This window comes from Sphaerospermopsis aphanizomenoides BCCUSP55 (genome assembly GCF_001586785.1).
Lineage (GTDB): Bacteria > Cyanobacteriota > Cyanobacteriia > Cyanobacteriales > Nostocaceae > Sphaerospermopsis_A > Sphaerospermopsis_A aphanizomenoides_A.
This window is the reverse complement of the sequence record NZ_LUFH02000027.1, coordinates 1-53,985: the sequence shown is the minus strand read 5'-3', so window position 1 is coordinate 53,985 and position 53,985 is coordinate 1. Positions and strand designations below refer to the sequence as shown.

At 39.2% G+C, this 53,985-nt stretch carries 36 protein-coding genes; 18 read left to right on the top strand and 18 right to left on the bottom strand.

What is annotated here, in order from left to right:
• The 5 genes from A0J48_RS27730 to A0J48_RS09160 all read right to left on the bottom strand — a co-directional run.
• A partial coding sequence (locus A0J48_RS27730) for a DUF6615 family protein (protein WP_411841124.1) occupies positions 1 to 281 on the bottom strand: 281 nt, incomplete at its 3' end.
• Between the two features lie 240 nt (positions 282 to 521).
• Positions 522 to 1,520, bottom strand: coding sequence for an RpnC/YadD family protein (locus A0J48_RS09175; protein WP_200322393.1), 999 nt, complete (start codon positions 1,518 to 1,520; stop codon positions 522 to 524).
• 35 nt (positions 1,521 to 1,555) lie between these two features.
• Positions 1,556 to 1,993: a type II toxin-antitoxin system VapC family toxin gene (locus A0J48_RS09170; protein WP_200322391.1), complete on the bottom strand. Its 438-nt coding sequence runs from the start codon at positions 1,991 to 1,993 to the stop codon at positions 1,556 to 1,558.
• Positions 1,986 to 2,240 (bottom strand): YlcI/YnfO family protein, encoded by a 255-nt coding sequence (locus A0J48_RS09165; RefSeq protein WP_200322389.1) that lies wholly within the window; start codon positions 2,238 to 2,240, stop codon positions 1,986 to 1,988. Before A0J48_RS09165 ends, A0J48_RS09170 begins: the two co-directional genes overlap by 8 nt.
• A gap of 51 nt (positions 2,241 to 2,291) precedes the next feature.
• Positions 2,292 to 2,405, bottom strand: coding sequence for a GNAT family N-acetyltransferase (locus tag A0J48_RS09160; RefSeq protein WP_200322387.1), 114 nt, complete (start codon positions 2,403 to 2,405; stop codon positions 2,292 to 2,294).
• Between the two features lie 74 nt (positions 2,406 to 2,479).
• On the opposite strand from A0J48_RS09160, the gene A0J48_RS09155 reads away from it, so the two are divergent.
• Positions 2,480 to 2,638, top strand: a complete 159-nt coding sequence (locus A0J48_RS09155; RefSeq protein ID WP_200322385.1) for a hypothetical protein — start codon at positions 2,480 to 2,482, stop codon at positions 2,636 to 2,638.
• 158 nt (positions 2,639 to 2,796) lie between these two features.
• Here A0J48_RS09155 and A0J48_RS09150 read toward each other — a convergent pair whose 3' ends face one another.
• The 9 genes from A0J48_RS09150 to A0J48_RS09110 form a co-directional block, all read right to left on the bottom strand.
• The gene (locus A0J48_RS09150) at positions 2,797 to 4,587 is read right to left on the bottom strand and encodes an ABC1 kinase family protein (RefSeq protein ID WP_200322383.1); all 1,791 of its coding nucleotides are present in this window, start codon (positions 4,585 to 4,587) and stop codon (positions 2,797 to 2,799) included.
• 508 nt (positions 4,588 to 5,095) lie between these two features.
• Complete coding sequence (locus A0J48_RS09145) at positions 5,096 to 9,571, bottom strand: LamG-like jellyroll fold domain-containing protein (protein WP_200322381.1); 4,476 nt, start codon at positions 9,569 to 9,571, stop codon at positions 5,096 to 5,098.
• Positions 9,572 to 10,046: 475 nt separating this feature from the next.
• Complete coding sequence (locus A0J48_RS09140; protein ID WP_200322379.1) at positions 10,047 to 11,315, bottom strand: lipase family protein; 1,269 nt, start codon at positions 11,313 to 11,315, stop codon at positions 10,047 to 10,049.
• A gap of 60 nt (positions 11,316 to 11,375) precedes the next feature.
• On the bottom strand, positions 11,376 to 18,314 hold the full coding sequence (locus tag A0J48_RS09135; RefSeq protein ID WP_200322377.1) for an SDR family NAD(P)-dependent oxidoreductase: 6,939 nt from the start codon (positions 18,312 to 18,314) through the stop codon (positions 11,376 to 11,378).
• Positions 18,311 to 21,307, bottom strand: coding sequence for a type I polyketide synthase (locus A0J48_RS09130; RefSeq protein WP_200322376.1), 2,997 nt, complete (start codon positions 21,305 to 21,307; stop codon positions 18,311 to 18,313). Before A0J48_RS09130 ends, A0J48_RS09135 begins: the two co-directional genes overlap by 4 nt.
• A 3-nt stretch (positions 21,308 to 21,310) precedes the next feature.
• On the bottom strand, positions 21,311 to 22,582 hold the full coding sequence (locus tag A0J48_RS09125; RefSeq protein ID WP_200322374.1) for a hypothetical protein: 1,272 nt from the start codon (positions 22,580 to 22,582) through the stop codon (positions 21,311 to 21,313).
• Positions 22,583 to 22,835: 253 nt separating this feature from the next.
• Positions 22,836 to 23,120, bottom strand: a complete 285-nt coding sequence (locus A0J48_RS09120) for an acyl carrier protein (RefSeq protein WP_200322373.1) — start codon at positions 23,118 to 23,120, stop codon at positions 22,836 to 22,838.
• Between the two features lie 140 nt (positions 23,121 to 23,260).
• On the bottom strand, positions 23,261 to 24,868 hold the full coding sequence (locus A0J48_RS09115; protein ID WP_200322371.1) for an acyl-CoA dehydrogenase family protein: 1,608 nt from the start codon (positions 24,866 to 24,868) through the stop codon (positions 23,261 to 23,263).
• Positions 24,855 to 26,738 carry a fatty acyl-AMP ligase gene (locus tag A0J48_RS09110; protein WP_200322369.1) on the bottom strand — a complete coding sequence of 628 codons (1,884 nt, stop codon included), beginning with the start codon at positions 26,736 to 26,738 and terminating at the stop codon, positions 24,855 to 24,857. The genes A0J48_RS09115 and A0J48_RS09110 overlap by 14 nt, the downstream gene beginning before the upstream one ends.
• Before the next feature lie 559 nt (positions 26,739 to 27,297).
• On the opposite strand from A0J48_RS09110, the gene A0J48_RS09105 reads away from it, so the two are divergent.
• The 4 genes from A0J48_RS09105 to A0J48_RS09090 all read left to right on the top strand — a co-directional run bounded on the left by A0J48_RS09105 (position 27,298) and on the right by A0J48_RS09090 (position 31,057).
• The gene (locus tag A0J48_RS09105) at positions 27,298 to 27,435 is read left to right on the top strand and encodes a hypothetical protein (RefSeq protein WP_200322367.1); all 138 of its coding nucleotides are present in this window, start codon (positions 27,298 to 27,300) and stop codon (positions 27,433 to 27,435) included.
• Between the two features lie 233 nt (positions 27,436 to 27,668).
• Complete coding sequence (locus A0J48_RS09100) at positions 27,669 to 28,850, top strand: DUF3419 family protein (RefSeq protein WP_234300816.1); 1,182 nt, start codon at positions 27,669 to 27,671, stop codon at positions 28,848 to 28,850.
• Positions 28,851 to 28,891: 41 nt separating this feature from the next.
• Positions 28,892 to 29,932, top strand: coding sequence for a Rieske 2Fe-2S domain-containing protein (locus tag A0J48_RS09095; protein WP_200322365.1), 1,041 nt, complete (start codon positions 28,892 to 28,894; stop codon positions 29,930 to 29,932).
• Positions 29,933 to 29,935: 3 nt separating this feature from the next.
• On the top strand, positions 29,936 to 31,057 hold the full coding sequence (locus tag A0J48_RS09090; RefSeq protein ID WP_200322364.1) for an acyl-CoA dehydrogenase family protein: 1,122 nt from the start codon (positions 29,936 to 29,938) through the stop codon (positions 31,055 to 31,057).
• Between the two features lie 2 nt (positions 31,058 to 31,059).
• On the opposite strand, the gene A0J48_RS09085 is transcribed toward A0J48_RS09090, so the two are convergent.
• Entirely contained in the window at positions 31,060 to 31,239 is a 180-nt protein-coding gene (locus tag A0J48_RS09085; RefSeq protein WP_200322363.1) for a hypothetical protein, read from the bottom strand.
• A 135-nt stretch (positions 31,240 to 31,374) separates the two neighbouring features.
• Between A0J48_RS09085 and A0J48_RS09080 the strand changes: the two genes are divergently transcribed.
• The 8 genes from A0J48_RS09080 (at position 31,375) to A0J48_RS09045 (ending at position 44,317) form a co-directional block, all read left to right on the top strand.
• Positions 31,375 to 33,462, top strand: a complete 2,088-nt coding sequence (locus tag A0J48_RS09080) for an AMP-binding protein (RefSeq protein WP_200322362.1) — start codon at positions 31,375 to 31,377, stop codon at positions 33,460 to 33,462.
• A gap of 293 nt (positions 33,463 to 33,755) precedes the next feature.
• Complete coding sequence (locus A0J48_RS09075) at positions 33,756 to 34,799, top strand: 3-oxoacyl-[acyl-carrier-protein] synthase III C-terminal domain-containing protein (protein WP_200322360.1); 1,044 nt, start codon at positions 33,756 to 33,758, stop codon at positions 34,797 to 34,799.
• 93 nt (positions 34,800 to 34,892) lie between these two features.
• Complete coding sequence (locus A0J48_RS09070) at positions 34,893 to 37,511, top strand: aminotransferase class III-fold pyridoxal phosphate-dependent enzyme (RefSeq protein ID WP_200322359.1); 2,619 nt, start codon at positions 34,893 to 34,895, stop codon at positions 37,509 to 37,511.
• 117 nt (positions 37,512 to 37,628) lie between these two features.
• Positions 37,629 to 39,110 carry an FAD-dependent oxidoreductase gene (locus A0J48_RS09065; RefSeq protein ID WP_200322357.1) on the top strand — a complete coding sequence of 494 codons (1,482 nt, stop codon included), beginning with the start codon at positions 37,629 to 37,631 and terminating at the stop codon, positions 39,108 to 39,110.
• Positions 39,111 to 39,168: 58 nt separating this feature from the next.
• Positions 39,169 to 39,846: a methyltransferase family protein gene (locus A0J48_RS09060; RefSeq protein WP_200322355.1), complete on the top strand. Its 678-nt coding sequence runs from the start codon at positions 39,169 to 39,171 to the stop codon at positions 39,844 to 39,846.
• A 39-nt stretch (positions 39,847 to 39,885) separates the two neighbouring features.
• The gene (locus A0J48_RS09055; protein WP_200322352.1) at positions 39,886 to 41,523 is read left to right on the top strand and encodes an acyl-CoA dehydrogenase family protein; all 1,638 of its coding nucleotides are present in this window, start codon (positions 39,886 to 39,888) and stop codon (positions 41,521 to 41,523) included.
• A 475-nt stretch (positions 41,524 to 41,998) separates the two neighbouring features.
• Positions 41,999 to 43,384, top strand: a complete 1,386-nt coding sequence (locus A0J48_RS09050; RefSeq protein WP_234300815.1) for a cytochrome P450 — start codon at positions 41,999 to 42,001, stop codon at positions 43,382 to 43,384.
• A 63-nt stretch (positions 43,385 to 43,447) separates the two neighbouring features.
• Positions 43,448 to 44,317, top strand: coding sequence for a class I SAM-dependent methyltransferase (locus A0J48_RS09045; RefSeq protein WP_200322350.1), 870 nt, complete (start codon positions 43,448 to 43,450; stop codon positions 44,315 to 44,317).
• A gap of 274 nt (positions 44,318 to 44,591) precedes the next feature.
• Here the strand turns inward: A0J48_RS09045 and A0J48_RS09040 are convergent, their stop codons facing one another.
• Together A0J48_RS09040 and A0J48_RS09035 are read right to left on the bottom strand one after the other, a co-directional pair.
• Complete coding sequence (locus A0J48_RS09040) at positions 44,592 to 45,068, bottom strand: DUF3237 domain-containing protein (RefSeq protein WP_200322348.1); 477 nt, start codon at positions 45,066 to 45,068, stop codon at positions 44,592 to 44,594.
• A 428-nt stretch (positions 45,069 to 45,496) separates the two neighbouring features.
• Entirely contained in the window at positions 45,497 to 46,267 is a 771-nt protein-coding gene (locus tag A0J48_RS09035; protein WP_200322347.1) for a Coq4 family protein, read from the bottom strand.
• Positions 46,268 to 46,522: 255 nt separating this feature from the next.
• Here A0J48_RS09035 and A0J48_RS09030 point away from each other — a divergent pair, with 255 nt between their 5' ends.
• From A0J48_RS09030 to A0J48_RS09010, 5 genes are all read left to right on the top strand, one after another.
• The gene (locus tag A0J48_RS09030) at positions 46,523 to 47,395 is read left to right on the top strand and encodes an alpha/beta fold hydrolase (protein WP_200322346.1); all 873 of its coding nucleotides are present in this window, start codon (positions 46,523 to 46,525) and stop codon (positions 47,393 to 47,395) included.
• A gap of 200 nt (positions 47,396 to 47,595) precedes the next feature.
• Positions 47,596 to 48,150, top strand: a complete 555-nt coding sequence (locus A0J48_RS09025; RefSeq protein WP_200322345.1) for a 1,2-dihydroxy-3-keto-5-methylthiopentene dioxygenase — start codon at positions 47,596 to 47,598, stop codon at positions 48,148 to 48,150.
• Positions 48,151 to 48,305: 155 nt separating this feature from the next.
• On the top strand, positions 48,306 to 48,950 hold the full coding sequence (mtnB, locus tag A0J48_RS09020; RefSeq protein WP_200322344.1) for a methylthioribulose 1-phosphate dehydratase: 645 nt from the start codon (positions 48,306 to 48,308) through the stop codon (positions 48,948 to 48,950).
• A gap of 666 nt (positions 48,951 to 49,616) precedes the next feature.
• Positions 49,617 to 50,111, top strand: a complete 495-nt coding sequence (locus tag A0J48_RS09015; protein ID WP_200322343.1) for a hypothetical protein — start codon at positions 49,617 to 49,619, stop codon at positions 50,109 to 50,111.
• A 36-nt stretch (positions 50,112 to 50,147) separates the two neighbouring features.
• Complete coding sequence (locus A0J48_RS09010) at positions 50,148 to 50,564, top strand: hypothetical protein (RefSeq protein ID WP_200322342.1); 417 nt, start codon at positions 50,148 to 50,150, stop codon at positions 50,562 to 50,564.
• A gap of 1,103 nt (positions 50,565 to 51,667) precedes the next feature.
• Here the strand turns inward: A0J48_RS09010 and A0J48_RS09005 are convergent.
• A complete protein-coding gene (locus A0J48_RS09005; RefSeq protein WP_200322395.1) occupies positions 51,668 to 53,944 on the bottom strand; it encodes an amylo-alpha-1,6-glucosidase in 2,277 nt (758 codons plus the stop codon).
• Positions 53,945 to 53,985 lie beyond the last annotated feature (41 nt).

The following is a 53,985-nucleotide window of genomic DNA, read 5'->3' as shown; positions in this document are numbered from 1 at the left end:
GGTATAGAATTAGTGGCTCTTGCGTAATCCTCTAATAATTCAATTTGGGTTTGATTTTTATTTTTTGGCTTATGTTGAATTTCTGTATAAGTATTCTTTCCCTTACCTTTTAAACATAATTTTTTCGCTTGAATTGCATATCTATACCATCCGATTGAATTACCTCCGATAAACCATTCCCAATCTATACCTGTATTTGCTTCCTCGTCTTTAGGACATTTCCAAATTACAACTTCTGGAATTTTTTTTCTTTTTATAGTTAAAAGGTTTATATCTGTAATTGTTTCTTCGCTAATTGAGATGTCTAATTCTAATGAGTCACGTAAATTAGCCCTTGTATCAATAGCTAATGATTCGAGAATATTCGTAAAATTATTAGATGAAATATTGGATTAACCTCATTGAAGTTTATATAAGTATGGATATCACTTATTATACAGAAAACCCACCGAATTAACAACTAAGTAAAAGGTGGGTTTAAAAAACTGAATTTATTCTTAGCAAATTTCATTCACTGTGAATTAGTTAGATGTTGCTAATTCCAAAGCCTGTTTAAAATCATCAAAAGAATTAACTGTTACTGCCAATTTCAACATTTCATCCAAAATAGATAGATTAGAAATTTGAGATAGAGAGATAACAATATCTAAAGAAACCTCACCTAGTCGAGTTTGCAAAACAGTTTTTACATTATCACGAGCCTTTTGTAAAGCACCAAGTTCTTTACCAATCTCTTTACCAATTTCTTTACCAATCTCCTTACCGCGTTCTATTGCCATTTCTTCTGTAGGACTGATAAAAGGCATTTTTCTTTCCTCCTCAAAACTGTGAATTTTATTCACTAACTTTCGCTGTAATTGCTCAGGTAAAGTCATCATTTTGTCAATGATTTTAAAGAGTTTAACAATTTGTTCTTTTGTTAAGCCTCGCTCATAAAGTCCGCGAATTAATATCCATTTCCATTGTTCCCGTTCTGATAAATTACCAGTGGTTGCTTTAGTTTTTAAATGTGCCATTACTATGATAGCAAATGGATTATCACTAGCTTCTAATTCTTGCCAGCGAGATTCATAGTCTAGAAGTTTAGCAATGGGAAATTTCAGACTAACTTCACACCCTCCAAGGGAATAACCATAAGCACTAGGTCGCCAATTATTCCTTTCATCATCTAATACTGCTAGACTCACTACAGGTTTGTGATACAGATCAAAGGAACGGTAATTATAAATATACATCCGTTCACCAAAATCTACTTCATATTGACTTTGAATTTCCACATGAATTAATATCCAAACTTCTCGTTTGTCAAGCAACCAAACTTGATAAAGTTGGTCAGCAATACGTTTCTCTGTCTCTGATGAAGCTGTTATTTCCTGTAATTCTTTATCTAGAGAACGGGGTGGTTTTGTCCAATCAATTAATTGATGAACTTCCGGGAAAAAGAATGTCAAAAAGCTTTCAAAATATTCGGTTAATGCTTCTTTCCAGGATTCATCAAAATTGGCAGTTATTTCTTGCATAATCAAGATTCACAAATTACAAAATAGGAATAATTTTAATTGACTATCTCTTCTATTTCTCGTAAATAATTAGGTTTAGGTGTAAGTTGTCTAACCAGTGCAGCGTCAGCAGTCCAAAACTCAGCAGATGTCATTTCAGAACAAGCAAGAAAAGCTGCATCATAAAGGGTAGATAAACCGTATTTTTCGACAATTTCCCAACTCTTTACCCTAATTGTTTCTTCTTCAATGTAATCAATGGGAAGTTCACAGAAGTCTTCAAAAAAACCTTGTGCTTCCTCCTTAGTTATGACTCCCATTCGTGTTTTCTTCCGCAGTACAGATCCAACTTCTGCCCAAGCAAAAGCAGGAGCTACTAAACGTATATTCAAACTTAATGCTTCTGTTAGTAGGTTTCTAGCTTGAGGTTGATACACTTCTGGGACAAGGTAAGGTATCCAAATACTGGTATCTATGCATAAAACTCTAGTCACGTCTCCCCTCACCCTCTCTAAGACTGCGAATTATATCGGTAGAAGTGGCTTGTGTACCAGTTCTTGCTCTAATGGCTTCACTTCTGGCAATAATTCGCTGATGTGCAGCCCATCCCCTCCTGCGTCTGACTTCACGTTCTAAAGCCTCAACTATTAAATCATTAAGAGATTCGCTACTTTCTTTGATTTTCCTAGCTTTTGCGAGTAGTTCCGAGGGAAAACGGATTGTTAAAGCTTCCCGTTCCATAACACAACTATTTAATGCAACCAATTAATGGTATCACTTTTTATAACTAATCTATCTTTCCCACTCCTCACGCAAAATAGCAAACCACAATTCATCAACCCACTCACCCTTAAACCACAAACTCTTGACAAAATGTCCTTCCCGTCGCATTCCCAAACGTTCCATGAGTCGAATATATGCAATGTTGGCGCGATCGCAATTTGCCCGGATACGATGTAATTTCTACTCTGTAAATAAATATGCCAATAAACAGGGTAAAACCAATTTCCGCCTGTTGTCCATCTTCAGCTAAGATGCAAAAGGCACAATCACCAATAATTTCATTGGTGGTTTTGAGTGCGATCGCTGTAAAAGTAGATATAACTAAATTAGCAAAATCTTCTGGTTCACTTGCTTGAGCAATAATTTCTAATTCCCCAACACAATCACCAATAGCAAGAGATAATTGAGAAGCATAAATAACATCTGAAAAATAAATTCCTTCAGACTGACAATGATTAGCTTCAATTAAAAGATCTTGATCTTGTGAAAATATTCAAACTTTTTCAACACTCTCTTAGGCTGGGATAAACTGCTTTAATATTCGCATTCCTAATTTATTAACTATTTCCTGCACTAAACGTTTGGCTTCTGGCCGCAAAAACAGTTGAGATAATTCATAGATAGAGGGAAGGTTTGAAGGGGTATTGAGTAAAAATTTACCTATAAATGGCTGGATATTCTCCCAATTTTTATTTAGTTTCGCCATATTAGGGAAAGGAGTCGTTATTGCTCTCGTCCACATCATCATCTCCTCAAAAGTTTCTTTTGAGAAATTTTCTACCTTGGTAACGACTTCATTCACTAGAACATGACGTAATGGATCTCCTTGAGGAGAGTATAAAAACTCTAACATTCGTTCTGATGTCAGATAAAGGTTAAAATCTTCACTTTGATAAATATTATTTAATAAATCTGACACTACATCCCATTGCATTGTCTTGTTGTTCAAACAGAACTTGTTGAGAGCAGTCCATAGCACGGGCGATCGCTTGGTTAATACCCATTGTGAAATATAGGGATACCCCACTTTGTAAGCCTGAAAATCGGGATTCAATTTGAGAGCTATTCCTTCCAGGGTGGCAAAGCATCGAAAAACCAACACATAGAATTTAGGAATTTGCCAGGAATATTCGTAAATTAAACTTAATAGATTGTCAAACATTTGCTTGAAGCCAAATTCAGCAATACTAGTTTCTCGAATATTGCCAAACATCTGAGCCAGTTTGGGAATTAAGGGAGCTAAGTCAGTTTCTGGAGGGAGAAATTCCAATGAAACAAGGTCTTCAGCCAAGGACGGAAAATCACCACTTACCAAATGTAAAAAGAAGATAATCAGCAAGTCACGCGTTTCTGGTGTCACTTCGCTCATCATGCCAAAGTCCAGGTAAGCTAATTTCCCTTCTGGGGTTACTAGTACATTACCAGGGTGAGGATCGGCATGAAAAAACCCACCGCTGAGAAGTTGTTGTAAAGCAAATTTAAATTCTACAGCAATTAAATCAGCAGGGTTTAATCCTTGTCTTTGAGTCACCTCAGTTGAAGTTATTTTTTCGCCATTCACCCACTCCATTGTCAGGACTCGGCTTGTGGTGTATTTTAAATAAATACGTGGCACATAAATTTGCGGCAAATTACCGTAAAGTTGGGCAAATTTCTGGCCATTTAAACCTTCTTGCACATAGTCCATCTCTTTGAAGATACTATTAGCCAGTTCATCGGTCAAAGCTCTAATATTAGTGTGGATGAATGGAATATTTTTTTGTACCCAAGTTGATAATTGCTGCAACAAGTAAATATCTAGAACAAGGATATCAATGATTCCAGGACGTTGTACCTTGACAGCAACGATTTCACCTGTTTGGAGTTTTCCCTTGTAAACTTGTCCTAAAGAAGCAGCAGCAACAGGTTCGGGATTCAGTTCGGCATAGATTTGGTGATATGGACATCCGAATTCCGCTTCTATGACCTCATAAGCTTGCTCATTAGGAAAGGGAGGCAATTTGTCTTGCAGATGAGCGAGTTGGTCTACATAAATAGGTGGTATGAGATCGGGACGACAAGAAAGCACTTGTCCAAATTTGATGAATGTTGGACCTAGCTGAATCAGCTTCTGCACCAAAATTTTAGCTCGTAACTGCTGATTCCTTTGCAAGCGTCTAGTCAGCCAGTCCCATAACAGGAGAATACCGAACAATAAAAAGGTAGTTAAAATCTGCAAACGACGTGACCAAAGTTTTCCAGGTGGATGGTTATGGTTGGCAATATTGGCAAGATTATCTGGTAATGGTACTGTACTATGGTTCATTTTTAAGTATAAAATTCATAAGAGTAGTATAAGGTAACAAACACAGAAATCCAAAACCAAAACATTACTAATTTGGTAGTGGAAGAAATGCGGCTCTGGTAGCGGAGACTGCAAGAATTACCAAAATAGGGTAGGAGTTAGGGGACTTGCAAATAAAAAATAACCAATCGTTCTTGGGGTTTCCCCAAGTTGAGCAACTGCTGTGGAGCAGGAAAAGCAAGGGATGGAAGGGGATAAGAATGCAATCGTTATCTTTAGATGCAGGAATTGGATAATTTAATCTTTGGAGTTCCCTAGACCAAATTTTTTAATCCAATTCCTCATCTCTAGTCCTGGTTAATTGATGATAGTTACAGCATATTCCAGATCAATAAGGTACAAATTTTTACGCCAAAGCCTTGCACCAAAAGGGTTTTACTGCTGACTGCTGACCGCTGACTGCTGAAAGCTGCTGTATATCTTCATTGCTATTGAGAATACTGCTGGTATTGTAATTGGAATTTACATCTCATTTATGTTCATCACGCAGCAGTTCGAGCAGAAAAGGACGTGCAATATCCTTAACGGGACGAGCCAACTGATCCCAAAACTGTTTCTGTTCCGTCAATAATTGAATATAAGTTTCGGGGCTGTGCGGCATGGGAACGGTAAACGGGATAGATAAAAAGCCGGGAATCGAGATAGATGCGCTTTGACCACCGGGTCCGGTAACTGTAATGGGTTCGCCACCGTTACCATACTTGCCAAGGAAAAGATTCCCTATTTGTAGTCCTTCCGGAGCGATCGCAGATATCGGGAAGGGGGGATCGTAAGGATATGTGGGAACTGAATCTAAAGCATTTTCGATGCGATAACTAAGTTCTGCTCCTATTTGCTGGTTGTAGAAATCTATAAATTTTTGATTACCAATTTTAGGTGATGCGATCGCATAAACTTTGATCAGGAATCCCCCATCTTCAGCAGAACCGAACCAACGTCGTAGCGACAAACCAATGACTTGGCTTAAGGCTCCACCCAAGCTGAAACCAGTTACCCATACTTCTATGGGTTCAGTTGGCGGTGATAGTTTAGATAAAAGCTGCTCCTCCAGAAATTGTAAAATTTTCTCCAGTTCTTCATCGTTATCAATTTCACCGTCGGCAAGGACTTTCGCAACTAAATCTTGAGCTTGTTGTTCAAACTCTGCTCCCAGTCGAATTCCTCCCGCATCAGCTACAGCAGTAATGCAGGCAAATTGCCGTAGGGGGGGTAACTGGCAGATCTGCCGGAAATCTGAGGGTTTTAGCTCACCCCGCAGAGTCTTAAAGAAGTATTGAATTTCATCAGCCACCGCCTCACAGGCCAGATGAACCCCTTGCACGACTTTTGCCCCTTGGACAGTCAACGCGCCGTAATTAATCAGTTTCCAATCGAAATCAGAAATTATATTATCCAGGCTGACAACGCTACCTTTAGTACCGAAGGATGTACCTCTTAAGGAGATTGCGTACTGATGAGCAACTCCCGATTGAGTATTTTTGAGAATTAGTCCCCGAATATTTATGCCATCATTACGGATGGTGTGAACCAAGTCCCATCCCTGATTTTTATAAGTCGCCTTGTAAAATTTTTTTAGCTCTTCATCGTCAACACTGCCATCATCATACTCAAAAAAATCAAAGGCATATTTAGAAAGAGTTGTCATCAGGATAGCTTCATCAAAACTAAAGCCTTTACGGAACTTCAAAACTGGTTTACTGGGTTGTTGATTTTTAGGCATAATCATGGAAGGGGTTTGTACTGGTTCAGATGTTTGTTGATTTTCAGGAACAACTGAGGGTTCTGGCGGTGTTACTGGTTCAGATGTTTGTTGATTTTCAGGAACAACTGAGGGTTCTGGCGGTGTTACTGGTTCAGATGTTTGTTGATTTTCAGGAACAACTGAGGGTTCTGGTGGTATTACTGGTTCAGATGTTTGTTGATTTTCCGAGATAGATATCGCTTGGCAATAAATTCCCAAGCGCACTAACAAATTTTGGGGACCACCATGAGAACCAAAGAAACCAATAATTTCTTGTCCTTCAGGAGCTTCTAAAACGAAAGGTTCGACTTCTGAGTTTCCGCTTCCTCCACCAAAAAGAGGAGATTTAATGCCATTTTTAGTTTCAAATTGAATAGTGATAATTTCTTCTTTGGGATATCCTGGTGCTTGCCTTCCCCATGTACCACTGATTTTAGTTAGATAATCTCCTGGTTGTATGGAGACTTCTTTTCTGTTACCCCCACCACTTCCCACAATTTCTGTCTGATAAGTTGTCCCAGGAGTAGAAGCAACATTTTCGTATTCAACTTGAAGTCTACTAATGGCCCAAGCTTCATTCAACAAAATGCTTTTTAAGCGTGATTGTGGGACTGTATGATCAGGTAACAATTCAAAATCTGTCCCTGATATCGAGCCACCTTTGGGACCGACTTTGATAAACTTAGATACTGGTGCCTGAGTTTCTACTTCAACATTGCCTGTAACCCTTAATGAGTAAGTGCGATTAGTTGAATTAGAAAAGGCTGTAGAGGTAGCACCTGATCCTGTAAATAAAACTTTACCACTTAAATTTCCAATAGCCCACGCCTGACTATTTTCTTTAAAGAAACTGACACATCCTGCTTGTGGATGGTATATTCCCACAAAGTCACCTTTGTTGACTTTAATAGGTTCAGAAAGTGAAAATTGGTTTAGTCCAACAACAGGAGTTTTTCTTTCACTTTGCCCAACAACTGACCAAACATTGGACTCATTTCTGTATATCATCAGTTGTACAGGTAAGGTATTTTCTGCCCAAATTTCCCACCCTGTTAATTCTCCATTACCATCGACAGGATTGTTTGTATCTACTATGTAAAAATTGGAGGCTGAATCTGCAATTCCATATTTAGTTGGAGTATTACCACCTGTAATTAAATTACTCTCGTTTTCACTAGATGTTACATCTTTAATTGGCAGTTCTTCTTGCTGCCAAATAGACCCATTAATCGTACCGTTATTGCCTTTACCTGTCTTGTCAGTAACGATACTGCCCGAACCTTCATTCAAGGGCAAATAAGCAACTAAACCCTGCTCTTTTCCTGTCAGACGCTGATTCAACTTCGCCTGAATTTCTGCCCCTGTAAGGGCTTTATTCCACACACCAACTTCTGCAATTTGACCAGGATAGAAATATTGCGGTTTTGCTTCAGTGGCACCAGCACCTATTCGCAGAGGGCATCGAGTATTTAGTGTGTAAACTACATTTTTGCTGCCAACTTCTGTTCCATTGATATAAAGTTTCAGTTGTTTACCATCAAAGGTACTTGTTATGTGAGTCCAAGTATTAAGAATTACGTCTGAACCAGCAACAATTTCCCAAGCCTGTGTATTATTACCAACCCAAGCTTGCCACTTATTATTATCTCCTGCGTAGATAATATAACCTTGTGATAAGGGACTGGCATCACGGGATGTAATCACTGAACGCCAAGTTCCCTGACCTCCGACAACTTTTACCCAAGCGGAAACAGTAAATACATTAGGATTAAGGGATTGACTGTAAGGAACTTCTACATAATCATCCTTACCATCAAACATTAAAACTGGTTGCATAGTTTTCAATATTTCGTCATTGTTTGTAATTGCTTTAATTGGCATTTCTTCCTGCTGCCAAATAGCACCATTAATTGTGCCGTGATTAGCATTATTGGTTCTATCATTAGCATCTCCAGCCAAGGGATAATAACCTACTAACCCTGGCTCATTTCCCGTCACACGGGAGTTAATATTTTGTTGAATTTCTTCTTGGCTGCGGGCAATATTCCACAGTCTTAGTTCCAAGATTTGACCTTCAAAGTAACCATCATTCCAGTTACTTCTGGCTATATAGTTCAATGTTCTGTTGACATTATCTGGAAGATGGAATGGTTTACTTAAGATTAATTTGCCATCTTGATGAAATTTAGCTACCCCGGATTTATCAATAGTCACAGCTAAGTGTGTCCATTTACCCATTTCCAAAGAGTTTGGGACTTCAATCATGTCTACTCCAGCATTGGAATATAGATGGAATGCCAAGGTGTTAGATGTTCCCAGATGAGCCAAAACAATGTTGTTTTTTCCTGCTCCATTACCGAAATCAATAATTCTTGACCAAGATTGTTGAAAGCTGGTGTACCGCGCCCAAACTTCGACAGTGAACCCCTGAGAATAATCTATTTTTGCTGCTGGCAAGCCTACATAATCGTCTTTCCCATCAAATGACAGTACGCATTGAACAGACGGGGATGCTTTAATTGGCATTTCTTCTTGCTGCCAAATAGCACCATTAATTGTGCCGTGATTAGCATTATTGGTTCTATCATTACTATCTCCAGCCAAGGGATAATAACCCACTAACCCTGGCTCATTTCCCAGCAAACGAAAGTTCATATTTTGCTGAATTTCTTCTGGAGTGCGAGCAATATTCCACAGGCGAAGATCAGCAATTTGACCTGAGAAAAAACGTCGACCTCCTCCTCCTTTACTAATAGAAGTACCTGCTGCTACATACAGAGGAGAACTATTTTTTGTAGATTGAATTGTTGTATCTTGGGTTTGGCTTTGTTCAACACCATCAACATACAAGAACAATTGGGAGTCTTGTTTAACAAAAGCTACATGATGAAATTTTTCGTCATTAACCAATATCTTTGAAGAAACTGATGGATTTTTTCCATCATAGCGAGAGCCATAGATGGTTCCCCTGGTAGAACTATAACGAATAGAATAGGGAAAAGCACTTCCTTGCCATTTTTCAATAATATTGACATCAAAAATCGTACTAGACCCCGGTTCAATTGTGCCAACTTTTAACCAGAGTTCGATGCAGAAATTTTGATTTTGATCAAAGTTAATAGCATTTTGGTTGGGAATAACTAGGTAATCATCCTGTCCATCAAACGCTAAAACAGATTGGTTGGAAATCAGATTATTTGACATAACTATCATTACTTAGGGCTTGTTGAATAATTATAGAAATTGAATCTAAGTGTCACACAAATTGAAAAATCCAGGGTTAGTTGATGAGTTCTCAAATTGTAAGTATTCAGCTATTAGTAATCAGTCATTAGCTATTCTCTAGAGAGCGACTGAGTTAATAACAAGGATACGGAGTTTTGTCAAATTACACCAGTGTTAATGAGAGCAATTGACAGCCTATTATTGATGCTTTTCTTCTTTCTTGCTGACAGATGAATGCTTACCTCAAATTTATACAATTATTTATGGTGAAAATGCAATATTTTTAGACATCCGTGTGTACCACAAAAGTATACAAATTTAGTAGTTAAAGAAATGCTGCTCTGGTGGGGGAGACTGAATCATTCCCAAAATAGAGGAGGAATTAGAGCAAAAAATTTGCTCCGATTCCTCATCGGCAATCCTCAGTCCCTGTTACTTAGTAACAGCTACATCACTAATTGACGCTGGTGGTATTTTCTTTGGCATTTACATCTTTTTTCTGTTCATCATCCAGCAGTTCGAGCAAAAAAGGACGGAAAACATCCTTAACGGGACGAGCCAACTCATTCCAATATTTTTTCTGACCCCCCAATAATTCAATATATGTTTCCGGGCTGTGTGGAAAGGGAACGCTAAACGGGATGCTGAAAAGTCCGCCAAAGGATATAGACGCGCTTTGACCACTACCGAATCCCGTCACTGTAATCGCTTCCCCACCGTTAGCATACTCACCAAGGAAAATATTCCCTATTTGTAGTCCTTCAGGAGCGATCAAAGAGATCGGCAGGGGGGGATTTAGGGGGATAGTTGGAATCGTATCCAACGTATTTTCGATGCGATAGCTCAGTTCTGATCCGATGCGCTGGTTGTAGAAATCTACAAATGCTTGATTGCCAATTCTACAGGCGGCGATCGCATAAACTTTGATCAACAATCCTCCATTGTCGGCAGAACCGAACCAGCGTCGCAGAGACAGCGCCCCTAGTTGAGACAAGGAGCCACCCAAACTGTGACCTGTTACCCATACCTCTACAGTTTCTGTTAAGGGTGATTGCTTAGGTAATATCTGCTCTTCTACAAATTGAAAAATTTTCTCTAGTTCTTCATCGTTATCCACTTCACCGTCAGCAATCACTTGAGCAATCAAATCTTTGGCTTGTTCCTGAAACTCTGTTCCGAGCAGAATTCCTCCTGCATCTGTCATTGCCGTGATGCATGCAAATTTTCTCAGGGGTGGTAACTGATGCAGATACCGTAAATCTGTAGGTTGTAATTCGCCCCGCAAAGTCCGGAAGAAGCATTGAATTTCATCAGCTACAGATTCAAAGGCCAGATGAAACCCTCGCACAACTTTTGCTTTTTGTATCGACAAAGCGCCGTAATCAACCAGTTTCCAATCTACATCAGAAACGACATTATCCAGGTTGACCGCTCCTTTATCCATACCTGCTGAACCTCGGAAGGAAATTGCGTACTGATGAGCTACTCCTGATTTAGTATTTTTGAGAATTAGCGCCCGAACATTGCTTTGGTCATTACGAACAGTATGAACTAACTGCCAGCCCTGATTTTTATAAAGAGCATCGTAAACTGTCTTTAGCTCTGAATCGTCAATACTGCCATCGTCGTACTGGAAAACATCATAGGCATACTTAGACAGAGTTGTCATGAGGATGGCTTCATCAAAACTAAAGCCTTTACGTAACTTCAACGATGTAGTCATGGTGAGGTCTCCATTTTATTAATTTAAATGAGAATTGGGTATAACCTAGCACTGCGCTGGTTAATTCTTATCAGAGGTTGTATCGGGGATACAATCAAGGTATCGTCTCAGGATTTGAGCGATCGCAGATGCGTTGGGATGTCGTACTAAGGTCAGATGATTGCCGGGTACAGTATGTACATCAACACCACCTTTTGCAAATTCACGCCAACCCCAAGTTTCATCTTGGTCAAGTCCCGAATCACTGGTTTTTAACAGGATCACCTTGCCATCATAAGAGGATGCCTTGTATCGCAACAAAGCTTGAATATTACTCATCACCATCTGACACAGACGAAGTGTGACACCAAGTTTCTCTCCTATGGTCATGTCCTGGTGATTTTTGTTGACAGAACTATAACCGAAAAATGACAGCATCTTTTTGATTAGACCTTTAGTCTGCCCATCACCTGGGGATGGTTGCGAAGATAAGGGTTCCGCTACTCTGATCAGGGCGAGGTAATCGTAAAGCCAAGGCAAGTTATCCTGAAAACTTACTATTAAACCAGCTATTCTCCCGAAATCCCTGGCTTTGTAGCCAGTTTTCAAACTAGGAGGAGAATCAAAGAGTACCAGTAAGTCCACTTCCTGATTTGCTTGTTGGAGACGAAGAGCCATTTCATAAGCTATGTACGCTCCTAATGACCATCCTGCAAGGGAGTAGGGACCTTCGGGCTGAACTGCACGGATGGCTTCAATGTAATAAGCCGCCATTTCTTCAACTCGCTTTAAAGGTTCTTTATATCCCGTTAATCCTGGTGATTGTATCCCATAGACTGGTTGATCAGCACCAAGCTGATAAGCTACAGGGTAATAAGGAAACACAAAACTAGCCATTGGGTGAATCAAGAAGAAAGGTCGCTTCTTACCACCTGGTTTGATCGGGACTATGCAAGGATAATTGGTGAGGGCTTCTTCAATATGCCTATTAGCATTTGCTTCTTCTGGGGATGATTGATGAGACTTTTCAATAATTTGGGCTAATTCGGCAATGGTGGAAGACTGGAACAGAACCCACAACGGCAGATCACACCCAAAAGTCTCCTGTATCTGAGATACAATTTGCGCTGCTAGTACCGAATGACCACCCAGTGTAAAGAAATTATCATGGATGCCTATTTTTTCCAGCCCCAGCACTTTTTGAAAGATTTCAGCTAACTGACTTTCCACTTGATTACGAGGTTCTGTTTGCTCAGTCACCTTTAATCCTGTGTAAGTATGAGTTAACTGTTTTATATCAACTTCCCCTGCATCTGTCAAAGGCATTTCATCCAGTTGGACGAAATTACAGTGAGTGGGAGTACCAAAGCGATCGCTTACCCCATACAGTTGCAATTGGGCAATGGACAGTTCGCTAGTTTGGGCTGTGAATAAGGCGGTTAATTGCTGTAAACTTTGACAATCTAAGGTAAATTGCTGAATATGTAACTTGCTGGCATCCAATCCGATGAAAAGATGGTGAGAGCGATGTGCTAAAGCTACTAATAAGGAATCCATACCTTGAGATGGTGAAATAGCACAATATCCCTTAGCTTGACTCAGGTCTTTCATGGGATAGCCACGACTCATACCCGTTTCGTCCCACATACTCCAACTCAAGCAATAGCTCTGCCAGGAACTATGTTTTCTTTGATATGTACTAAAAGCTTCTTGGAAACTATTAGCTGCCGCATAAGCGGACACACCTGTACCCCCAAAGAAACTATTGACTGAGGAAAAGTGGATGAAGAAACCAGGATTTTGATTTTGCAGCAGGTGATGGAGTACCCATGTTCCCATTACCTTTTGTTGCAATCCAGCGACTAAGCTTTCTTTCGTTTCAGACGCGATAAGGTGTTCTGGCAAACCTCCCGCTAAATGAATTACTCCATCAATTTGAGTATGCCACTGAGATGATACCAAATCAAGGGTCTGTTTCATGTCATCCAGATTACAAATATCAACAGATTGATAAAGAACTGCGCCGGGAAGTTGTCTTAGCTGTTGATACGCTTGAATCTTGGCTATTAATTTATCTTCACCTTCTTGATAATTTTCCCAAGTGCTTTCATCTGGTAAAAGTGTCCGACCAATTAACAATAAACGAGCTTGGTAATGCTCTAACAAATACCTAGCAATCTTAACACCAATACCTCCAAGTCCACCAGTGATTAAATAGACTCCACCTGTTTTAAAAGGAAGTTGTTGCTGTTCTTGTTGGGCAAAATCTGTCTTTTGTAGACGAGGAACTAACCGTTGTCCATCTCTGTAAGCAACTTCTAGCTCTGGAGTCAAAACAGAAAATTCTGCCAGTAAATAAGTTCTATTAATTTCCACCGCAGCAATAGGCAGATCAATATGACGACAGTCCAACCAAGGTATTTCTTGGGGGATGGTTTTGAGGAAGCCAAAAACTGTTGCTTTTTGATATGCAATCGCATCAGTTGGTAAAATAACTTGACTACAAGTATCTACAAACAACAACTGTATACGCTCTTTTGTTTCATGCAATTTATCTATTGCTTTCACTAAAAACAGTAGGCTATAAAGTCCTTTCTGTTGACTAACATCAAGATTTTCTAGGTTAGAAATACCATCATTATAGATTTCATAATTCCAGAGGTGGAAAATATGACCAATGGCATAATTGTTAGTGATTAATGATGTTATTAACTGGGCATAATCTTCTTCATTGGCAGGATTTACTACATAATGTTCACTGCTAATTTGAGCAAAATGATTTCCTACCTCAACTTTGATACAAGGATAATTTTGAGCTTCCAGTCTTTGACAAAGTGATTGTCCTAATCCTAAATCATCAAGAAAGACTATCACCGTTTGTCTGACAGTAGAAATAGGATTAATTCGCGCCTGCTTCTGACACCAAACTTTCTGATAAAACCAATCGGGAATTGTGTTCTTGCCGAGTTTAATATCAATTTCTTGAATCAGCGAACTAAAATCACCAGATTCTAGTTTCTTTCTCAGTTGAGAACGCTGAATTTTGCCACTTGTGGTTTTAGGAAATTCCTGACGTTCTACAGGAATCACATAATAAGGAGCAATTCCTAACTGAGAAGTAACTTCTCTCCTGATAGCTTGAATAACTTCCAAGTTAAGTTGAGAGTCTGTTTGCTCAGGTGAAAAGAAAATTGCTAATCCTTCAGTTCCTGTCTGTTGATTAGAGAATGCACAAGCACCTGCATAAGTGGGAGCTACACCTGCAATGCTATTGACAATATCTTCGATTTCATAGCAGTAATAATTAGCTCCATTAATGATGATTACTTCCTTCTCTCGTCCGGTCAAAACCAAATGACCATTCAGAATAAAGCCTAAGTCTCCTGAATTAAACCAACCATCTCCAACAAAAGCTTCTGCATTAGCTTGAGGATTATTCAAATAACCTGGAGTGACGACTTTTCCCTTAATCTGAAAACGCCCGATTACACCTTCTGGTAAAAGGGAATTTTTATCATCAGTAATGCGAATTTGCACGCCTGGAACTGGACGACCAAGATCAGTAAATTCAATCACATCAATGCTAGAATCAGTTGTTTGCTCTAACTGACCGCCAACAGAAGATTTTTTAATCCGATAAATATCAGTTTGCTCGTTAAACTGATTTTGATAAGTCATGCAAGTACAGACTTCAGCCATACCAAAAGCTGGTTGCATAACTTGAGAAGAAATACCAAAATGTGCAACAGAATTCAAAAATTCTCGGATAACTCTAGGAGTTACCTGTTCTCCTGCATTCATCAAGAATTTAACTGAAGAAAGATCCCAATTTTTACCAGGAGTTTTTGTTAGTACCTCACTAATTAACTTAAATCCAAAGTTTGGTGACCAACTGTGAGAAACTCGATATTCCTCCATCAAATCTAACCATTTTAAGGGGTTAGCTAAGATAACTGCTGTTTCTACTTCGATTTGTTGACAACCCAAATATGTATCTTTGAAGTGGCAGGTTAATATCGGTACAACATGGTCAACTGGTAACCAATTCAGTCCAATGTCTTCAGTTGCATAGCCATTAAATTGTTGCGCTGCATGGATATGAGCGATAATACCTTGATGAGTTTCTTGAATACATTTAGGAACTCCTGTGCTACCAGAAGTTAGCTGCAAGAAAGCTACTTCATCAGGACGACAGGGATAAATTTCTGCGATAGCTGAGTATTTTCTTAACTCTCCTACAGAACAAACTTTTAATTCCGATAGCGGTAGTAGCGATCGCAAATTCTCTAGTGCTTTAACGAGAGCATCACTCGCTAAAATACATGGATGTTCGAGTAATTCCCATGTATTGTATAGTTTATTAATAACTGCATTTTTTTCTGTGTAAGTGGGAGCTACAGCTACAGTAACAGGCTGAATTCCTCCCAAAATGCAAGCCCATAAGGTGGGAAAATAATCTCGCAGAGATGCAATTTGTAGGATAACTCGTTGTCCTGGTTGCAAGCCTTGATTTTGCAAACCATTGAGAATCCGTTTAGCCTCGTCTAATAGGCTAGTGTATGTCTGAAATTCCTTTTCGCCTTTTGCAGAGATGTAAGTAATGCCTTGATTTTTAGATCGACTTGCTGTTTGAATTAATGCTGCTGTTAACGTTTTGGGAGCATCTTCTGGAATATTCAGTAGACCACCATCACTAATCGCAGGTGTGGTAAATTGTGGTGTTTCTGTAGAAACAAGACCAACAACAGAGGCAGTTTCAGCAACCGTTAAGGAAATTGCTGTGTTATTTATTCCTGGTGGTAGTAGTTTTGCTAAATGGAGTGGTGGGGGTGAAGATGTGTGACGTGAACTGGCAATTACTACTGCTTGATCAATTTCGGGATGGCTGTTTAATTGTTGCTGCCATTTTTCTAGAAGTTTAGTATCAATCACTTCTAAAGATGTCAAAACCTGCTCATCAATTTGTCCTGTTGCTGTCAACGGCAAATTCGATACTTGTACATAAGCAATCGGCAACATATAATCAGGCAATTTAGCCTGTAAGTGAGCATTGAGAGACTCGTTTGCTAAGGATTTTGAGCTAACAACGTAAGCAACGAGTTTCCCCTCTCGCGCCATAACATAGCAATCTTCTATACCAAAGATTGATAGTAACTCTTGCTCTACGGTCTGGAAATTGATCCGGTGTCCCCCAATCCAGGCTTGCCTTTGTATTAATCCCAGCACCTCTAAAGATCCATCTCGGCGCAGGCGACCCCATGTTTTAGTTCTCAGCAATCTTCCCAATAAGGGGTGTTCTATAACCTCAGTTGTACTTTGTTCGTGCTGCTGATGGGTATCACCAATATAAATCTCTCCTTCTACACCAAAAGGAAGCAATTCTCTATGAGAATCTAATACATAAATTGGTGAATTCTCTGCCCATTCAGGATAAATTAATCTATTATTTTGAGACTTGATAACGGGGTCTTGACAGACCATTAATATCTGCTGTTTTTCTGCTTCATTGAAAAGAGGCAGTTGACTAACTTTTTGCTGTGGATTGGATATAATTGCTGCTAATATATTTTGGAAATGACTTGCCATCTGGGCAATAGTCTGTTCATCAAATAAATCAGTGTTATACCTGAAAAACCCAACTAGATCCGAACTTCCTTCTGCCATCATCAAGTCTAGATCAAACTGTCCCTCCATTTGGGACATTTCGTAAGGTTTTAATTTAAATCCTTCTCGATCTACTTCACCACCTAATAATAGTTGTTGGCTATAGGGAAACTGCCGTAAGTTTTGCAAAACAAAGTTGAATAAAGCCTGAAATATAGGGGAACGGCTAGGATCGCGCTTTGATTGTAATCGTTCTACCAGCAAAGCAAAGGGAAAATCTTGATGCGCCAATGCTTCTGATACTGTTTGGCGAATTTGAGAGAGAAACTCCTGAAAGCTGGGACTTTCGGAGAAATTCACCCGCATCACAACTGGATCGACAAAGTAGCCAACTAGTGGCATAAATTCAGATTTAGTTCTACCGGAAGAGGGAACACCGACTAAAATATCTTCCTGTCCCGTGTAACGATATAAGAGAATCTTAAATGCAGCCAGCAGCACCATAGATTGAGTCGCACCTTCTTTTTGAGCCAGCTGTTTGATTTGTTCTGTCAGCTTTGGAGATAGTGTGAATCTATGAGAAGCGCCGTTATAAGTTTGGATAGATGGTCGTGGTCTGTCTGTGGGCAAGTTGAGTACAGGTAAGTCCCCTGCCAATTTTTTTTGCCAATAGTTCCAAAGTTTTTCTCCTTGAGTGCTTGTCAACAATTCTCTTTGCCAACGCACGTAATCTATGTAGGAGTTTTTCAGAGGAGTCAAAGGTGGCTCAACCCCTGACTCTAGGGCAGGATAGGTCATGATCATTTCTTCCATCAGCAATGGAAGACACCAAGCATCAATGGCAATATGATGTACTGTTAGTAACAAAATATGTTCTTGTTCAGAACGAGTAAATAAACTCACTCGCATTACCGACCCATTTTCCAGGTCAAAGGGTTGCTGGGATTCTTGAAAAACCTGCTGATGAAGTTCCTGGTCACTCCAAGTAGAAGCATTTATCTGCTGAAAGCCTGTTAACTCGGTTTGATTGATCTTTTGAACTGGCTTGTTACCTTGTTTAGGAAAACTGCTACGCAACTGCGGATGACGTTCAATTAAAGTCTGGAAAGTCTTTTGCAAAGTCGTAACATTGACGTAGGAGCAGATACGACAGGTAAATGCCACATTGTAAAATCCATTCTCTGGTGCTAATTGCCACAGAAACCACATGGCTTGTTGACCATAGGAGAGGGGATAAACATTGAGAATATCTGGGGTATCTTGGAGTACCTGTAAAATTTCAGTTTTGTGCTGCTGTAGTTGAGCAATGACATCAGAAGTTAGGACAGACTGAGAACCACCAATACGCAATTTTTCGCCGTTAAGTCCTAATTTAACTCCTTTGAAAGAAAGGTCTTGTAAAAATTCTACTATCATATTTCTATCTCAATCCAATCACTATCTTTGGCGTTTGTTAACTGAAATTGATCATTACTTTCGGACTCCACAGTTGGAGTAACATTTATCGGAGCTAGTTGCTGGTTGATCTGAGTTGATAGGGTGACAATAGTTACCCCTTCCATAAAAATATTAATAGGAATATCTAAATTCAAATCCGTTTGAATTTTATTTCGCAATTCCGTAAGCATTAGAGAATCCATGCCCATTTCAAAAAAATTTTGCTCTATGTTGGGCAATTGAGAGCCTTTAAATCCTAAAATCCTGCCGATTTGCTCCTGAAGATAAGTTATTAATAAAGTCAAGCGATCGCTGCGCTCGCCGAAGACATCGCTTGACTCTGCCGTTTCTAGCTGTTGCCAAATTTTGGTATTTTGGGTGGAAATTGATAGTTTTGCGGCTTGTTGTTCTATTTCGAGCTTTTTTGGCAGATATTGCTTTTGAGGCTGGATAGTGCCTGTGTCAATCCAATATCGCTCTCTTTGAAATGGATATGTTGGTAGTGCAACTTTTGTCCGCTGATAATCACGGTCAAATCCTGACCAATCTACTTTGACTCCGGCTACAGACAACTGCCCTAAACTAGATAGCATGACTTGCCATTCGTCCAGCCCAGGAAGCAAAGAAGGTAGCCACATACCCTCATTGGCAGGTTGGCATTCACGCCCCATGCCCAATAAAATGGGCTTTGAACCAATTTCTAAGAATACTTTATACCCAAGTTGATGCAATGTCTGCATACTTTTAGTAAACTGCACCGCACCAAATACATTATTGATCCAGTATTGTGCTGTTGCCATCTCCTCATCAGCCCGATTACCAGTAACATTGGATATTAATGGTATTTGCGGCTGATTGTAGGTAACTTCATTGGCTATGGCTGAAAATTCTGCCAACACTGATGTTATTAACGGCGAACCATTAATCGTCACTGTCTGATTAAATGGTGCAATGAATTCTCTGACCAAGTTTTCTGAAACTATCTCGCTACCAGATGGTAACTGCTGCATCAATCTTCCCCGATGGGCGATGAGTTTGAGTCCATCTTCCAAGCTAAAAACCCCTGCCATAGTTGCAGCAACATATTCGCCGACATTATGTCCCATGACTGCATTTGGTTGAATACCCCAAGATTTCCAAAGTTGATACAGGGCATATTCAAAGGCAAATAAGGCTGGTTGAGTATAGGCGGTTTGATCTAATAATGATGCAATTTGTTCTCCTGCTTGGTCAGGATATAGTATTTTTAACAGTGAATGTTCCAGATAGGGGCGTAAAATCTCATTGCACTGCTCAAGAGTTTGGCGGAATATGGGCTGAGTGTCGTAGAGTTGCTTTCCCATGTTGAGGTACTGGCAGCCTTCTCCAGTAAATAGGAAAGCGATTTTCGACGGCTTTTTACTTGCTTGATTGCTGAACAATCCAGTAGTATGGTTTCCTGTTTTAAAAGCGGCTAGTTGTGCGATTAATTGCTCTTTTGAGTCAATTACAACTGCTAAACGGTGCTGAAAATGCGATCGCCCTGTATTTGCCGTAAAACAAATATCTGCTAATTCTAGTTTTGGATCAGCCTCAAGGTGACTTTGATAGCGACTGACCAATGCTTGCAACGCTGGTTCAGTTTTTGCTGATAAAGTTAATAAATTAAAAGAACGCTCCCGCAAATTTTGACTTTTGACTTGAGGGGGCGCTTCTTCTAAAATCACATGAGCATTTGTACCGCCAAAACCAAAGGCGCTAACTCCAGCCAGTCTAGGTTGTCCTTGATCTGGCCATTGCTGTAGTTCTGTGGGAATTTGAATAGGAGTGTTTTTAATTTTAATGTAAGGATTTAACTCTTGAAGATGCAGATGAGCCGGAATCTCACCATGTTGTAGCGATAAAACTACTTTTATCAACCCGGCGATCCCAGAAGCAGCTTCCGAATGACCAATATTTGTCTTAACTGAACCAATCCAACAAGGTTGATTTACTTCCCTACCTTCCATCAGCACCGCTTTGAGAGAATTCACTTCAATGCTGTCTCCCAAAGGTGTTGCCGTACCTTGAGTCTCGACATAGCTGATCTGTGATGGTTTCACCCCAGCCTTGGCTAAGGCTTGGCGAATAACTGCTTGTTGAGAAGGCCCATTGGGGGCTGTCAGTCCATTACTGAGACCATTTTGGTTAACGGCTGAACCTCTAATAATTCCTTGAATATTGTCTCCATCCTTCAGTGCATCAGCAAGACGTTTGAGGACTACAACTCCACATCCTTCTCCCCGGACATAACCATCCGCAGCAGCATCAAAGGTTTTGCAACGACCGTCTGCTGCCATCATTTGGGCATGAGAGAGGGCGATTGTTGCTTCGGATGACAAAATTAGGTTAACTCCCCCAGCCAAACACAGATTAGACTCTCCACTTAACAAACTTTGGCAAGCATAATGAATGGCTACCAGTGATGAAGAACAAGCAGTATCTATGACTAAACTTGGCCCTTGTAGATTTAGTAAATATGACAAGCGATTAGCAATAATGCCCAAACTGGTGCCAACTGCATTGTAAGCGTTAATTTGAGCATTTTCTTTGGCTAAGATTACACCGTAGTCATAGTTAGTAGCACCTAAAAAAACCCCCGTTTGAGTACCACTAAGTTCTGTTGATGCTACTATTCCTGCATTTTCCAAACTTTCCCAAGCAACTTCCAAAAGTAACCTTTGCTGAGGATCAAGACGTTCTGCTTCTCTGGGAGAAATTTGAAAAAAATTAGGATCAAAGTACTCTACTTGTTCTAAAAAGCCACCTTTTATGCTTTTTGATTTGCCAGTGGTAGGGACTACGGAATGCTCGTGCAACGAGTCCCAATCATAAGGTCGTGATGATAGCTCTCTAATCGCATCTACTTTATTAGCTAGAAGTTCCCAAAAAGATGATGGATTATCAGCACCAGGAAAACGACAACCAACTCCTATAATTGCTATTTTTTCCATTTTTTAAAGTGCTATAGAAAACTGATTAAAGGCTTTGATATTATTGTTGATCGCTTTCTTAATTGAACCGCCTGAAGCCATCACACTCATGTTGCGATTTATAGGCCATAAGTAATCTAGCTGTTCTGCAAACTTACGTAATTCTGATAACAGTTTATTACGTACCTTCAGATTGACATGAAATCCTTCATGCTCATGACATAGGCATTTTTCAATCCACTGCATTGCTTCCTGAGAAGACATATCAAATACAGGACTTTGCAAGAGTTTCATGAGAAAAATTATTGCATCACCATCACTCAAAAAGCGACTGGTTGATATTCCAGAGATATCATTCAAGTTTTCTTGCTGTGCCTGTAATATAGCTAAATTGGCAATTAATTTTTCATAGGTCGATGGCTTAGGTAAATTCTTATAAAAGTCTCTAGCCATAAATAGCGAAGTTGTTGTATGAAAAGATTCATCTAAAAAATGATTATGAGATATAGCTGTTGGACTCGCTATGAATTCATTGTTTTTCTGCAATTTTTTGTGATAATTATGTATACCATATTCATGATTTTTCAAAAGTAGATTGGCCATGTAGCGCACAGCATAAAAATTTGACGCTAAGAATGGATAACTGCCCCAGTTATCAGAAAAAAATTGTCTTCTTGATTGAGTTGATTGTCCCGAAAACCCATGCACAAAGCCACTGGTAGGAAATGACACAGGCTTATTGGCATCTTTTCCATTTTTGCTATTTTCTGAATTAGATTGCTCTTTGCCTTTGAGCATCATTGTAGCTATCAAGTTGCCAGCAGAGGATAAATAATTGGAAAACTGAAACCTTTTCTGCTTATGCAAAGAAGCTTGATCTGAGACAGGATTAATGAGAGCGTTTTTACCTAGCAAAGATTTCGTAGTTTTATAATTTACTTGGTAGAAAGCATGAATATGGTGGCGTTCTTGGGAAGTTTCATGACCTAACAGTTCCACAAGCATTTTATAATCACTATTCGCAGCCATCAGGCAATCTGCTGTGATTGTATTGTAATGAATTGTCTCGATTTCACTATCAGCAACTCTTTTGTAAAACGCAACCCAATGCAGGTGATTGAGTGCTAATTTTTGAGATTGTGAAGCTTGTTCATAGAGTGGTGTGCCATAAAGAATTGAATGTTCTGGCTCACTCCAGTAAGCATTGCTGTTACTGCTATAGTTAAAGTTTCTATCTAATTCTTCTATTTTTTCAGTGTAGTCTGAGTCAAGGTTATTCCCATAGTTTTTTTCCAAGAGAGGGATAACTTTATTAACTTGAGATGTGGCTGAAGTTTGACTGCTAGTAATCATGATTTATTGCTGCTTTATGTTGTAATTGATTTTGGTTATTAGATATTTGTCAAATATCTTTTTAACGTCAAATTTCTCAAACCTAACCCTAATTCTTTTGTAGGGAAGGGGGAAATAATGTCACAATCAAAGCCTTTTTTATTGTCAGAGAGAATTTATTGAGTTTGTTCCTTCTCAAACATCTTCTTACATTTTTTTAGCTTTCCTCAGCCAAATATTCTGCTAACTTGGCGATTGTTGGGTAATCATACATGATTGTTGGTTCTATCTCTTTCCCCAACCAATTTCCTAAATCTCCCGTTAAAATCACTGCGGCTGATGAATCTAAACCATAACGCGCAAAAGTAGTTTCTACATCTACTTCATCTGGTTCAATTTCTAGCAAATCTGACATATAGGCAACAATCCACTCTCTAATTTTTAGTGGTGTAAATTTCTCGCTCTCTTCACTTGCTTTGTTGTCTTCAAAAAGTTGCGTCATTGTAAAAACCTCAATCTGTAGAATATATTACTGCTTTCAGGTTTGTATTTTCTGATTTTTAAGCTTTTTACTGTAAGTCATCATAGGCTGATTTTGATGATCTAACTACATTAGTTTCTTCACCCTTATTTTATATTGCTTTAGGCATTCTTACAAAGATATTCGTCAAGTTTATCTTCTTCTCCTTCCATAGTCTGCTCAACATTACCAATCATTTTTGCATACTGATTAATCAGATTTTCTATCTGATTAGTATCCAGTACAATCTCTTCCCATAGATTGTCATTCGTTGCATTAGCTATTCTTGCTTGAAAATTTTGTTGCCCCCACTGTTCTATAAGTTTTAATTCATTTGATGGCTGACTTTGATAAGACTTTTGTATGCAAGCAACCACAAATCCCCATGCAGCCACATCACCTAACTTTTGAGATAGTATTTTACTCAGTTTCTTATTACTACTCCGAGTTAGGTTTTGATTTTTTAGATAAGAGGCACAATATTCAGATGTGTGTTGTATTTTATCGCTGATTGCTGTTGCTCCTAGAAACTCCTTCAGAGATGAACAAAGTTGAGAGGGGTGGTATAAAGCTAACAAGCCCAAGTGCATTTGTAAAGTTTCAGTAGGCCCTTCAAAGATACGAAACAAACGAGCATCTCTGAAAATTTGGGGTGCAATATTAGATTCGATATAACCCCGTCCACCTAGTAGTTGAACAAGATTATCTGCTGCTTGCCACATTAATTCGGGTGCAATAATCTTTGTTACAAGATAAGCTTCTGGAGGAACAGATTTTCCTTCATCTAGCGGTGTAGTGATATTGTTCACCAAGCACTCAACCGCGCCAATTGATGCTGTTAAATCACTAAGACGTTGCAAAGTAATTTGTTGATGTATTAGTCGTTCCATACCAATTGAGCGACGAGTTGCGTAACGAAGCATGAGTTGAGCGCATCGCTTCATTCCCCCAATACACATAACAGCAATTCCCAATCGCCCTAGTTGCATTGCGTCCTGAGCTACCTCAAAACCAGAACCAATTTCACCTAAGACATTTTCACGATTGACTGTTACCTGCTCAAAATGAATGGTATTCTGTACCATACCTCGCATTCCCATAGTGGGAGCTTCAGCACCTTGCCTCAATCCTGGAGCATTTTCTGGTATGGTAAAGGCTGTGACTCCCAAGGATTTGCCTTGTTCATCTATAACGTGAGCAAAAGTATTGATCATGCTTGACCAAGAGGCAGAACCGCTCCAAATCTTGGTTCCGCTCAGTAACCACCCGCCATTGCCATCGGCATGAGCTTCAGCTTTAATTCCTCTGGGATTAGATCCCGCAGATGGTTCTGTAATGGCAAAGGCTGCTAAATCTCTGCCTTCAGCTAAATTCTTTAAACAGGTTTCTTTGATCTCAGGTGTCCCATATTTGAGGATTGGATAGATTCCTAGAGCATTGTTGACACCGACAAATGAGGCTAAATTGAGATCAATAGCTGCCAGTTGTTCTACAACTTGAAACATATCGCGGTAGGTTAAGCCAAGCCCTCCGGATGATTGAGGTACAAGCATTCCTAACAAGCCCTTTTTGCCAAAGTCTAGAACGATATGGGGAGTTATACACCGTCGCTCGTCGATGAGCCTGGAATTAATTCGTCTTTGGGCATAGTCTCGCAGCCAATAGATAATTTCTTCTGCACGTTGACGGCTGGAATTTTCCAATGATTGGCTTTGACTATTGCAGTGCATCAGCTTTCGCACCCTCCTTGATATTGATTTTCTTCAAATCAGGATTAACTTCCTGCACTTTTGTCAAGAGGGAGTTAACATCAGTTTCCAACTTTTGAAGTTTAATTTGATGCTCAAGGCTTCTACTATATTCTTCTACGACATTCAATGTGTTTTCTAAAAACCCACGCTGACAAGCATGGCGCTGAATCTTGCCACTAGATGTCTTAGGAATACTACTAGGTTTAATCAAAACTGTTGCATAAACTTGTAATCCGTGGTTATCTATCACTGCCTCGGTGATATTGCCCACTACCTCTTTAATATTCAATTTTCTCAAAGAGGTTCGTTCTACCTCTTGCACAATGACTAATCTTTGTTGTCCCTTATGGTCTACAGTGAAGGCTGCTCCCGCATTCAATCGCAATGCTGGATGACTGTTTTGAACTGTTAACTCAATATCCTGGGGATAATGATTTTGTCCTCGGATAATAATAACATCCTTGAGTCTGCCTGTGACAAACAACTCTTTGTCTTGCAAAAAGCCTAAGTCTCCTGTGCGGAGAAACGGTCCCTCACCTGTGTCTGATAGATAAGCTTGGAAGGTTTCTGCGGTTTGCTCTGGCCGTCTCCAATAGCCAGCAGCCACAGAAGGGCCTGATACCCAAATTTCCCCTATTTGATTAGCTGGACATAGGGTTAAAGATTCGGGATCGACAATGGCGATTTTTTCATCTAACCAAGCCCGACCACAACCAACAATTGTTCTAGTTCCTTCTTCAGATTCGGTAGCTACTACTCGATTTTCTTCCAGGGCTGCTGCTTCTACCTGGTACAGAAGGGGGGGAGATGTTTTCAAACCCCCAGAAACAAATAAAGTCGTTTCTGCCATGCCGTAGCAAGGATACAATGCTTCTTTACGGAAACCACAAGGGGCGAAATATTGAGCAAATTGTTCTAGGGTGTCCGATCTGACTGGTTCTGCTCCGTTGAAAGCAACTTCCCAACTACTCAAGTCAAGACTAGAAAGTTCTTCAGGAGTAATCTTGCGAACGCAAAGATCATAGGCAAAATTTGGACCGCCACTGGTAGTAGCTTTGTAACGAGAAATAGCTTGCAACCAACGCAAAGGCTTTTGTAGAAAAGCTACGGGTGACATGAGAATGGAAGGTAGACCCAAATATAGAGGCTGCAAGACGTTGCCAATCAATCCCATATCGTGGAATAAGGGCAACCAACCGACAACAATTGTTTTTTCTGTATGTCCGAAGCCGATGTTGATGTATCTTTCGTTGGATAGCAAATTCCCATGAGTGATCATCACTCCCTTGGGTGTTCCTGTAGAGCCAGAAGTGTATTGCAGAAAGGCCAGGGTATCTTGATTGAGTTTTGGTTGTTGCCAATCTGAACTGAGATTGCTGTTGATGTCATCAGTGGCTAACCAACGCATATTGGACAATTCTGGATTTTTAGCCCACTGATTCACCAAGTTTGCTAACAAGGATGAAGTAGTCAACACTACGGTTGCTTCGGCATCTGTGATGATGGACTGCAACCTCAAGAAGTTCATATTCTGACGGGGTGGATATGCCGGAACAGCTACAACACCTGCATATAGACAACCCAAGAAGGCACTAATGAACTCTAGACCTGGTGGGTACAACAACAACGCTCGCTCGCCTTCTGCTCCTAAAGACTGGAGATGGCAGGCGATCGCCTGGGCTTTTTGGTCTAGTTCTTGATAAGTTAGGCTGACTTCTTCCGTTTCTCCATCTCGCAAAAAAGTGTAGGCTTTTTGTTGTGGTTGATTTTGCGATCTGTAGCTTAGTAGTTCTACTAATGTTGAGAATTTTTCTAAGGGGTTATACACATTGTCCAAACTAAGATTCATAAGCCAGTATTTTACAGGTTAGTTAAGTACCGTGATATCAATCTGTTTTTTAGTATTCAACCTTGTTCCTCATAAACTTGGCTTTTTTCGCTTGTTTATGATTTTTATCTTGATTTACTAAATTAAGCTCACTTGATATTAAAGTTAAAAACCAGTTAAGAACGTTCTAGGTAGTGAAATCAATGATTAGATTCCTGATTACCTAAGTGTAACCAATGAAATTTTTAGTTCTGTGACGGAGGAACTAGTGAAGTTATTTATTATGTCAAATTGTTGATGAGATGATTGGATATATGAATTAATTTTTTAGATTCCTGATTACCTAGGTGTGAACAATGAAATTTTTAGTTATGCTACGGAGAAACTGAGTCAGTGAGGAACTAGTGAAGTTACCCATAGTTATTTCGTCAGATCGTAAAGTATACGTCTAACTTGAGTGATAGTATCATAGAACTCTTGAAAAAACCAAGTCATTTTTTTTATATTATTTTTATATAAGTTAAGTTTTTTATCATCATTTTTATACAAAGGGAATCGGCTGATATCATGTCACCTAGCAATGACCAAAAAGCAGCTTGACTCAGAGACGAAAGTCTTATGGACACCGAGTTCTAACATTAGTCATGCGATTAACGCCCTACCAAGGCAGATGGAAAAGCTGTTTACAGAGCAGAGTGGGACAGGTAGTTTAATGTAATAAAACTATTGAGGTAGGCGAGATGCAATATAGCCCAAACTTCACCAAACATCATTGTTTCTGGAAAGCCAATTGATACAGAAACGGTTATGTGTTAGTTTGCAGGTTGTGGTTAAACTAAAAACGCCAATACATCATAACTCCCTGGACACCTACTATAAGCACAGTTGCGGATGCCAGGGATGTAGCCGTAATACTCTCCCTCGACCTTCTCAATTTGAGGAAATCGAAATATGACACATTCAAATGACGTGATCAAGCTCACCAAAGAAGAAGGTTTTATGCAAAAATCTAATCCCGAAAAATGGATACTATACAGTACCTGTGATGAAGATTCGTATTCAGAATTACGAGCTTTAGAACTGACATCAAATGACAGAGTGCTGGCTGTCACTGGCAGCGGATGCCGAACTCTTAGCCTTCTGGCTTGTAATCCCAAATCCTTGATATCTGTAGATTACTCGGCTGGTCAAAATTATTTGCTCGAATTGAAACTAGTAGCCATTCGGGCTTTATCCTATGATGTATTATTGCAATTTTTTGGTGTAGAAGATTGTCAGAATCGTTGGGATATCTTTTGCTCATTGAGGGATCACATATCTCCTCCAGCATTTGCTTATTTTCAAGCTAATCGGTGGGCGATTGAACAAGGAATTTTGTTTGCAGGTCGTCATGAATTATTTTACGTGAGATTCGTTGCGCCATTAATGCGTCTACTTTATGGTAGACAAATGGCGCAAATTGCTCGTGCCTCCAACTTAGAAGAGCAGCGTGAAATCTACAATCAGCAGATCTCTGGCTTTTTATGGAATTTGCTGATTCGTGTTGGCTTTTCTCCCTTGTCAATCAGTCTCATTCTCAACGATCCAAAATATGTCGTGGAAATGAATGTGAATGTTGGAGATTATTTAATCGAACGATTGGAACACACTTTTACTCATCACTTAGTTCGGGATAATCACTGGACTAGTTTCATGTTTTATGGTAAATATCTTGGAAGACGTTGTCTTCCTCACTTTTTACTTGAGGAAAATTATCATGCTATACGTGAAGCCACAACAAAATTCGAGATTGTGACAGGAAATTTGATCGAATACATGAAGAAACTGCCAGAGCAGTCAATCGACAAGTATTCACTCTCAGATGTGACAAGCTGTATTGACAAACAGATGTTTAAAACTTTGATGAATGAAGTAATTAGAACCAGCGAAAACCAAGGCAAATTATGTTATCGCAACTTTTTGAATAAGCAATTAATTCCATCTGAGTTAGAAGATATTCTCCAGCGAGATCATGAATTAAGCGACGCGCTCTATCACGATGATTTAGCATTTGCTTATTCTTTTGAAGTAGCGCAAATTAACAAAACAGAAAAAAAAGTTGAAGAAATTAGAAAATTAGCTGGGATCAGTTAGTTAGTAGAGATAACTGAGGTAGTATTTAGAGAGTCACGATTATGTGCTTAAATCAAAATTTCAGAATTCACCCAATTCCTAATAGCTGGTATCGTGTTTGCTTTAGTAAAGACCTTCGTCCAGGCCAAGTTAAGCCACTGCGTTACTTTAACAAGGATCTCGTTCTCTTCCGCACAGAAAGTGGAGAAGCTTGTGTTTTTGATGCTCACTGTCGCCATTTAGGAGCGCATTTAGGTCACGGTGGAGAGGTAAAGGGTGAAGGTATCCAATGTCCCTACCACGGTTGGATTTGGCATAAAGAGGGACACTGCAATCATGTTCCTTACCCTCATACTGGTTGTGATCCAAGCGTGAAAATTGGCAAATGGCCAGTAGCTGAACTTAATGGCACAGTCTACACCTACTACCACGATGAAGGAAAACCTCCCACTTGGGAAATGCCGGAATTTCCTGAATTTTATTCTGGAGAGTGGGTATCTGCAATCCAAATGTATAAACGCAACGTTAAATGCTCTATCCAAGAAATCGCCGAGAATAATTCAGATACTGCACATTTCAGCCATTTACATGGGGCAAGGTTTGGTAAAGTCCTGAGCGAATCTCTGGAATTAGATGGGTTACAACGTACTCATATTGCCTCTTATGAAGTTAATGTACCTATTTTATCTAAGCTGCTTGGTATCAACGAATTTCATACTACATATCAGCAGTATGGATTAGGTTGCAATCGCAATCTTGTTTCTCTCAAAGCAAATGGGAAAACAGTACTAGAATGGCGACTGGTTTGTATGCATACACCAATTGATAAAGAAAATGCCGAGGCGCTATGCATAACAAAACTGAAGAAATTTATTAATGTTCCCTTTACTCGTTTCATAGTAGAACTACTGACCAAAAAAGCTTGTGAAGAAGTTGATAAAGATGCAATGGTGTGGGATCACAAAATTTTTCTAGAGAACCCCCCTCTGTACAAAGAAGAGCATAGCATCACCCAATTCCGAGAATGGGTAAAACACTTTTACTCCCATTCAGAACAAGAGGAAACAATTTCACTAACTACTGCTGCTTCGAGGAAAAACTAAAAAATGCATTTTTTACAAAGGGAACGTCTTACTCTGGCAAAATTTCTCCCAACCCTTGATGACAGGCTGCAAGCAAAATCTATGCTGGAGTTGGAAGCTAAGGGAAGTCCTGCCCTGCAAATTTTTCGTGAGCTTGGTGGTCCAGGATTGTTGATTCCACGAGAATATGGAGGGTCTGGTGTTACACCTTTAGAACTCACTCAGATTCAACGAGCGATCGCTACTCGTTCACCTTCTTTGGCGATCGCTGCAAATATGCATCATTGCACAGTAGCAGCTTTACTAGAAAGCATTGCCGATGAATCCGTTGCCGAGTTTATCAGAGCTATTGCTGAGAACAATCTCTATTTAGCTTCAGGCTTTGCTGAAGGAAAAACAGGTGTAAGTATCTTGTTACCAACTATGAAGTGCCAACGAGTAGCCGATGGTTTACTGGTTAGTGGTAGCAAAAAGCCTTGTAGTTTATCAGCATCAATGGACTTTCTGACAGCCAGTGCCATTGTTCCCGGTAAATCAGGAGAGGGCGATCAGTTAGCATTAGTAATCATTGCAGCCGATTCTCCAGGGATCGAGCGTAAACCTTTTTGGAATACTTGGGTTCTTAAGGGAGCAGAAAGTGAAGAAGTAATTTTAAACGACGTATTGGTTCCAGAGGAATTTGTTTACTATTTAGGTAAACCAGAGGATTTAGGAAACATCCTGGCCAAGGCTTTTATTTGGGTTGAGTTATTTTTATCAGCTTCCTACTTAGGTGCAGCCAGCGCCCTTGTTGAGCGGGTAATAGCAGAACGTAAAGGTACACCTAGCGAACGCACATCGGTAGCAATTGAAGTCGAAGGAGCAATGGCCGCACTGGAAACTGTTGCCAATTCGATTATGGTGGGTGGGAACAGTGACGCTGAAGTTGCACAATCTTTATTTGTCCGTTATTCAGTGCAACGTGCTATAGAACGAGTTACTGAAACATCAGTAGAGTTATTGGGCGGCATAGCGTTTATTCGTTCTGAAGAAATTGCCTATTTATTAGCCGCTGCCAGAGCTTTGGCATTCCATCCACCTTCACGGTTAAGCATGGCATCTTATTTAGATGACTATTTAGCAGGTGGACCTTTACTGATGCCTTAGTGTCAGAAGACGCGAATTCCATGTCCATTTTCACATAACGCAATACAGTGTACTTCAGAAAATAGTAGGTTAGGTTGAGCAATAGCGAACCCCAATAAAGCATTGGTTATTTTGGGTGTTATAGCCGTGGACATGGTGGTTAGGAGATCAATTGTTAGCGCAGCTTGGCGTAAGCCATTCATTCATGAAACTCTCACTACAAGAGAGTTTTACTCCTGACTCCTGACTCCTGCTATATTCCTCAACCCAACCTACCTCAGTTTTAGTTTTTAGTCTTAACTGTGATTAGATGCTTAACAACCACCCAGGAACTTCCAATGAATCAGGTAATTACAACTATTACAAATAGCCGTATAAGCAACAACAGCTTCTCTAATTTGGTTGATCTTTTACGTCATAGAGCTTTACATCAATCAAATAAAACTGCTTTTACGTTTCTAGAAAATGAGGAAGGAAACGAATTAACCTTAACTTATGAGCAACTAGATGCTAAGGCTAGGTCTATTGCTGTATATTTGCAAAATATATCAACTCCAGGAGATAGAGTTTTATTACTCTACCCACCAGGTCTTGATTATATAGCAGCCTTTTTTGGATGTCTTTACGCAGAATTAATTGCGGTTCCTCTTTATCCGCCCAAACATAACCAAAAAATGTCTCGAATTAACTCCATTATGGAGGATTGTCAAGCACAAATTGCTTTGACAAATAATCAATCTCTCATCAATATACAAACATTATTGAATAATGCTCCTGATTTAAAAAAACTACACTGGTTAGCAACTGACCAAATTAATGAAAATTTAGCTGAACAATGGGAGTCAAAATCAGTCAGCAGTGTTTCTATTGCTTATCTTCAATACACATCTGGTTCTACTTCCACACCTAAAGGTGTAATGATTAGTCATGAGAATGCTTTAGAAAACTCAGCAGAAATAGCCATTTCATGGAGAACAGGGCCTGATAGCGTTCTCGTATCATGGTTACCTCACTTTCATGATTTTGGACAAATATATGGGGTGATTCAACCAATTTACAATGGGTTTCCATGTATATTTATGTCACCTGCCTCATTTATTCAAAAACCCATTCGATGGCTAAAAGCAATTTCCGACTATAAAGCTACTCACAGTGGCGCACCAAATTTTGCTTATGATTTATGTGCTGAAAAAATTAAACCAGAACAACGCGAAAATTTAGACTTGAGTAGCTGGGAGGTGACTGTAAATGGTGCAGAACCAGTAAGAAAGCAAACATTGGAAAAATTCAATCAAGCTTTTGCACCTTGTGGTTTCCGTTGGAGTACTTTCTACCCAGGTTATGGACTAGCAGAGGCAACCCTAAAAGTGTCATCTGCGAGACAAAAGAACTCGCTAACAAGTTTAACTGTTCAAGCAGATTCACTGGCAAAAAATTTAATTGTTGAAGCATCAGGAGAAGATCAGTTTGCAAGGACATTAGTTGGATGTGGTAGTACTGCATTAAACGCAAAAGTTGTAATTGTCGATCCTGAATCTCTAACTCAATCTCCATCTGGTAAAGTTGGTGAAATTTGGGTATCAGGTCCTAGTATTGCTCAGGGTTATTGGGGACGAATTGAAGAAACTCAGCGCACATTTAGGGCTTATCTAACTGATAATGGAGAAGGACCATTTTTGCGAACAGGTGATTTGGGTTTTCTCAAAGATGGCGAGTTATTTATCACAGGTCGAATTAAAGATTTAATTGTCATCCGAGGTAGCAATCACTATCCTCAGGATATCGAGCTAACAGCAGAACAAAGTCATCCCAGCCTACGTTCGGGATATAGCGCAGTCTTCAGCATTGATGAGAATCAGCAAGAAAGACTTGTTATTGTTTGTGAAATCGAGCGTACTCACCTGCGTAAGTTGGATGCTGATGAAGTGATTCGAGCTATATGCAAAGCGGTATCCAAAGAACATGAATTAGATGTATACGCTGTATTACTGCTAAAAACAGGTAGCATTCCTAAAACTTCTAGTGGCAAAATTCAACGACAGGCTTGTCGCACCCAATTTTTAAATAACCAATTAGATGTAGTGCGAGAGTGGAAAGATAAGTCAAAAGAAGAAGTAATCAATGAAGGTACATCTCCCATGCAAAATAACTTATCTAATATCATCAAATTAGGCATTCAAGATTGGCTGATATCGTGGATTGCCAAAGAGAAAAAGTTAGATATAAAAGAAATTGATCCCAATCAATCTCTTAATTACTACAGTCTTAGTTCTTTGGATAGTATGAATTTACATGGAGATTTGGAAACTTGGCTTGGCTATTCAATTGTTCCTGATTGGTTGTGGGATTCTCCATCAATTGATGCATTAGCCAAGCAGATTTCTCAATATCAAAATACTTTTTCTGTTGCTAAAGTTGCATCATAGCTGGCTTCTAGAAATCCTTTCATTCAAAGCCATTTTTTACGCTCCTCTTAGAGGTTGTTTGAAAAGTTTTTGTAATATAGTCACTTATTGATCCCCCCTTCCCCCCCCTTTTTTTAAGGGGGTAATGAGAATCAAAGTCCTCCTTAGAAAGGGGGATTTAGGGGATTAAAAAGTATTTAATACATTATGAGGGACTTTTAAAACATCCTCTTATGTAAGGAAGTTATAAAACAAAACTATAACTTCCGAAAAACAACGGAAGACGATTATTCTCTTAGTTACTATAAAATCACATGAAAATTGAAGCGATCAAAGCTGCTTTGCCGACAAAGAAACTGACAAATGATGATATTTTGGCATTGATTGAGGAATATAGCACACCAATCTTTCACGGAGATTTAAAAACAGCCTTAAGTAAAATCAACTATTTCCTTCGCTATTCAGGTTCAGATGTTCGTTACTGGTTAAACACAGACGAAAAGCCAATCGATTTAGTTGCTCATGCTTTTCAAGAGGCACTTGCAGAAGCAAACTGCGACAAAGATGACATAGATTTACTGATTTATACAGGTATCGGTCGAGGATTTATAGAACCAGCTGCGGCTTACCACGTTGCAGCTAGTCTCGGTTTGCAAAACGCAGAGTGTTTTGATATTCTGGATGCTTGCATGAGTTGGAGTCGTGTAATGAACATACTCTATACTCTGCTTGCATCGGGTAGATACAAACGAGCTTTAGTAGTTAACGCCGAGTGTAATATGCGTTTTGGAGGGGCTGTTTTCCCTACTGTCTTCCAACTGCCCAGCATGGAAGCTATTGAATGGTCTTTTCCAGCTTATACTTTGGGAGAAGCAGCAACAGCAACAATTGTTTCCTACGATCCAGATCGAGAATGGGAATTTCACATTAAATCTCGTCCAGACTTGGCTGATCTATGCAATGTCCCCTTAGATGGATACGAAGGTTACTGCACACCTTCTGAGCGTATTGGTTTAAACGGCATTAACAAATTTACCTCTTTTGGAGTTGAGTTGCACGCTAACGCATATGAAGAGTCTATTAAGATATTTAAACTCTTAAAAGCTCCGACTGAGGAAATTCGTGCAATTTTCCCCCATGCATCGTCAAAAAGAGAGTGGGATAAAGTTGCTGAAGCATTAGGTCTCAAGCATCTAATGTGGCATATTTACCCAAATTATGGAAATCTAGTCTCTGCTTCTATACCTACAGGTATTGCTTCAGCCATTGAGGCAGGAAAGATTCAGCGCGGAGATCGGATTGCCGGTTTGCTTGGTAGCGCAGGTATGTCTTTTGCTGCCTATTCGTTCATCTATTAATCAACATCTGATAAAGGAGGTATCCCATCTCTTTACCTCCTCATATTTTCTTTAAAATAGCAAATGATTAATTAATAAGAGGTTTAGCAATTAATGTTGTTTCAAATTTTAAAGCTTATTAGCGTAACTTTCATCTACCTCTGTGGATATTTTATTACTACCGTAGGTAGTAATAAAGAGGAACGAATCTTAAAACAAGGACAATGGATTTACCGCTATTTCCTCCAGATGGGTCCGGTATATATCAAAATCGGACAAATTTTAGCGACACGTTCTGATTTGATTCCAGAAAATTGGGTACAAACATTACGAGAACTGCAAGATAATGTACCTTATATGAATGAAGCCGATACCAGGAAAATTCTCAGCAAAGATTTGCCTCTGGCATTTGAAAACGTTTTTAGTGAATTTTCCTTTCAGCCAATGGCTACCGGTTCTATCGCTCAAGTCCATAGCGCCACCTTATTAACTGGACAAAAAGTTGCTGTCAAAATTGTTAAGAAAAATGTTTGTAATCAACTAAAACAAAATCTGGATATTATCCAGTTCTTTGTTGCCATCCTGGATTTTGTGATTCCATCTGTACGAGAGCTAGGTTTACCAAAGCGTCTGCAAGAATTAAGAGCTTTGCTGATTATTCAAGCAGATATGAAGCAGGAGGCGCAAAAGCAGGAAGCAGTATATACAAACTTTAAGAATCATCCTTATGTCAAAGTTCCTGCGGTTATTAAAGACCTTTCTACTTCTAACTTATTGTTCATGGAGTTCATGGAGGGAATCCCAGGAAAAGATGTTCATAAAGTTGAATTAAAACGAAATCTTCTCGCTCAAAGATTTCAGGATACTATTTATACTATGCTGTATATGCATGGCTTATGTCATGGTGATCCCCATCCTGGAAATATCTTTTTTACAAAAGATGGCTCGATTATCCTCCTAGACTATGGCATTACTGTGCAACTGAGTGAAGATGAAAAATGGGGATTATCATCTTTTTACTATGCTTGCACTCGCAAAGAATGGGCTATAGCTGTAGAGCGTTTTACTCAACACTTTGTCACAGATAAAGACTACGTTTTTCAAAACTGGCATAATTACGAGCAGGAAATAAAAAGCATCTTACAATATCATTTTGATATAAATACAACACAATGGTCAACAGTTAGTTATTTCCAAGATGTGAGCAAGGTGTTGCGGAAATATCGCGCACGTTACACAACTAATTTTACAAAAGTTGAGTTGGTATTTTTGTCTTGCGAAGGCTTTGCAACTCAAATCGATCCCAATATTGATATCTGGCAAAATGCAAGTAAGTTTACAGACCGTTACTCTCCCTATATGAGTTCAGAAGTCAAAGAAACGTTTGATGTTTATTTTCAACAAACTGCTCCTTCTTCTTTAGCAATGCGCGATCGCGCCAATCATTCCTTAGTTGCACCTACTCACATTAACCGATATTTTTTCCCCAGCACTTATCCAGTATTTGTCAAAAAGGCTAATAAAAGCAAAATCGAAGACTTTGATGGTAATGTTTTCGTAGACATATCATGCGGTTATGGACCTCATCTCTTAGGCTACGCCCATCCTGCCGTTAACCAAGCAATTTCTGAAGCCCTTGCCAATGGATTTGTCAACGCAATTGGCAGTGAAGCGGAATTAAAACTAGCCGAAATGCTGGTTGAGGCTTTACCAGGTGCTGAGAAAGCAATCCTGTCTAACTCAGGAACAGAATCAATTTTACAAGCATTCCGTCTGTGTCGTGCTTACCGAAAGAAAGATCGAGTAGCGAAGTTTGAAGGACACTATCACGGATTTTCTGATCAAGGAATGGTCAGTTCTTGGTTTCGCTTTACAGGTGAAAAGTTTGATCCTCAGCCCATTGCCGGAACTCAAGGATCTGAGAGTTCTACAGTCAAAAATACGCTGATTTTGCAATACGGTTACATTGAAGGTTTAGAAAGATTGCGAAAAGAAGCATCTGAATTAGCCTGTGTAATTTGCGAACCAATGCCTTCATTATTGGCTAATTACGACATTGAATTTCTCACAAAACTCAGAGAAATATGTACAGAGTTAGATATTCCTCTAATTTTTGATGAAGTTGTTTCGGGATTTCGAGTAGCCTATGGTGGTGTACAAAACCTAGCAGGAATTTTCCCTGATTTGACTTGCTTAGGTAAAGTAATTGGCGGAGGACTTCCTTGCGGTGCAGTTGTTGGGAAACAGAAACTGATTGACATTGGTAAAAGTTCCCAAGACCCCTTTTCTGACTATGAAAAGAAAGCCTTTGTAGGCGGAACAATGAGTGGAAACTCACTGACTTGTGTTGCAGGAACAGCGGCATTAACTTATCTCAAAGAACATCCAGAAATATATGTACAACTGGACAATAACACTAATTGGCTGGCAGAAAGACTACTAGAAATTGGTCACTCTCACGGTGTACCTATCAAAGTCAAAGCAAATCGTTCCATATTTTCTTTGACATTTAGTCACAGACCTGCTAAATACTTCCGAGAAAAGCAAGCTGGTAGTAATTTTAAAGTTAATCTTGCTTTAGCATACTATATGCGTAAACACGGCATTTATATGCCAGAATTGCACACCTTAATGTTGAGTGCAGCCCACACTCAAGAAGACCTAGAACTTATTTGTCAAGCCTTTGATTTAAGTTTGCAGGAAATGTTAGTGGATGGATTTTTTACACTTTAGTTTTAGTTAGCGCATCAGAACTCAATTCTCATGAAGAGATAAAAAGCTGACTCTTATTTATCTCTTCCTTATTACCCCTTGTTCAAACAATCTTTTAAAAAATACTGAGATTATTTTATGAACTTAGAAAAATCTTCCCAAAATTCTCCTCGTAAATGTACAGTTGCTGTCATTGGTGCTGGTGCAAGTGGTATTGCTACAGCAAAATGTCTGCTTGATGATGGTCACGAACCTACTGTTTTTGAAAGAAGTGATCAAGTTGGTGGTGTTTGGGTCTTTAACAATACTTCTGGACGAGCTTTTAGTACAGTTCATTTTCAACACTCAAAGTATGTTAGTGTTTTTTCCGATTATCCTATGTCGCTTGAGAGCAGTGAGTTTCCTCATCATACAGAAGTGCTTGAGTATCTCAATGACTACGTAGACCATTTTGATCTGAGAAAACATATCAAATTTAATACAGCAGTAGATAAAGTTTCCAGAAAGGATGATCATTGGGAAGTGACTGTTAGCTATCCTGGTGGACAATCTACCTTTAATTTCGATGCGGTCGCTATTTGTAGCGGTATTTATAATGAGGCAAGATGGCCAAATTTCCCTGGCGAAGAAAAATTTCAAGGAACTATAATTCATTCTAAAGATTATAAAGAACCTTCAATTTTTGCGGGTAAAAATGTTTTAGTTGTTGGTAATGGACCAAGCGGAGTTGATATTGCAGTCACCGCATCCTATAGCTCTAATAAAGCCATTTGGAGTTACCGTAAAAATCGTTGGTTACTTCCCAGATACTGCGAAAGAATACCCTTTGATTTTATCGTTACTCGCCTGAATAAACATATCCCTTTCCGTCACCAAATTTTATCTTTGGTTCACATTCAAAAGTTTTACCCGATTATGTTAGATCACCAGGCTTGTGGTGTGAAGCCAAATGTTGGTCCAGAGAAATCAGGCCCTGTTTTTAACGAAGATGCCTTAAACCGCATCCGGCTGGGAGCAATCAAAACTAAACCAAATATTGCACATTTTGAAGAAAATAAAGTTGTATTTGAAGATGGTAGCAGTGAATTAGTAGATATCGTTGTCTATGCCACAGGCTACCAAGTCAAAATTCCTTTTATGGATGAATATTTAGGTGAAGACCATCAAAAAAACTTAAATCTTTATAAGATGGTATTTCCCCCCGAATTACCCAACTGTGGCTTTATTGGATTTGTTTACGGAAACGTCATATTTCCCACTTCTGAACTGCAAGCACGTTGGTTTTCTAAAGTCATTTCTGGTGAAGTTAAGTTACCATCAAAAGCAGTCATGGAAGCGCAAATACAAGAACACAGAAAACATCAGGAAGAAGGCTGGCTTGACAGTGCATACCGTAGCTTGCGTGTTTCAGCTTTTGACTACATGGATGACATCGCCAAGGAAATTGATGTCCTGCCTAAAATTTGGGAAAACTGGACAATTTTGAAGGAAATTTTCGCAGGTCCAATGATGGCCACACAATTCAGGCTTAATGGACATCATAAATGGGAAGGCGCTACGTCTTGGATTAAAAAAGTACCCAAGTTAGCTCGTAAGCAGGTTATTGACACTAAACACTAATATTTTGTTGATTGGTGCATAAGTATCAAATATTCATCAAATATTCAGGAGTTGGATAATGAGTGTATTTAAAGCTATTTTGAGCTTACTCATCTATGGCTTTTTATCAATTGGTATACCACTTTTAGGTTGGGGTATTGATGGTTTGACAGAATTTTTGGCAAATCCAGCCAGAGTTATTTTCTTAGTTGGTTCAACTTTGATAACTATTGTCTATGCCTGGTTTATCCCTCAAAATCTTGTGAGTGACGCGGTTAAAGATAAACTCATAACTCGCCAAAATATCACTTTATGGTTGAGTATGGCTCTTTACGTGATCATTTTTAGCCTTTTGCCATACTGCGATCGCCACAACCTCTGGCAAATTAAAGCTGAAAATTATTTAAGATATGTTGGGTTAGTAATGTTTACTATTGGTCTGATTTTCTCCACTTGGGGTCCACTGCACCTTGGTAAACAATTTGTTTTCAATGTGACGGTTAAAGCTGGAAATAAATTAGTCACAGATGGACCATTTAGCTATGTACGCCACCCCCGTTATTTTGGTTTGTTTGTTTGGGTTTTGGGAGTTTCACTCATCTATCTTTCAGTTGTGGGGCTGGTAATGACTGGGGTATATATGTTGTTATTGGCATGGCGAATTTATGATGAAGAAAAGTTACTCCAGCAAGAGTTTGGTGAACAATGGACAAATTATTGTCAGCAAACAAAGCGGATAATTCCTCTTGTTTATTAGAGAACAAAATACAAAATTGAAAGAGTAGAATACAAAATTATGTTGACGAATCACTTAACATCAAAAAACGACACTTTTCTCAATCAAGCACATCTAATGCAATTAGATACAAGTAGAAACAGAGCTAATAGCATTATAGGATGGCTGCGTGATTATGCTAATGCTCGCATTAACTCCCGGTTAATAGACGAGCGCCGTTGTATACCACCTTATATAGTCCTCGATTTTGGCAATCAGGGAATACTGGGAATGCAAGTACCTGAACAATACGGAGGTTTAGGATTAAATACTTATGATGCAATGCGTGTTATCGAACAAATAGCTGGTATTGATATTACACTAGCTACGTTTGTGACAGTCAATAACTTTCTGGGAATTCACCCAATTTTACAATCGGCAACCGAAACATTTCGTGAAGAACTCCTACCTATCCTCGCTCAGGGGCGGGAACTTGCTGCCTTCGCTTTGACAGAACCGGGTGCTGGGTCAAACCCACGCAATTTAGCAAGTGTGGGCATACCAGATGCAGAAGGTGGTTGGCGCTTGAGTGGGACAAAGATTTGGAGCGGTACTGCTTCATGGGCGGGTTTAATTAATACCTTTGTCAAACTAGTTGACAGTAATAACAAGCCAATAGGAATTACTGGTTTTGCCCTGCGTCATGGAACATCTGGCTTACGTCATGGACCAGAAGCCTTGACAATGGGAATACGCGGCATGGTTCAGAATACAATACATTTTGACGAAGTACCTGTATCTGAAGTAAATTTGCTAGGGGCAATTGGTTCTGGTATGACAGTTGCTCAGGACGCAATTTTATTGACCCGGTTGGCAATGGGATCTCAAAGTCTCGGCGGAATGAAGCGTTGCGCTCAACTGATGCTGCGTTATGCAACACGCCGTGATATCGCTACGGGAAGGCTGATTGATAATCCTTTAACTTTAGTATCCTTGGGTGATCTAACAGCCGCAATTACAGCATTAGAAACTTTAATAACTCGGATTGCAGAATTAGTCGATAGTGGATATCCTGTACCAGAAGAAGGATATATTGTCTGCAAAACATTTGGTTCAGAATTTCTATGGCAAGCTGCTGATAACCTAATTCAACTTTTGGGTGGTCGCGGTTATATCGAGACTAATATCGCTCCTCAAATACTACGAGATGCCAGGATATTCCGTATTTTTGGTGGACCGACTGAAACTCTGAGTATGTTTCTTGGTTCGTCTTTATTCCAACCTAGTCAAGAATTACAAATCTTTTTCTGCAATAGTCTTAACGCCCCTGCTGTTTGGGAAAGTTTAAAAACAGCAATAGAACAAATTAATGCACGCTGGTCAGAATCCATTGCTCCCTTTAGCGATCGCACTTCTGCTCGACGTTGGGCGGCACTAGTTGCTGGTGAAGTTGCAACTTACGCAATTTTGCTTGCTGCTTTGCAGGGAATACATAATCGCCAGCCTTTAAATCAATTACATCGCGGCGCGATCGATTGGGTTCAAACTCAGTTTGACATTGCACTCAAAAAAGCTCTGAGCGGAGAAGAACTAAAATCTGCAACGCAAACTGTTGATGAAACTACAGCACTAATATCCAGCTATAGTGAAACAATTGGTGACTTACAACAAACTCTCCCCGGCGAAGATAACTCCCTCGACGAGCTACTATGCCACTAGACATCTTTGATCATTGATCTCAAATCAATACTGTTCGGTTAAGAGTTTTTGTAGGTTGGGTTAAGCGATAGCGCAACCCGACAAAAGCCTATCAATGTTGGGTTTCCTAACGTCAACCCAACCTACACAATGATATTTTTTGGGCTTAACCGAAAAGTATTGGATCTGAAATCATCTATAAGCTGTTCCGCATTTAAACTGTATAACTTAAATAAGTCTAAATCTTGTGGGGTGGGCATCCCTGCCCGCCCTAATATTTAAATTAGATGAGTTTTAGCTTATTTTCTCAACAATAGCTGTATTTGGCAGTTGCTGGTTGTTGTTGAGATGCAGACTTTACCTAAGTATACGTAGACAAATCAAGCAGGATATTGAACTTTTTTAGTTGACTACATGACGTAGATACAGCGTAGCTGAACCTGGGCGCAAATTAGGGTTAATAACTCACTGGAATAAGACATGGAGTTGATGAATCATGAATCCGTTTATGAACAATATCTTTCAGCCTTTTATGAGTAACAATAAATTACCAAACGGACCTGAAGAACCTGAATTATTTCAGTTAATCAATTGGCTTGTTAGACCTTTTGAGTATCTAGAAGAATGTGTAGATAGATATGGCGATATGTTTACTATTAGGGCATTTGGTTTCTCTCCATTGGTATTTATAGGTCATTCTCAAGGAATTCAAGAAATTTTTAGTACCTATGCTAAATCTTTTGATGTCAAAACTACAAATGCTATTCTGCATCCTATAACTGGCGATCACTCCATAGTATTAATGGATGACTCCAAGCATAAAAGAGAGCGTAAATTACTTATGCCTGCTTTTCATGGAGATAGAATAAAATTATATGCTAAAAAAATATGTGAAATTACTGATAATGTCACTTCTTCCCAGGAAATAAATAAACCTTTTCTTGCTAAAAGTCTCATTGAAGAGATTAGCATCAAGATACTTATGGACATATTGTTTGGAATCAGTGAAGAGGGAAAAAGCAAACAATTTTTGTCGGTTATAACTGATTGGGTAAATATCATTGATTCTCCAGTGCAATCGAGTTTGATATTCTTTAAAGTTCTGCAAGTAGACTTAGGAGACTGGAGCCCCTGGGGTAATTTTATCAGAACCAAACAAACAGTTGACAAGTTTCTTCAAGCTGAAATAGAATATAGGCAAACTAACAAAGAAAAACTTGGCGATGATATCTTCAGTTTAATGCTGGAAGCAACTTATGAAGATGCTCAGAAAATGAGCAATGACCATATAAAACATGAATTGTTTACTTTGTTGTATGCTGGATACGAAACAACCGCGACTGCTTTAGCTTGGGCTTTTTACTGGCTCGAAAAATCCCCCCGCGTAAAATTTAAACTGTTGCAAGAAATAGATAGTTTAGGGGACAATCCTGACCCCATGCAGATATCTAATCTGCCATATTTAACAGCTATTTGTCAAGAGACATTGCGACTTTATCCAACATTGCCATTTGCTTTTGGACGTACTGCTAAACAAGACATGGAAATAATGGGTCGTTTTTTTGAAGCTGGGACAACATTTTATCCCTGTATTTATTCAGTCCATCATCAAGAAGATTTGTATCCAAATTCAAAGCGATTTAGACCAGAAAGATTTTTAGAACGTCAATATACCCCTTACGAGTTCATTCCTTTTGGCGGTGGTTCCAGGTATTGTTTGGGTTATGCTTTAGCTATGTTAGAAATGAAACTAATAATAGCTTCAATTGTATCTAAATACAATTTAAAATTAGCTGATAATCAACCTATTCAACCAGTACGTCATTTAAGCACCATCAAACCCTCCAATGGTGTCCCTTTAGTTCTGACTGGGTTTCGCTAATAGGCAAAATTAGTAATACGCACATTCGCAAGTTCAGTATTCTATCTCAAGGATTAAAATAAAATGTCAGACCAAACAAATAGACTCCGCTATTTCAATATTTTGCTTGATTCAATTGAGAAACAAAATCAGGAAGTGACAGAAGCATTTGGGCATCATGTCCATTGGGGTTATTGGGACTCAAACAGTTTACCAGATGGTTCTGTTGAAGACTTTCGGCGAGCAACAGAAAAGTTATCTGTGAAAATGTGTGAAGCAGGTAGAATTACAGATAATCAAAGAGTTTTAGATGTAGGATGTGGATTTGGCGGCACGATAGCCACTATTAATAATAGATATAAAAATATGGATTTAGTCGGTGTGAATATTGATGAGCGCCAGCTAGCCAGAGCCAGAGAACTTGTTTTTCCTGCTGCAACTAACAAGATTGAATTTGTAGAAGCAGATGCCTGTAAGCTGCCTTTTGAGAATAATTCCTTCGATGTAGTTTTAGCTGTTGAGTGTGTCTTTCACTTTCCCAGTCGAGAGCTATTCTTTCAAGAAGCAAAACGGGTACTAAAACCAGGTGGTTATCTAGCGATTTGTGACTTCACTCCGGCAGATATAGTAATGCCTTGGATTGGGATGTTAGATTTTCTGTTTAATGGCTTATTTCCTAGTACTTATGGTCAAAATAACCTTAACCTGAGTAATAATATAACTTTGCACGAGTATGAAAAACTCGCTGAAAAGAGAGGATTTCGTGTTGTGTATGAACACGACATTACCGTGAATACATTGCCTACTTACCCAATTTCTTGTCAAGTAATGCGTAAAGCCTCACCTCCAGGATGGGATACTGAAGTGGATATGCTTCTTACCCAAACTATGGAATGGTTCAGCCGTCAAGGTTTATATCGTTACATAATTTTCTCATTTGAAGCCCTATCTTGATAGATTTGTGGTAAGTATTCAGCTATCAGTAATCAGCTATTCTCTAGAGAGACTGAGTGAGTAACAGGAATGCTCTTCTGTTACTCTTCTGTTATTCTTGCATAGGAAAAAAAGTTTAAAACCTCTCCTAGAAAGGAGAAAAAATCAAACAGTTCCTATTCCTCAATCCTCTCCCTAGAAGTGAGAGGTAATTGTCAATTGTTAATTGCCCATTGTTGAACAAAAAGCCGTCCTAGAAGGACGGGGAACATCAAACCCATTTTTTCGGTAATACCTAATTAACTGCAAAGATTTCGTGAATTACGCCGCCGTCTCCGGTGCGTCCCTTACCGATAGCGACGATATTATTCAGCCATGCGTATCGCTCATCACCTGTCTCAAATAAAGGATTGGTTCTGAGATAGTATCGCTCTTCCGCGCCCTGCGGATCGTCTGGCTTGAAATAATCGACCGCATATTCAAAGTTTTCTGGGCTGGCAAGCATTCGTCCGCCATAAGTCATAAGAATGATTGCCCCATCATGGGTCTTCAGGCATAGACGAACGTCGATTGCGCCAGACCCGTCAGCCCTGACTCTAGCCCAATCGCCACCGGACATCGATATAACCTCACCTTTGAGTTTTGGTCCCTCGAAAGATCCAGATTGGGCCATAAAGATGATACGATGCCCATCTGCTCCCTGTCCGACATCAATCGGCGGTTGAATCTGTATTCTGATCTCAAACAAGAATTCGGTCTTAATCTCGGACATCGGTATCTCCTTGGTGTGCATTGCTATCGGTTGCGTACTAAACCCAGATGTTTGTCCTGGGTATAAACTTGCCATTAGCAGCCCGATTATACAAATGTTGGATACTGTTGATGAATTAGTTCTTATACATTGGCATATCCAATCAAACCATTTTTTTGAAAGATGTTAGTTTCCCTTGGGTCAAACGCCATTCGCCACAAGCAGGAAAACCCGTCTCAGGCTATGGCTTCCCTATCTACCAAAAATTAGGGTTTCAAGTATTAAGTTATATTTCATCAACAGCATCCGTGTTGGTCATAAAAATCAAACTAGAAAGCAGTGCTATATGGAAGCAGCGAAGATGCTAGTTTCTCCAAAGAGTAATTTTTTGTCACGACAAGAGCCTGATTGCGTGTTTATACTGATATTTTCAAAATTCTGCTGATAAGTTAGACTGCTGCGAGTGGCATATAAACTGGTCGATCTGGATCTTTTACAGGAGGTACATTTAACTCCGCTCTCCATTCTGCAAGGGGCTTTTCCCAAGCTTCTTCCCACTTCTGCGCCAGAAAGGGTTTTGCCTGACGCGCTGCCTTGTATGCTTCGTGAACGATATCCATGTAAGTGTCTAAATCCCTGTGCATCTTGATACTATTCAGGATATCTCCGGCGAGCAGTATCGGTCCAACGGGATCGCGGTTTTGGGCGAACTGAAATACTGTAATCCCAATTCCCCCAAAAAGAGTCAGGCCATATCCTGAAACAGTATGCCAAATATCATGGGTTTGTCGCATCCGCAGACTGTAATAGCTCACATCATCTAGAACGTCGACGGGGGGATAAAAACCTGCCGGATAGTTTACTTCTCGCAGGTTATAGGCATAGGCATAGCCTAAGGAATCTTTAGGCAGTTTGATTAATTCTTTTACATCGTGAGTCGGTCCAATATATCGTTCTTCAAAAATTTGAGCGACTTCAGGAATAGACTTCAGATAGGCAATGTGGGAAGTACGAGCTTCCTGCTTGGCGAACGCATCCTCAATATCAAAAATTCCCTGTATATCTACTCCACTACCGATAAAAGAAAAGAAAGCTTGCAGACCTTTGAGAAGTTCTGGAGACGTAAAAACATTGAGAAGTTCTGGAGTAAGATTTTTCAGCAATTCTGGAGTAACTGATTGACTTACATCAGCATCAAGAATAGAGGTAAGTTTTGACATCGGTGAAACCTCAGATAATCAAATTTACACAATAAATTTTATAGCACGAGTGCAGAAATACAGAATGCTAATACAAAACTTTACCTGCCATTATAATTTACCTGGAAATGGTACATTATGCTATGCTTTTCTTGGATGCCGTAGGTTAATAAACACCACACTTCTGCACATTATTTAATCCACATTCCTTGGTCAATGTGAGAAAGTAGAATATGAAAAAGCAAGCTGGATATTTTTCACTGACAGGAGGAGAGGATGAGTTTTGACGCTCAAGAAAATCACACCCAAGAATATAAAACTGTCGAGCTACCCCAAGGAATACTTCACTACAGCGATCGCGGACAGGGACCGACATTAGTCTTTATACATGGGCTTCTGGTGAATGGAAGACTCTGGCGTGATGTTGTATCTCAACTCGAAGGGCAGTTTCGCTGCATTGTACCAGACTTACCTCTCGGCTCTCATATCCAACCAATGAACCCGGATACCGACTTAACTCCACCTGGTATTGCGCGTTTAGTAGCAGATTTTATTACAGCCCTCGATTTAGATAATGTCACCTTAATTGGCAACGATACAGGCGGCGCTATGTGCCAGTTAGTCATTAGCAAGTACCCTGAAAAAATATCAGGTCTTGTATTGAATAACTGTGATGCTTTTGAAATCTTTCCACCGCCGATTTTTAGTCCTCTCCAGTATGCTGCTCACATACCAGGCTTTATCTTTGCATTTGCACAATTCATGGGCTGGAGTTTAGCTCGACAGATGTTGTTTGGACTACTTGCATACAGACCTTTGGAACCAGAAGAAGAGTCAGCATACTTTACACCTTTAATTCGTTTTTCTGGCGTGCGTCACGACCTAACCAAAGTTGTGTGTGGTATTTCAAATAGTTACACTCTGGAAGCAGCCCGTTCCTTTGCCAATTTTAACAAGCCAGTTTTAATTGTTTGGGGTGAAAACGATCTATTCTTTTCTTATCAATTGGCTGAACGCCTTAAAAAATCCTTCCCTAATGCTCGACTAGAACCTGTTGCCAAATCGCGCACTTTCGTACCTGAAGATCAACCTAAAGTGTTAGCGCAGTTGATTACAAGTTTTGTTGTTACTGCATCAGTGAGAGGTTAGAGACCATTGATCAAGTAAATACAGCATATTGCAGATCAATAAGGTACAAATTGTGATCACAAAGCCTTACACCAAAAGGGTTTTACTGCTGACTGCTGAAAGCTGCTGTATTTAGGCAATAAGAGAACGCAGCATAATCAGAATTATCACAGCATATATGCCCGTAAAGCCTTGTCTTAGTTATTTTTTGGAGGTCAAGAATGGCAGTTCTCAAACTAGAAAATGGCACTTTCCACAGTGATTTAATAAACATTGCTCAGGAATTAGCCCCCCTCAATATTCAAATTAATCGCTGGACTGTTGCAGATAACCCCGAATTACAACGTTTATTGGCACAAGATAGCCTGAATGAGCAAGAAAAAGAACAAGTCCTCACAGCTTTAGATAGTTACTTTGAGCAACTACAACAGATAGCCGGTTATCAATCTCGTGATTTGGTCGTTCTTCATCCAGGGATTCCCAACCTTGATGAATTAATGGCAAAGTTTGACAAAATTCATACCCATGCAGATGATGAAGTCCGCTATATCATTGATGGAGAAGCGATTTTTGGCTTTGTACTTCCTGATGGTAGTCAAGTAGAACTAACAGTACAAACCGAAGAATATATCAACGTTCCAGCTGGAACAGAACATTGGTTTTATCTCACTCCAGCAAGGCGCGTGAAAGCGGTACGCTATTTTATAACTACAGAAGGTTGGATACCTCAATATACAGGTAGAGAAATTCGCACCCGCCAACTCCTAGTAAGGTAAATTTAAAAATGAAGTTAACGCCAAAAACAATATATTCCCTGGCATAAAGCTTACGCGAAGCTGCGCTAAAAATTTATGTCCTCACCACCCAGTCCACGCCCATATAAGAAAATAGACTGAAAACCCTTCAGGTTAAGTTTTGGAAGTTAAATCCCATGACAGGCTCAACAATAGCAGATCCTCGTTCACAACTAATTGCAACTGCTCGTTATTTTTACCAACAGGGTTGGATGCTAGGAACTGCTGGCAACCTCTCTGCTCGGTTGTCTGATGGTAGCTTCTGGATTACAGCCAGTGGTAAATCTAAGGGTGAGCTATTATTAAGCGATTTTGTTTGCATTGATCCAGATGGCAAAGTAGAAGCATCAAGCAATAATTTGTTACCTTCCGCTGAAACTGCTATTCATCAGCTACTTTACCGCCTGTTTCCAACATCACAAGCTTGTTATCATATACATTCAATTGAAGGCAATTTGGTTTCTCGCTTGGTTGCAGGAGATACTTTACCTTTACCACCACTAGAAATGCTCAAAGGCTTGGGAATTTGGCAAGAAAACCCCTGTTGTGCAATGCCAATTTTTACCAATCATCAGCAAGTTTCCCAGATTGCTGTTGATATTGAAAAACACTTTGGCGTAAATTTCCCACAAATACCTGCATTGCTGATTCGTGATCATGGTCTCACTGTCTGGGCAGATTCTCTGGCAGCGGCTCGTAATTATATTGAATTATTAGAGTACATATTTCGCTACATTTTAGCTGCCAGTAAGCTAGACATAAATATATGTAGCGACGAGTAACTATGCTAGGACTTACGCACAAGTAACGGAATAAAGTATTCCTTACGGAAACCATCAGGCATACCACTCCAGACACAGAGGATACAGAAAAACAAGGGTTAGCGTAAGTCCTGTATGGAATTATTTTCCCAACATCATCACATCCCAGAACACCTCATCATTGTCAGTGCTGGTATTGAAAGTAATAATACCATGGCATTTACAAGTATTACTTAAGTATAAACCGTAAGTCATACAGTACAACTAAACCGAAAAATTACTAGATAGAGCTTGCTGATAGCGGAGCTTGGTATAGGGGTATTCTTCTCCTTAACATTTATTTTTCGTTTTTTGCGTAAGTCCCATGATTACCTGTCACCTGTCACCTGCTATACGTCACGCTACCCTATCAGCAAAGCCTAGATAGCGGGTTTTAATGTCTTTTATATTTCACTACTAAGTTAATAATAAGAAATATACCTTGATAAATTTACGTATTAATACTTGATTTGATCTTCGTAAAATCATCAATAATAAACATCATAAATGTGAGTAAAATCAGTTTTTTTAGCAGAAAATCTGAAAAAGTTTTCTTGTGAAATTACAGTACCACACTGCTCAAGAATATGTTACTTTTTAAACAATAGAGTAATGAGGTTAATTGTAAAATACATCTTCAGGCAAAAAATGAAAAATCGACGAGATAAAAAAGTACAGAATATTAAGTCTCTGTCTGATAACTTTTTTTCTCAAATCTCACCAGAAGTAGCTACTACTTTTACAAAAGAGCAAATCGAAGCTCTTAACAAATGTTGTCAAAGCTGTGAGTGTAATGAGCGTTTAATCGACTTACGAATATCAGTACTGATTCCTCTACTAAGTTTTTATTTAGTAATATTGGCCGGTGAAGAACGCCGTTCAAAACAAAGGTTGCAATATGAAAGAAGTTTCTCTCCTCTTTGGACTTTTAGTAATAGTTGTTTCTTAATCATGTTTTCGATGATTATTGTAACTGGGAGTATTTCCAGCTTATTTTTCATTAAATCTCTAATTCCTAAAGAACGTCAAGTTGCTTTCCCCACATCAATACCTTGGATCAAAAGTCAAGATGACTGTGAACGAGGAAATAGAAACTGGAAAGATAATAGGTGTTGGGATAGTCAACATAGTCCTGATTTTTAGAACATATTGAGATTAATCAAAAAGGAGAAATATAAAATGATTAATAAAGATCATCAAAATCAAGACGATTATCAAAACGATCCTGTTGTAAAAAGAATTTTAGCTCGTGTTCCTGCTGATATAGCTGCAACTTTTACGGATAGTCAACTGGCAGAATTAAAAAAGGTATTTATAGACCGTGCGAATAAATCATCGTCGGTAGATATGAGGCTCTCAATTCCATTTTTTAACCGCAGATTTTATCTAGTGTTATTAATGGGTAAAGAAAAACGTTCACTACAGCGTTTAAAAAAATCAACTTTCAAGGTCATAAATAGCTTTGTAGGGACAACCTATATTTTAGCAATGATTAGTATTATACTGTTCGGTAGTATCTACTTAATAGAGGAAAAATTGAGAATAGATTCTTTTCTACCTAAGCAAATAGAAAAAGTAAGAGATTCTTTTAATTAGAGTTCTAAAATTTAGTGTATTGTAAGTTAATACAAATACACTGTAAGTAGGTAGGCACGAAAAAACCGAACTATGTAAAGAACAATTAACAAGCTTCAAATACTCTTCCCTCTAGCATAGCTGTCTCCTGCCTCATCCTCAAGGTAAATATTCACGTCCACCTACTTATTGTTTTCTACTAACCCAAGTTGCTAGTCATCTAGTTGAGGCTGGTAATGGGTAATTGGTAATTAATTGTTGATAAAATCACAGTTTTAATCCTGTAGATCCTTAAATCCTGAAAATCCTCTATCCCCTATAGGAGGTGTAAACCATTTCTGACAGTTTCCCTAACTGGCAATTTACGTTACTAAATTTCAGCCTAGTATTTTAATATACTGGCTTAAACAGATTTAACAAGATTTCTCTATCTCATGGAGGAATAAACATACATACCATAAATACTAAATAATTAAATATTCCGATCACCTGACGAACTTTAATACCAAATTCCCTCGTTAATATCTGACAGCGAGGGATTTTTTATTGAGGTTTTTATTTAATGATACCAACACACAATACTGATGAAAAATTTATCTATCTACAGGAGGACTAGAGAAATAGCTAATAAATATTAAATATTAAATAGCCCGATTACCCTACCGGACTTTAGCTCCAAACCTCCTCTTGTTATTAACCGTTCAAGAGGGGGCTTTATTAAATTATCAATTGATAATTGACAATTGATAATTTAATTGTTTCATTCAAGGTTTTAAACCTCCCATTTCCAGGGAAAAACAAAAAAACTTATTCCTTGTTCAATCCGCTTGATTTAGCAAGAGGTAATACTTTTGACTTGTGAACTGTTCTCTCTCTTAAATATGAAATTTATTTGCACGACTACTTAAATGTCTGAACCAGGATTTGTAGGATTAAAGGATTAACATGATTGTATTCAATACTTGTCGGTTAAGGAACCAGGGAAAGAAAAAAACTTTTAACTTTTAACCAAACCAACTTCACTAATTCCCAGTTCACAAAGTGAGCAGTATTGGTATTTTATCTAGTTTTTTCTCTTCACATTGAAAAATCTTAATTCCTGTAAATCCTGATTCATAAACAATTTACGCTTCAATCACCACTCGCAAATTACCGCGTTTTTTCGCAACGCGACAGGAAGTAGTGCTACCAACTCGCTCAAATTCCAAATCAAGAATAGTTGCACCAACACGCAAATTGTGTAACGATAAACGATTGATTGATTCTGGTAAAGCAGGGTCAATAATCCGCAAACAATTATTCTGTGCATCAGGTACTAAATTAACCATCATTTGCAACAATTGAAATATGCTACCCGTAGCCCAAGCTTGAGGAGTACAAGCAACAGGATACTGTACAGGTGCATTATCACCATTCATTTCATAACCACAAAATAGTTCCGGTGGACGTTGATAAGACTGCTGAGAAGTCATATTAAATAAACCTTGGAATAATTCCAAAGCTTGGTCTATTAAACCGAGCGATCGCAATCCTATCGCAATCAGAGAATTATCATGAGGCCAAACCGAACCTATGTGATAACCCATTGGGTTATAAGCCGGTGATAAACTACTTAAAGTTCTAATCCCCCAACCATTAAACATATCAGGCGCTCGCAATCTTTCTGCTACGCTGTAGGCTTTTTCTGGGGTAAAAATTCCCAAAGATAAACAATGGCCAGGATTAGAAGTTATACTATCTACTTGATTTCCTTGTCCATCTAAAGCCAAAGCACAAAAATCCTGATCTTCAATCCAAAAATCTTTGTTAAATCTAACTCGGAGATTTCTAGCTTCATCTTGCCAACGTTCTGCCAAATCTAGACGCTTTTTCATCTTCGCAATTTCTGCTAATTTCATCTTGGCAGCATAGACATAAGCTTGCACTTCACAAAGAGAAATTGAACCCTTAGCTAATTCTCCTTTGCGGTTAACAATACAATCACCAGAGTCTTTCCAACCTTGGTTAATCAAACCACCTTTTGATTTACGCGCATAGCTGAGATAGCCTGTTTGTTGGAGATTGCGATCGATCCAATCCATTGCTGCTAAAGCATTGTGCCACAGTTGCTCTAGAGTTTCTTGATCATGAGTCCAAGCATAGTAATCAGCATACAACATCAACCATAAAGGAGTCGCATCAACTGTTCCGTAATAAGGTGTATGGGGAATTTCTTGACAACGTGCTAATTCTCCCAACCGCAACTCATGTAAAATTTTACCTGGTTCTTCTTCCCGCCAATCATCTTCTTTTTTACCTTGATATTCTGCTAATAGCAGCAAAGTTTCTTTAGCAATTTGAGAATTTAACATCAAAGTTTGGGAAGCGGTAATAATAGAATCCCGTCCAAACAACGTAGAAAACCAAGGTACACCAGCAGAAACAGTTTTATATTTGCCAAAAGATTGACGCAACAAATACATATCTTGTTCAGCCCTTTCAATTACTCGATTGAAAAGACTTTTATCTGAGCTAATACGGGTAATTTGTTGTACCCAATTTTGCTCCTCCATCAACTCAGAAGCTTTTGCTTGCGCCAAAGTAGTAGCAGCACTCACACCAGAACTGGGCTGATTATTGGTTAACTTCTGCAACCGATAACCCAATTTTTTCGTTTCATGGGAAGCTAATTCTAACTTCCAGATTGCAGTGTAACCGTGGAAATAATCTGGTTGTTGATGGTGAAATTGAATGCGGGATTCCATCACCGCATCATCTAAACCTTGATAAGCCAGAATCAGCGACTCTTCCCGATGTGTTTGTGTGGCTGAGGGTACAACACCATTACCTGTCTCTTCTAAATGTATAGGTTCTGCTAACCGTAATAATTTACCCCGCTGTTTGCGGCTATGACCCCGGACTTCAAATAAATCCACAAAATCCGCATCAAAACTGAGACTGAGTTCAAAAGAGATGTTGGTGGTACTGTAGTTAGCGACTTCTATTTCTTCAAAAAGTGCGCCATTGAGTACCAATTCCCGACGGATACCAACAGTATCAGCATTCAAATGCTCATCTATTTTGGGATTAGTACACAAAACCGACAGCGCAAAACCTTTGTCAGCGGTGCTACTCAATAAAACAGGCGATCGCCCCTCAATCTGCAACTCTAAACGACTTAAAAATCGAGTATCAGCGCAAAACAACCCCATGCTGGGATTACCATCAGTCAGGGAACAGCCAGAAATGTTGCCGATTGTATCTGTCACCAAGAATAAATCATCATCTTTCACAGTTAAAGTTGGCTGTGGTCTTTCACTGACAACACAAGGCCATTCTGGGATAGGTAATTGTTCTGCGGGAATAAAAGTTTTTCCATCTAGGATAGTTTTTTCTAGATTCATCAACGTATCCGGTGTCATGAGCAGTTGGGGTGTGGGGTGTGGGGTGTGTGGTGTGGGGT

Coding starts and splice junctions, on each gene's coding strand:
- A0J48_RS09160 (WP_200322387.1), bottom strand. CDS start 2,405: ATGGAACGTTTGGGAATGCGACGGGAAGGACATTTTGTCAAGAGTTTG.
- A0J48_RS09115 (WP_200322371.1), bottom strand. CDS start 24,868: ATGCACTGCAATAGTCAAAGCCAATCATTGGAAAATTCCAGCCGTCAA.
- A0J48_RS09090 (WP_200322364.1), top strand. CDS start 29,936: ATGCATTTTTTACAAAGGGAACGTCTTACTCTGGCAAAATTTCTCCCA.
- A0J48_RS09025 (WP_200322345.1), top strand. CDS start 47,596: ATGGCAGTTCTCAAACTAGAAAATGGCACTTTCCACAGTGATTTAATA.
- A0J48_RS09015 (WP_200322343.1), top strand. CDS start 49,617: ATGAAAAATCGACGAGATAAAAAAGTACAGAATATTAAGTCTCTGTCT.
- A0J48_RS09030 (WP_200322346.1), top strand. CDS start 46,523: ATGAGTTTTGACGCTCAAGAAAATCACACCCAAGAATATAAAACTGTC.
- A0J48_RS09105 (WP_200322367.1), top strand. CDS start 27,298: ATGACCAAAAAGCAGCTTGACTCAGAGACGAAAGTCTTATGGACACCG.
- A0J48_RS09080 (WP_200322362.1), top strand. CDS start 31,375: ATGAATCAGGTAATTACAACTATTACAAATAGCCGTATAAGCAACAAC.
- mtnB (WP_200322344.1), top strand. CDS start 48,306: ATGACAGGCTCAACAATAGCAGATCCTCGTTCACAACTAATTGCAACT.
- A0J48_RS09085 (WP_200322363.1), bottom strand. CDS start 31,239: ATGAATGGCTTACGCCAAGCTGCGCTAACAATTGATCTCCTAACCACC.
- A0J48_RS09145 (WP_200322381.1), bottom strand. CDS start 9,571: ATGTCAAATAATCTGATTTCCAACCAATCTGTTTTAGCGTTTGATGGA.
- A0J48_RS09010 (WP_200322342.1), top strand. CDS start 50,148: ATGATTAATAAAGATCATCAAAATCAAGACGATTATCAAAACGATCCT.
- A0J48_RS09075 (WP_200322360.1), top strand. CDS start 33,756: ATGAAAATTGAAGCGATCAAAGCTGCTTTGCCGACAAAGAAACTGACA.
- A0J48_RS09165 (WP_200322389.1), bottom strand. CDS start 2,240: ATGGAACGGGAAGCTTTAACAATCCGTTTTCCCTCGGAACTACTCGCA.
- A0J48_RS09040 (WP_200322348.1), bottom strand. CDS start 45,068: ATGTCCGAGATTAAGACCGAATTCTTGTTTGAGATCAGAATACAGATT.
- A0J48_RS09045 (WP_200322350.1), top strand. CDS start 43,448: ATGTCAGACCAAACAAATAGACTCCGCTATTTCAATATTTTGCTTGAT.
- A0J48_RS09150 (WP_200322383.1), bottom strand. CDS start 4,587: ATGAACCATAGTACAGTACCATTACCAGATAATCTTGCCAATATTGCC.
- A0J48_RS09110 (WP_200322369.1), bottom strand. CDS start 26,738: ATGAATCTTAGTTTGGACAATGTGTATAACCCCTTAGAAAAATTCTCA.
- A0J48_RS09140 (WP_200322379.1), bottom strand. CDS start 11,315: ATGACTACATCGTTGAAGTTACGTAAAGGCTTTAGTTTTGATGAAGCC.
- A0J48_RS09130 (WP_200322376.1), bottom strand. CDS start 21,307: ATGGAAAAAATAGCAATTATAGGAGTTGGTTGTCGTTTTCCTGGTGCT.
- A0J48_RS09135 (WP_200322377.1), bottom strand. CDS start 18,314: ATGATAGTAGAATTTTTACAAGACCTTTCTTTCAAAGGAGTTAAATTA.
- A0J48_RS09070 (WP_200322359.1), top strand. CDS start 34,893: ATGTTGTTTCAAATTTTAAAGCTTATTAGCGTAACTTTCATCTACCTC.
- A0J48_RS09060 (WP_200322355.1), top strand. CDS start 39,169: ATGAGTGTATTTAAAGCTATTTTGAGCTTACTCATCTATGGCTTTTTA.
- A0J48_RS09005 (WP_200322395.1), bottom strand. CDS start 53,944: ATGACACCGGATACGTTGATGAATCTAGAAAAAACTATCCTAGATGGA.
- A0J48_RS09095 (WP_200322365.1), top strand. CDS start 28,892: ATGTGCTTAAATCAAAATTTCAGAATTCACCCAATTCCTAATAGCTGG.
- A0J48_RS09175 (WP_200322393.1), bottom strand. CDS start 1,520: ATGCAAGAAATAACTGCCAATTTTGATGAATCCTGGAAAGAAGCATTA.
- A0J48_RS09050 (WP_234300815.1), top strand. CDS start 41,999: ATGAATCCGTTTATGAACAATATCTTTCAGCCTTTTATGAGTAACAAT.
- A0J48_RS09155 (WP_200322385.1), top strand. CDS start 2,480: ATGCCAATAAACAGGGTAAAACCAATTTCCGCCTGTTGTCCATCTTCA.
- A0J48_RS09055 (WP_200322352.1), top strand. CDS start 39,886: ATGTTGACGAATCACTTAACATCAAAAAACGACACTTTTCTCAATCAA.
- A0J48_RS09035 (WP_200322347.1), bottom strand. CDS start 46,267: ATGTCAAAACTTACCTCTATTCTTGATGCTGATGTAAGTCAATCAGTT.
- A0J48_RS09120 (WP_200322373.1), bottom strand. CDS start 23,120: ATGACGCAACTTTTTGAAGACAACAAAGCAAGTGAAGAGAGCGAGAAA.
- A0J48_RS09065 (WP_200322357.1), top strand. CDS start 37,629: ATGAACTTAGAAAAATCTTCCCAAAATTCTCCTCGTAAATGTACAGTT.
- A0J48_RS09100 (WP_234300816.1), top strand. CDS start 27,669: ATGACACATTCAAATGACGTGATCAAGCTCACCAAAGAAGAAGGTTTT.